Source organism: Microbacterium flavescens (genome assembly GCF_018588945.1).
Taxonomy (GTDB): domain Bacteria; phylum Actinomycetota; class Actinomycetes; order Actinomycetales; family Microbacteriaceae; genus Microbacterium; species Microbacterium flavescens.
In genome coordinates, this window is sequence record NZ_JAFIWA010000005.1 from 285,497 (window position 1) to 329,889 (window position 44,393).

The following is a 44,393-nucleotide window of genomic DNA, read 5'->3' on the forward strand; positions in this document are numbered from 1 at the left end:
GTGAGACCATCCTGCAGTCGAGCCGGCAGCGGGTCCCGGAAATACTGCTGCGGGAGAAGGACGATGCCGGTGAGCACGAACACACACGCGAGACCGGCCATGACGCGCCGCGCACGCAAGGACCGCGTCGGACGACGATTCTGGGCGGGAAGGGTGGGGGTCGTGCGGCCGGGGATCGGCGAGCGCGGCCTCCACTTCGTTTGACGTCGCTGTGCCACGGGGTCTTTCGGTCGTTCGGAGTGACGGAAGGGAGGGGCGGGGTGCCGGTGGAGTTCACCGGCACCCCGCCTGACGCTAGTTGGCCATGCAGCTCATCGCCGAATACTCAACGGTGTGGCTGCTGGTCACCTCCTCGCCGCCGATCGAACCCGAGAGCTCAACCGCCACGCTGCCCGCGGAGACAGACGGCAGGCGCGTCGTGAACGACTGCGCCGCAGTCTTACCGGGGGCGAGCTGCGCCCAGGTCTTGTCGCCGAATGCTGACCGCAGGGTGGCTCGGACAGCCACATCGTTGACGTTGGTCGCCTGCACCACCAGGATCGTCTTTCCGCCGATGCAGCGCTTCGAGACGGTCGCCTCGACGCTGAGCGCCGGAGCAGCCTGTTCACGCACCACCACGGTGTACGGCGTGGTGGTGACGTGATCCTGTGCGATCGAGTTGATCGTCAGGGTCTTCTCCACACCCGGTTCGAGCTCCACCGTGCGCGGCTGCGTGTCATCGACGAGGATGTCTCCGAATTTCACGAGACCGCTGGGCACACTCGGAGTCGCGCGGAACGACACGGAGTCGGTCCCGACCGGGACATTGACGACGTACGACGTCGTCGCCGGATCGAACGTCGGCGCCAGGGTGCCACCGTCGACGGAGAGCGCGGAGAGTGCCGAGGCGGTGCTGTACTCAGCAGGGCGCGACGTGTACACGCCGAACACACCGCCGACGAAGCTCCCGGTCGACTGATACCGCACCGTGATGACGGGGATCCGATCGCCGTTCGCGTCGAGCACGGGCTCACCGTTCGCGTCGACCTTGTACCGCACGTTCTCCGCGGTCAGGTACTTCGCGGGGATCTGGTCACGCACCTCGTAGAACACGCCGCTGCCGGCAGCGTTCGTGATCTGCTGCGTCTTGAACAGCTCGTCGTTGAGGTACACCTGGAAGCTCCGACCGTTGTCTCCGGAGAAGTAGGTGGTCTCCAGGAAGTTGGCCGTCTCCGACGGGGCTACAGCCATGTCGTAGCTGAACCAGGCGCCGGAGTTGCCGTGACGGTACTGCCGACCGTTGTGCACACCGACACTCGTGTTGCCCGACGTCTTCAGGTTCTTCGCCGCCTCACCGTTGTTGTTGTCGAAAGTGGTGAGAGTGTCGATGAAACGCTCGGAGGCGCGAAGACGCTGCTTCTCCTCGAGGATCGCCTGCTGCGATGCAGCAGAGTCGGGGACCTCGAAGTTCATGTAGATGCCGTACCGGTTCCCGTGCTGGGAGTAGTGCGGCGTGTACACGAGATCCTGACCGTCACGGGTGCCGTTCAGCCGGAACTGAACCTCGCCCGCGGAGTTGTCCTCGATGCGCTCCACATTCTGGGCGACGTCGTCATACCAGTCCTGCGTCGTCGGAGTCCCCACCGTGATCGACTGCTGGACGGCGTTCGAGGGCGCGAGCGCGATGCGCACGCTCACCCCGACGCTTCCCCAGCCGGTCATGTTCTCGGTTCCGAGATCGGTGCTGAGAACGGCCGGACCGTACTTGAACGCCACGAAGTCCGCGTTGTCAGGTGTGTCGTAAGCCACGACCTCCATGGGCGTTGTCAGCTGGATGCTGTCCCCGGCTGCGACCTCGTCGAGCACGATGTATCCGCCCGAGATGCGCGGGGTGACTGTCTCGCCGTTGACGACCAGGACCGGGTCACCGGCTACCCAGTCGGGAACGCGCAACCGCAGAGTCGCGCCTTCGGCAAGGGCTTCACCGTCGACCGCCGCCACCGAGATGGTGACGGTGTCGTCGTTCGGGAAGTTCGCCTCCTGCGTGATCCGCATATTGCTGTCCGAGTGGTCGTACGTCGAGCTGAAGTACAAGTTCACCCAGACGGTCTTGTCGCGGGAGAAGTACAGCGTGTCGGCGAGCTTGGAGAAGTTCTCCATGCCGGTGCCGATGCAGCACCAGAACAGCTGGGACTCGTTCGGCGTCGGCCCGTAGACCTTGTAATAGCCCGGCGCCATCGGGTTGAAGTACATGCTCATGCCCGTATCGGGATTCTGCGAGGACAAGATCGTGTTGATGAACGTGTTCTCGTAGTAATGCATGTACTGGACGTCCTGCGTCACCTTGAACAGCTCTCGAGCGAGCTTGAGCATGTTGTACTCATTGCACGTCTCGGCTGTCTGCGGGTTGCCGGTCGCCCCCTGCTGAGTGGCATAGCGCCACAAGGTGTCCGGTGCACGGAAGTGCTCGGACTGACTGTTCGCGCCCGTCACATACGTGTGATGGTCGACGACGATGTCGAAGAAGTTCTGCGCCGCCGTCAGGTACATCCCGAGATTCGTCTTCTCCGCTGCCGTCAGCATCTCGTAGTACTCGGGGTTCTGAGTGAACACCGTGTAGCGCTTCAAAGCCCCGATGAACTTCGGGATGGTCGTGTTCGCGTGCCGGCCTGCGAGGACATCGTTGCCGTTGGCGAGCGACTGGAACAGCGAAACCTCGTCGAAGCGCTCCGCGGCGAGCTTGAAGTGCGGATTGCCGCCGGAGACGTCGAAGAGCTCGTAGAGCGCCTCGTTCATCCCGCCGTATTCGGTGCCGAGAAGGGTCGCGGTGTTGGTCAGCGTCGAGACGCGACCGTGCATGTACTCACCGAAGCCCTCCGCCACATCGAGTGCTGCTGCGCCAACCGGTCCATCCACATACTCGTACGCGTCGAGAAGACCCGCGAGCACCTTGTGGAGGTTGTAGTAGGGGACGATGACCTGATCATCGGAGGTGCCGCGACCTTCGACCGCGTCGAGCGCCGAGTCCCGGAACGGCCCGACATAGCCCGCCCGCGTCGTGTCCTCGTAGCTGGCCTGGACGTCACGGAGCCCGTAGACGAGGCCCTCGAGGTCTGCGAGCAGCTCTGCTTTCGTTTCCGCGTCATCGGTGTTCGCGTAGTTCATCGCGAGAGCCGACATGTAGTGACCGAACGAGTGTCCGCGGAAGTTCCACGTCACTGAGCCGTTCTCCCACCCGGGGTAGCTCGTCGTGCTGATCGGGAACGCGCCCGGCTTGTAGGTGTTGGCCGTGACGCGGAACCAGTGCAGGTAGCGCTCGGGGTCCAGGCTCTGGAGGTACTCGATCTCCTTCTGCTGGGCGTTCACGAGGTAATCGTCGACGAGCTCGACGTCCTCGAGACCGGTGTCCTGGATCGGTGCGATGTCGGCGGGGACCACCACCTCGAAGGTGCGCTCCGTCGAAGGGCCACCGACGTAGGACACGCGCGCAGTGAGCGTGACTGTCACGTCATCGTCGCCCGCCTCGGGGCGGACCAGAGTGCCATTCTCGCTGATCACCTCAGGGGTGTCCGAGCTCCACTGCACGCGGGAACCGTTGGACGCCGTCGTCGGCAGGACGAGGCTGGATGTCGCGACCGACGGAACCGTCAGAGTCTGTGCAGCAGCGGCGGCAAGAGCGGCGCGGTCGACCTGGCCGCCGCCGTCCTCATACAGCGCGACGATGCCGGCAAGATCAGCCGTGCCGTCGTAGAGACGATAGTCGTCGAGCGCGCTGGTCAAGTAGCCGCCGTTGTAGTTGGGGCCGTTGTATCCGATCGACTTCGGCAGAGCGGGCGTGGCCTCCTTGATGATGCCCGTCGAGCTGGCGCTCGTCGCCGTCTGCACGCTCGTGGTGACCTTCGCGCCGTTGCGGTAGAGACCGAACTCCTTGCTGGCGCTGTTGTAGGTCGCGGCGATGTGAGTCCACTGGCCGACGGGGAAGAACGCAGCACGGTCGGTCGTGGCGGCGCGCACCTCGTGCGGCAAGCCCGTGCCTGCGCCGAAGGAGAACAGCAGCGGGTTCGTCGCACTCACCGACGAGACGTACCACCCATCGCTGTTGTACGCACGCTTGTTCCACGAGATGAGCTGCTCACCCGTCATGGACTGGGTCGGGTTGAACCAGAACGAAACGGTCAGGTTTGCGGGCACGAGTTCACTGGCCGTGCCGAGGTCGAGGAACGTGTTCCCGTTGAGCTTGAGGCCCTTGGTGCCGGGCTTAGCCCCGTCGATGTACGTGTGGTTGAGTGTGGTGCTGCCGTTGTGGCCCTTGAGCGCGGTCGGGTGGGCGAGCGGGCTGCTGTCGGCTACCGAGTCCTCGAACAGCAGTTCGAGCACAGGGTCTCCCAGCCCGAAGTCATCGACGGCGTGCGCTGGGCTGACCGCTCCCAGCATCAGTGCGCCGGCTGTCGCGGCGGAGAGCGCTGAGACAAGCGATCTACGCACGCCGACCCGGCGATTCTTGCGCGGTTTGGTGAACAATCCAACCTCCGTGTTGGTGGTTCGAACGGTTGATCGACCGAATGAACGATTCCGGTTTGGTTTATCGACCAACCTTGGCGAGGAAGCTTCGTCGCTCCACGCCGATTGGCCAGCTCGCACCTTGTGAGCGCTAACGACTGGCAGAAAGTTACCGCTAACTACGCACGCTCGTCAATGATCCGACGCTGTTGGTCGCCGGCAGGCGCCCCCGAGCTCCGCCGCCGACAGCGAAGAGCGCCCGTGCCCGTGGCCTTGTCCTGTGCCGGAGCGGGCCGCACACTGGAGTCCCCGAGCGAGGAGCCTGCCGTGACGAGTCCGCACGTGATCAAACCGCTCAGCCCCGACACCTTCCCGGCGTGGCTGGCTCTGGCGGAGAAGCACAACGGGGTGTGGGGCGGGTGCTACTGCTCGTACTTCCATGGCGACACCGAGCACACCGTGAAGCGCGAGCACGACGGACCGACGTTCAAACGGCGACTCGTGGCGGAGGGCGTCGCGCACGCGGCGCTGGTCTTCGACGGCGACGACGCGATCGCGTGGTGCCAGTACGGCAGCCCCGAGGAGCTCCCGGGCATCTATCACCGCAAACAGTACGACGCAGGCGAGACGAATCCGGCACCGTGGCGCATCACGTGCTTCTTCGTCGACCGGGATCACCGACGGTCGGGAGTGGCGCGCGAGGCCCTCGACGGCGCGCTCGAGCTGATCTCACGGGCCGGCGGGGGCGAAGTCGTCTCCTTCCCCAACGAGCTCCTGCCCGGCAAGAGGACGTCGTCCTCGTTCCTGCACAACGGCACGAGGGCGATGTTCGAGAAGGCGGGGTTCACCTTCGAGCGGCACATCGGGAAGAGCAAGACGGTGATGCGGATCACCGTCCCGCCCGCCACCCCCTGACGACCGGGGGCTCCAGCAGCGAAGGTGCCGCGCGGTCCCGCGTGAGGGCTTCCCTTTGACCTCGGAGCGCCGTCACCTAGACTCCCCCTGAAGTATCCCCCCTCCCGAACCACGGTGCCGTACACCGCAGATACGACGCCGTATCCCCCCACAAGCGGGCTCCCCACCCGCCGTTCATCGGAGTGCAAGTGGTCCGAGTTCAGTCGTACACGCCCGCCGACGGCAACACCCCGACACGTGCGGCCGTCCGTGCCGCGCAGCAGCGGAAGCGCTCGCTGATCCTGCTGGGCGTCATCCTCCTGCTGGTCGTCGCGCTCGTCGTCGTGCTCGGCGTGATCTTCGTCCGCGGGTCCGCCGGAGCGCCCCCGGAGGAGCAGTCCGCGGCGGGCGAGTGCCTTCCGACCAGCCTGCGCATCACCGCGGATCCAGCCGTCGCGGGCGCGCTCGAGGCCATCGTCGAAGACCTCGCCGGCTCTCGCACCGACTGCCCCGCCGTGACGATCCAGGCCGAGGACAGCGCGCTCACCGCCGCAGCGCTGACGACGGGCGCGGCACCGGAGTTCGACGTCTGGGTGCCCGACTCGACGATGTGGCCCGAACGCGCGGCCGGGCAGGCCGAGCTCGCGGGAGTGGATGCCGCGGACCTCGTGGTCAGCGGCACCGTGGCGAGCACGCCGGTCGTCTTCGCAGCGACGGAGCCCACGGCCGCCGCGCTCGAGAGCGAGGGCGCCGGGTTCGCGAGCCTCGCGGGACAGTCGGTCGCCGCCGTCCTGCCGGATCCCTCGACCGTCGCGTCGAGCTCCGCCGCGCTGCTCGCACTGCAGACCGCGGTCGGCGGCGACGCGCGGGTGTTCACCGCTCTGTCCCTCGGCCTGGAGCCGGGCGTCGTCTCCACCGCCGCGGAAGCGCTCGACGCGGCATCCGCTGCACCATCGCCGACCATCGCCGTGACCACCGAGCAGGCGGTGCTGACCTACGGAGAGGGTGCGGAGACCCCGCTGGTGCCGGTCTACCCGACCGACGTGAAGCCCGCAGTGAGCGTGCCCGTTGTCACATTGGCGGATGCCTCGGACGAGACGCTCGAGGCCGCCGAGGCTCTCACCACCGCGGTGGCAGCCGCGACCGACCGACTCGCCGAGCACGGTCTGCGTGACGCGGCGGGCAACGCTCTCGACGCGACCGCAGCCGACGCCGAGGATGCGCGCGTCAGCACCGACCCGGCCGACGGCGTCAATCACGCGGGGGCGCTCCGCACGTGGCAGAAGCTCACTGCGCCCTCGCGGATGATCGCCCTCAACGATGTCTCGGGATCCATGAACCAGCCCGCGACCGCCGACATGCGGCGGATCGACCTGTTCGAGCAGGCTGCGGTGCGCGCCATCAACTCGCTCTCTGCCGACTCGTCGATCGCCAACTGGGTGTTCTCCAGCCGGCGGATCGGCGCGCAGGACTGGCAGGAGATCGTCCCCTTCGGCGAGCTCGGCGATCCCGCGCACAAGCAGCGGATGATCGACTCGGCCAACAGCCTCGACAGCCTGGTCGGCGGCGGCACCGGACTCTACGACAGCGTGCTCGCCGCGGTGAGCTACCTGCGCGAGACGTACGTCCCGGGCCAGGTGAACCTGGTGCTGCTGAACACGGACGGGTTCAACGAAGACGACGACGGGCTCGATCTGCCCGGCCTGCTCGCTGAGCTCGCGAAGCTGCACGATCCGGCGAAGCCGGTCGCTGTCATCGCCATCGGCTACGGGCCCGACACCGACCAGGCCGCCCTCGAGCAGATCGCCGCGGCCACCGACGGCGCCGCGTATCAGGCTCTGAAGCCGACCGACATCGGCACGGTGCTGATCGACGCGGTCACCCAGCGCGGCTGCCGCCCGAACTGCGGATAGGTCAGCTCAACGACAGACGGGGATTCGCGCGGTGCCTGACCGCGCCTACAGCAGCACGGTCACGGGCAGACGCGGACCCGGTGTCCCTCGAAGCCGACGACGTCGCCCAGCTCGAGCTGCCGGCCGCGGCGGCGGTCGACCTCGCCGTTCACGGTCACGAAGCCGTCGATGATGGCCTCCTTCACGTCTCCGCCGGAGTCGAGGAGGCCCGCGAACTTGAGGAACTGCCCGAGGCGAATGGCGTCGCCTCCGATCGAGACGTCGTCGATCGGACCGGGTTTCGTCATGCCCGAAATGCTAGCCGAGGCCGCGCCGCCCGCTGCTCAGAACACGTACTCCATGAGCTCGACGCCCAGCGTGCGGAACGCCTCGTGCGCACGCATGCGGTGGTAGATCGACAGGTCGTCGAAGCAGACGATGAGTGCGTACGAGACGCCGGCGCGCGGGCCCGCCAGAACTCCCGCTTCGACGCGGATGCCGGCATCCCGCCCCGTCTTGTTGATGAAGAGCAGCCCGTGCTCGTCGTTCTCGTGCGAGAACGGGTCGAGACCGGTCGCCGACGCGACGAGCGAGAGGTCGTGGTTCAGGCTCAGCCACTCCGCGACCTGGGCGCTCACGCTCGCCGAGACGACCTGCGAGTTGACCAGCGCCGCGAACACCTCCGCGAGCTCGCGCGCCGACCCGAGCGCGAAGTGCGGGGCGTCGTCGGGGCCGCGCTCGTCGCGGAAGCGGTCGAGCAGAGCGGAGCGCGCCAGCCCCATGCGCTCGATGCGTCCGCGAACGGCCGAGATGCCGACCCGCGCCAGCAGCGCGTTCGCCGCGAGCGCGTCGCCCGTCGCCGCCGTGAGCACGGCGAGATCGGACAACGGCAGCGCCGGCGCCTTCAGGTGCTGCCAGACGCCGCCGACCGTGACCGGGTCGACCTGCGAACGGTCGATGATCTCGAGCGGATCGAGCGTGCCCGCCTCGAACCCGGCGGCCACCTCGATCAGCAGCGGCACCACGCCGAGGCCCGCTACCGGCAGGGTGACGAAGTCGTCGCCCGCGAGCACCGACCCACCCCTGTCGAGGTCGGTGATGCGAACTGAGATCTTGGCGCCGGATGCGGCGAGGTCGTCGAGCGCCTTCAGCGTCGACGTGAATGATCGGCGTCCGACCGCCGCCCTCCTCGGCGGTCTTCTGCTGGTGCTCCGTCGCGACCCCCGCAGCGACTCGGCATCCCTTCTGGGCTCAGTGCCCACGGGTGGGTTTCCTTCCAGTGGATTCGGGTGGGGAGTGCGCGTCCCCAGGACACGCACGGGTACATCTCACCAGATCGTGACGCGCTGCTCCTTGTCGAGCCAGAGGGCGTCGGACTCCGTGACACCGAACGCGTCGTAGAACGCGTCGATGTTGCGGACGATCTGGTTGCAGCGGAACTCGTTGGGCGAGTGCGGGTCGACCGTCAGCAGGCGGATGGTCTCGGCATCCCGGCCCTTCTGCTGCCAGATCTGACCCCAGCTCAGCAGCAGGCGCTGCACGCCTGTGAACCCGTCGATCACGGGATCGCCCGCCTTCTCGGTGTGCAGGCGGTACGCCCTGAGGGCGATGCCGAGTCCGCCCAGATCGCCGATGTTCTCGCCGACCGTCAGCGAGCCGTTGACGTGATGGTCACCGTCGAGGCCCTGGGGCGTGAGCGCGTCGTACTGCGCGATCAGGTTCTTCGTGCGCTCTTCGAATGCCGCACGGTCGTCGTCGGTCCACCAGTCGCGCAGCGACCCGTCGCCGTCGAAGCGGCTGCCCTGGTCGTCGAAGCCGTGTCCGATCTCGTGGCCGATGACCGCGCCGATGCCGCCGTAGTTGGCGGCGGCGTCGCGATCGGCCTCGAAGAACGGGTACTGCAGGATCGCCGCCGGGAAGACGATCTCGTTCATGAGCGGGTTGTAATACGCGTTGACGGTCTGCGGCGTCATGTACCACTCGTCGCGGTCGATCGGCTGGCCGACCTTCGAGAGCTGGCGGTCGTGCTCCCACACGTGCGCCCGGCGGACGTTGCCGAGCAGGTCGGTCGCGTCGATCTCGAGGGACGAGTAGTCCTTCCACTTGACCGGGTAGCCGATCTTGGGCGTGAAGGCGTCGAGCTTGGCGAGCGCACGCTGGCGGGTCTCGGGCGTCATCCACTCGAGCCCGGTGATCGACTCCCGGTAGGCCTCGATGAGGTTGGCGACCAGTTCGTCCATCGCGGTCTTCGACGCCGGCGGGAAGTGCCGCTCGACGTAGACGTGCCCGATCGCCTCGCCCAGCGCAGCCTCGGCGAGCGCGACGCCGCGCTTCCACCGCTCACGGTTGACCGGCACGCCGGTGAGCTGGGTGCCGTAGAACGCGAAGTTCTCGTCGACGAACTCGTCCGAGAGGAACGCCGCCGAGCCGTGCACGATCGACCAGCGCAGCCACGCCTTCCAGTCCTCGAGCCGCTCTTCGGTCAGGACCGAGCCGAGACCCTCGACGAAGCTGGGCTGGTACACGTTCACCTCGGCGAACGCGGCGACGTGGGCCGGGGCGACGCCCTCGATCCATGGCGCGAGGTCGACGCCGGCGAGCGCCTGCACGTCCGCCCACGACATCAGGTTGTACGTCGCCACCGCGTCGCGGCTGCGCACGTTGTCCCAGTGGTGGGTCGCGAGCTCGGTCTCGAGCGCGACGATGCGATCAGCGGATGCCGACGCCTCGGCCACGCCCGCCAGCTCGAGCAGCTTCTGCACGTGGGCACGGAACGAGATGCGCGTCGCCTCGAAGTTCTCGAGCCGGTAGTAGCTCTCGTCGGGGAGCGACAGGCCGCCCTGGATGAAGAAGGGCACGTAGCGCTGCGGGTTGCCGGGATCGGGCTCGATGTACAGGTGCACCACGCCCGCGACCCCGTCGCGCTCGAGTTCGCCGACGGTGCGCAGGAAGGATGCGATCGAATCGACGGCGTCGACCCGCGCGAGCTGGCCGGCGAGCGGTGCGGCACCGAGGGCGGCGATGCGCTCGGTGTCCATGAAGCTCGTGTAGAGGTCGCCGATCTTGCGAGCCTCTGTGCCTGGCTCTGCGTCCTGCGATTCCTCGACGATCGCGTGCACGTCCTTCTCGGCCTGTTCGGCGATGAGATGGAACGACCCCCAGCGGGCCTTGTCGTCGGGGATCTCGGTGCGTTCCAGCCATGAGCCGTTGACGTGACGGAAGAGGTCGTCCTGCGGGCGGATCTCAGCGCTGAGCTCGTCGAGCGCGAGACCGGATCGGGGGGCGTCGGTCATGCGTTCCACAATATGCGCCCCGGCCACCGGGGCGAGTTGTTCACAGAACCAATCCGGGCTGTGACCGCATTGTGATGACCGTCCGGCGTCGCAGGCGGCACCTAGGCTCGAAGGGTGAGGAGCCTGCCTGGGACGCTGAATCGCGACATCCTGCGGCTCGCCGTCCCCGCATTGGGCGCCCTCGTCGCCGAACCGCTCTTCCTGATCGTCGACTCGGCGCTCGTCGGCCATCTGGGCGTGACCCCGCTGGCGGGGCTCGGCATCGCATCGGCGCTGCTGCAGACGATCGTCGGGCTCATGGTGTTCCTCGCCTACTCGACGACGCCCGCGGTCGCGCGCCGGTTCGGCGCCGGCGATCCGTCACGCGCCGTCTCGGTGGGCATCGACGGCATGTGGCTCGCGCTCGGCATCGGCGGCGTGCTCGCCCTGGTCGGCTACCTCGCGACGCCGTTCCTCGTGGGGCTCTTCGGCGCCACTCCCCTGGTGGCCGAGCAGGCCGAGATCTACCTCGGCATCTCGATGTGGGGACTCCCCGCCATGCTCATCGTCTTCGCGGCGACCGGCCTGCTGCGCGGGATGCAGGACACCGTGACGCCGCTGTGGATCGCCGGCATCGGGTTCGCCGCCAACGCGCTGCTCAACTGGCTGTTCATCTACGGCGTCGGCTGGGGCATCGCCGGGTCGGCGGTGGGAACGGTCCTCGCGCAGTGGGGCATGGTCGCCGCGTACGTGCTCGTCGTCGGCCGGCTCGCACGCCGGCACGCGGCATCCGTCCGCCCGCATCGCGAGGGGGTGCGCGGCTCGGCCCGCTCCGGCGGCTGGCTGTTCCTGCGCACGGTGTCGCTTCGTGTCGCCCTCCTCGCGACGGTCGCCGTCGCGACGACGCTCGGCACGGGCGAGCTGGCCGGGTGGCAGGTCGCGTTCACCATCTTCTCCACCGCCGCCTTCGCACTGGACGCGCTGGCGATCGCCGCGCAGGCGCTCATCGGCAAGGGCCTCGGAGCCGAAGACCGCCCTCTGGTGCGTCGCGTCCTCGGGCGCACCCTGGCGTGGGGCGCCTGGTTCGGCGTGATCGTCGGGGCCGTCATCGGGGCGCTCTCGGGGGTGATCGGCCTGCTGTTCACCGGCGATCCGCAGATCGCCGCCCTCGTTCAGCCGGCGCTCATCGTGCTCGCGATCGCGCAGCCGGTGTGCGGCGTCGTATTCGTGCTGGACGGCGTGCTCATCGGCGCGGGCGACGCGAAGTACCTCGCGATCGTGGGCGTCCTCAACCTCGTGCCCTACCTGCCCGCACTCGTCATCATCGGGCTGCTGCAGCCTCAGGGCGCCGCCGGCCTCGCGTGGCTCGCGGTCGCCTTCTTCGGCGTCTACATGCTCGCCCGTCTCGCCACCCTCGGCTGGCGCGTGCGCGGCACGACCTGGATGACCATCCCGGCCTGACGGCTCACGCCCAGCGGCGGCACCACTCGTACATGACGACGGCGCCGGCCGCGCTGGCGTTGATCGAGCGCGTCGAGCCGTACTGGGTGATCTCGACGACAGCGGATGCCGCGGCCACCGCCTCGGGCGACAGTCCCGGTCCCTCCTGACCGAACAGCAGCACGCACCGCTCGGGCAGGTCGGCGCGGTCCAGTGGGACGGAGCCCGCCACGTTGTCGATCGCGATGATGGGGAGGGATGCGGCATCCGCCCACTCCTGGAAAGCCGCCACGCTCTCGTGGTGACGCACGTGCTGGTAGCGGTCGGTCACCATCGCCCCGCGCCGGTTCCAGCGACGTCGCCCGACGATGTGCACCTCGGCGGCGAGGAACGCGTTGGCGCTGCGCACGATCGACCCGATGTTCATGTCGTGCTGCCAGTTCTCGATGGCGACGTGGAATCCGTGGCGGCGCTGGTCGAGGTCGGCGACGATCGCGTCCATCGTCCAGTAGCGGTAGGCGTCCACGACGTTGCGGGTATCGCCCTGCGCGAGCAGCTCGGGGTCGTAGCGCGGATCGTCGGGCCAGGCATCCGCTCCTCCCGGCCACGGCCCGACGCCGACCGGCAGCGTCGGCTCGGGGCCGTCGTCGGGCGCGTTCACCGGCTCAGGCTATCGCCCCGCTCCCCCCGCTTCCCGGGTTGAGTGTCCAGGGCACGCCGCACGCGGGGCCGTCCTCGCGGCGCGTCCTGGACACTCAACAGCGCGGGGTTTTCGGGAAGCCGAAAAGAGCGTACGGTTTCGGTATGCCGAAAAGTCCCGTCAGCGTTGATCGGATGCCGCCGCCCGCCCGCTCCCGCGGGAAGAAGGCCCCCACGACCCCGCGCGCCGCCTGGCTGATCGGCCCCGCCCTCGTCGCCGGCGTCGCCTACCTCGACCCCGGCAACGTCGCCAGCAACATGACGGCGGGCGCCGTCTACGGCTACCTGCTGGTCTGGGTGGTGGTGATCGGCAATGTGATGGCGTGGCTCATCCAGTACCTCTCGGCGAAGCTCGGCATCGTCACCGGGCAGAGCCTGCCCGAGACGCTGGGGCACCGCATCCGCAACAGGTGGGGTCGCCGCGCCTACTGGCTGCAGGCCGAGCTCGTCGCGATGGCCACCGACATCGCCGAGGTGATCGGCGGGGCGGTGGCGCTCAATCTCCTCTTCGGGGTGCCGCTGCTGTGGGGCGGGCTGATCACGGGCGCGGTGTCGATCGTGCTGCTGCTCATCCAGTCTCGTCGCGGGGCGCGCACGTTCGAGTTCGTCGTGATCGGGCTCGTCGTCATCATCGCGATCGGCTTCACCTACGGCGTCTTCGTGGCGCCGCCCGACCCGGCAGGCGTCGCGGCTGGGCTCGTCCCGCGCTTCGAGGACACGGGCTCGGTGCTGCTGGCCGCATCCATCCTCGGCGCGACGATCATGCCGCACGCGATCTACGCGCACTCGGCGCTCGCCCGCGACCGATTCGCACCGCCCCGTCCCGCACCCGGGGCCGACGCCTCGCCCGGCCCGCGCATCGAAGCGCCGCTCGACGAGCTCCGTGGCATCGGCACCGCGCGACTCCTGCGCGCGACCAAATGGGACGTGACGATCGCGATGCTCATCGCCGGCACGGTCAACCTCTGCATCCTGCTCCTCGCGGCCGCGAACCTCGCCGGCGTGCCCGGCACCGACACCCTCGAGGGCGCGTACGCCGCGCTCGATGTCGGCCTCGGTCCGGCCGTGGCCACGCTCTTCGCCGTCGGACTGCTCGCGAGCGGGCTGGCATCGACGTCGGTGGGCGCCTACGCCGGGGCTGAGATCATGCACGGTCTGCTGCACGTGCGGGTGCCGCTGCTCGCACGGCGGCTGGTGACGCTCATCCCGGCGCTGGCGATCCTCGCCGTCGGCGTCGACCCCACGCTCGCTCTGGTGCTCAGCCAGGTGGTGCTCTCGTTCGGCATCCCGTTCGCGCTCATCCCGCTCGTCGCGCTGACGGCGAAGACCGAGGTGCTCGGCCGGTTCCGCAACCGCGCGCTCACGACGATCGCCGGGGTTGCGGCATCCGTGTTCCTCATCGCCCTCAACGCGATCCTGCTGTGGCTCGTGCTCACGGGCGCGTGAAGCCCGCCGGTAGCCTGAGCAGGTGGCCTCCCCTGCCGTCGACGACTACCTGAAGACGATCTACCATCACACCGAGTGGCAGACCGAGCGCATCACGCCGTCGCACCTCGCATCCGAGCTCGGGCTCGCCCCCTCGAGCGTCACCGAGATGGTGCAGAAGCTCGCCGCGCAGGGGCTCGTGACCCACCGCCCGTACGGCCCGATCGCGCTCACCGAAGCGGGCGAGCTGCGGGCCGCGGCGATCATCCGGCGTCACCGCCTCATCGAGACGTGGCTCGTGCGCGAGTTCGGCTACGCCTGGGACGAGGTGCACGACGAGGCGGAGGTGCTCGAGCACTCGATCAGCGACCGGCTTCTCGAGGGCATCGACGAGCGGCTCGGACGCCCCCGCTTCGATCCGCACGGAGATGCGATCCCGGATGCCGCGGGCCACGTCGAGCGCGTCCCCTTCATGCTGCTCGCCGCGGCGCCCACCGGCCACACCGGACGCGTGCTGCGCGTGAGCGACCGCGATCCCGAGCTGCTGCGTGCGGTGGAGGCGGCGGGCGTCGCGGTGGGTGCGGACGCGACGGTGACGGATGCCGCGACCCTCCGCATCGGCGACGTCGACGTCGTGCTGCCGGCCGCGGCCTCGGAGGCCGTCTGGCTCAGCGCCTGAGGCGAGGCATCCGCTCGTCGTCGGCGGCTCAGAAGAACACGAGGCCGGCCAGATAGCTCACGGCCATGGTGCCGAGGCCGACGATGAGGCTGCGGCCCAGCATGCGGAAGGCGGACAGGCGGCCCAGACCCGCCGCGACCAGCGACGTGAGGGTGAGCGAGACGACGACGGCGATCAGAATCGCCCACGCCTCGATCGCCACCGGTGCGACGTAGGTCATCACGACGGGAATGGCGGCGCCGATCATGAACGCCACAGTCGCCTCGATCCCTGCCCACCACGGAGCGGCACGCGGCGTGATCTCCTCGAGGCCGTACTCGGAATCGAGGTGGGCGGCGACGGGGTCGCGGGCCATCAGCTGCCGCGCGACCTCGCCGGCGAGCACAGGGTCGAGCCCCCGTTCGCGCCAGTGCTCCGTGAGCTCCGCGAGCTCTCCCTCGGGGTCGCGGGCGAGCTCCTCGGCCTCCTGCTGGGCGAGCTCCAGCTCCGACTCGCGCTCCGCCGCGATCTCCGCCCATTTCACTCCGCCCGCGCTCAACCCGCCCGCGAGCATCGTGGCGGTGGCGGCGAACAGGAGCAGGCGGTCGCCCGCCCCGGCACCGGCGAAGCCGAGCAGCAGACCGGCGGTCGCGATGATGCCGTCGTTCGCATCGATGGCCCACGACGAGTCCCGCACGCGCGCGCGGAAGCGAGCCCACAGCGACGCGGCATCGTCGGCCATGCGACCTCCTCGAGGGAAGTCTGCCAGGCGCGCGTCTGCGGTCGTCAGGCTGCGCCGAGGAACGCGTGAGGCTGCGCCCGCGTGCATTCAGGCCGCGGCGACCTTCTCGAAGGGCCAGCGCACGCCGGTCGACTCTTCGGCCGCGCGCCACAGTCGCGCCGCGACATCGGGATCACGCGTGATGCGCGACGCGCGCTGCCGCCGGGGCTCGCCGCGCGCGATCGTGCGCGGACCCCAGAACTCGCCGCCTTCGACCTCGGGATCGATCAGAGCGCGCACGAGCGACCAGGCGCCGTGCTCCTTGGACTGGGTGATGGCCGCCTGGAGGTTGTCGGCGAAGCGCGTTCCCTTGGTGGGCGCGTTGACGCCCGCGATGCCCGGCGTGCGACCGCTCGTCGAGTAGCCGGGATGCGCGACGACGCTCTCGACCGGCACTCCTGCGGCCCGCAGGCGCCGGTCGGCTTCGAAGCCGAGCGCGCTGGTCGCGATCTTCGACTGCACGTACGCGCGCCACGCCGTGTAGCCCTCGGCGAGCTGCGGATCTACGGGGTCGTAGGGCGTGAGCGACGTCGACATGCTGCCCACCCACACCATGCGTCCCGACCTCTCGGCGAGTGGCCGGAGCAGCTCCCCGGCGAGCGCGAAGTGACCCAGTGCTGCGGTCGCGAAGACGACCTCGTGCCCGTCGACCGTCGTCTCGCGCTCCTTCGGCGGATGCACGATGCCCGCGTTGAGCAGGACGCCGTCGAGGCCCCCCTTGCCGCGTACGCTCGCGGCGGCCGAGCGGACCGACCCGAGGTTGCTCGTGTCGAGCACGAGCGTCTCGGTGGCGTCGGGAGAGGCATCCGGAACCCTCCGCCGCACCGCAGCGCGCGCGGCGGCGAGACGATTCGGGTGCCGGCCGGTCATGTACACGCGGGCGCCGGCCCGGATGAGCTGCTCGGACGCGAAGTAGCCGAGCCCGGCGTTGGAGCCGGTCACGAGATACGCACGACCGGTCAGGTCGGGCAGGTGGCGGGGATCCCACGTCGTGCGCACGACTTCGACCATAACCCCCGCGACGCCTAGGCTGGGCGCATGCGGACCCGTGCCGAGATCGAATGCTGGCTGACCGACATGGACGGGGTCCTGGTCCACGAGAACACCCCGATTCCGGGAGCGTCACAGCTGCTCCAGCAGTGGCGCGACACCGGCACCCCGTTCCTCGTGCTGACGAACAACTCGATCTTCACGCCGCGCGACCTGAGCGCGCGTCTGCGGGCGTCCGGCCTCCTCGTGCCGGAGGAGTCGATCTGGACCTCGGCGCTCGCGACGGCCGACTTCCTGCGCAGTCAGATGCCCGGCGGCACCGCCTTCGTCATCGGCGAGGCAGGGCTCACCACCGCCCTCCACGAGGCCGGGTTCATCATGACCGAGACCGACCCCGACTACGTGGTCGTCGGCGAGACGCGCAACTACTCCTTCGAGGCGATCACCAAGGCGATCCGCTTCATCGGCGCCGGCGCCCGGTTCATCGCGACCAACCCCGACGCGACCGGTCCCTCGACCGACGGCCTGCTGCCGGCGACCGGCGCCATCTCGGCTCTCATCACGAAGGCGACCGGCATGGAGCCGTATGTCGTGGGAAAGCCCAACCCGATGATGTTCCGCTCCGCGATGAACCGCCTGGGCGCACACTCCGAGAACACCGGCATGATCGGCGACCGGATGGACACCGACGTCGTCGCGGGCATCGAGGCGGGCCTGCACACCGTGCTCGTGCTGACGGGCATCAGCGATCCCGCTGAGATCCAGCGGTACCCCTTCCGGCCCGACGAGGTGCTCGACTCGGTCGCCGACCTGCTCGCCGAGCACCCGATCGAGACCGAAGAGGCCGACATCCTCTGAGCGAGCCCTGACGCGGACACGCGACGTCCGGGTCTCCCGGTAGGGTCGCCGCATGGGTGCGCTCGACGACGGCGAGAAGGTGGAAGCAGCGGATGCCGCGACCTGGCGTGACTGGCTCGAGAAGAACCACCGCACGTCGAAGGGCGCGTGGCTCGTCCGCGCACGGCGCGACTCGGGTCTGACCTACGTCGAGTACGAGGACGCCATCCGGCAGGCGCTGTGCTTCGGCTGGATCGACGGCCCCGTGCGCACCTTCGACGAAGCCACCGGCGGCCTGTGGTTCGCGCCGCGCCGGCCATCGAGCGGCTGGGCCGCGACGAACAAGGCTCGGCTGATCGAGCTCGAAGCGGCCGGGCTCATGACCGAGGCCGGCATCCGCGCCGTCGAGGTCGCCAAGAAGAACGGCGCCTGGACGGTGTTCGACAACGCCGAGGCGATGATCGAGCCCGACGATCTCGCCGCCGCCCTGGATGCCGATGCCGGCGCACGGGAGAAGTGGGACGCCTTCCCCCCGTCGGCTCGCAAGATGGGGATCGGCGCGGTCGATTCCGCGCGGCGGCCCGAGACCCGGGCCGCGCGCATCGAGAAGCTCGTGGCGGATGCCGCCGAGGGCAGGAGGCCACGATGACCGAGTTCGAGCAGAACCTTCTCTTCGCCGGCACGGCCATCGTGCTCGGCGGCACGCTCATCGTCTTCGTGTGGCAGTGGCTGCGGGGCCGCGGCCGCGACGACGACTGACCTACTGCGGCTCGAGCCCGAGGTCGTCGAGGTCGATCGCGGCCAGCCACTCGAGGCCCTCGGCCTCGACGGCCGCCTGCGCCCCGGTCTTGCGGTCGACGATCACGGCCACGGCGACGGGCTCGGCGCCCTCGCGGCGCAGCGCCTCGACGGCCTTCAGCGCCGACTGACCGGTGGTCGAGGTGTCTTCGAGCACCACGACGCGCTTGCCCGCTACGTCCGCTCCCTCCACCTGGCGGCCGCGACCGTGGTCCTTCGGCTCCTTGCGCACGACGAAGGCGTCGAGCGGCGTGTGGGTGCGGGCCGACTCGTGCATGACGGCGTTCGCGATCGGGTCGGCGCCGAGGGTGAGGCCGCCCACCGCGACGATGCCGTCGATGCCGCGGATGAGATCGAGCATGATGCGCCCGATCGAGGGGGCGGCGCGGTGGTCGAGGGTGAGCTTGCGCATGTCGACGTAGTAGGTCGCCTTCTTGCCACTCGAGAGCGTGAAGTCGCCGTGGAAGACCGCCTCGTCCTGGATCAGCGCGATCAGGTACTGGCGATCGGCTTCGAGCTCGGGCGTGGAGGCGACGGTCATGGGGATGATTCTACGGATGCCCCGGCACGCAGAAGCGGGTGCGACCTGACGATCGCACCCGCTCCCGTGACGCGGATCAGTCGAGGAAGGTGTTCACCCAGTCGAGGTCGTCGGCGCGGTCGACGCGGTACACGCCGCCGGTGCCGGCACAGGTGCTGTTCTTGCCGAACGAGGTCACACCCGCGATGACGTTCGTCGAGCCCAGGAAGTTCGGCCCGCCGGAGTCGCCCGAACACGTGCCGCCGGTGTGGGCGTTGTTCGAGAGGATCATCGAGCCGTCACCGGTGTAGCCCGTGTTGATCGAGATGAGCTTCGGCGTCGAGACCATGCGCAGGCGGTCGGCCTGGTCCTTCCATGCGGCGGCGTCGGGGAAGCTCTTCTGCAGCCCGTAGCCGACGGCCGTGAAGGTCGCGTTCTTCTTGTTGGTCTTGAGGGCGTCGAGCTGGTTGAGCGTGGGCAGAGCGCCGTACTCGTCCAGGACGACCGGCTCGTCGAGCACGACCACACCGAGGTCGTACAGGTAGAACGCGGCGTCGTCGTACTGCGGGTGCGCGTACGGCGTGCCGCTGACCTCGCCGGTCGTCGGATAGCCGTGGGCCGCGGCATCCCTCACATCGTCGTCGAACCACAGCTCGACGTGGTCGGCACCGAAGGTGCAGTGCCCGGCCGTGAGGTACACCGTGGGCGAGATCAGCGTGCCGCTGCAGCGCCACTGGGGCTCGCCGTCGATGAAGGCGACCATGAGGCCGACCTCGGGGTGTCCGTCTCCGTCCGGCACGCCATCGGTGATGGCCTGTGCCGGTGCGGCGCTGAGTCCGATGAGTGCCAATGCCGCAACGACTGCGGCGAGCGCTTTGTGGCGCATGCATACCCCTCTCCCTGGGTTTGTGCGTTGAGCATGCCACCGTGGCACGACATTGACAAGGGTCGGCGATGCGACCGTCGGTCGCTCCGTGCGCCCACCGGCGTCCGCCACCCGTCCTAGGCTGGAGGTCATGCGCTTGGCCACCTGGAACGTCAACTCGATCCGCGCCCGAGTCGATCGGATCGTCGACTTCGCGGTGCGGGAGCATCTCGACGTGCTCGCCATGCAGGAGATCAAGTGCAAGGTCGAGCAGTTCCCGTTCGCGGCCTTCGAAGACGCCGGATTCCATGTCGCGGCGCACGGCTTCTCGCAGTGGAACGGCGTCGCGATCGCCAGTCGCGAGCCCCTCGAGAACGTGCGCACCGCGTTTCCGGGAATGCCCGGCTTCGAGAAGGGACACAACGGCCCGGATGCCCCGCAGGAGGCTCGGGCGATGGGCGCGACGGTCGGCGGGGTCGAGGTCTGGAGCCTCTACATTCCCAACGGGCGCTCGCTCGGCGACCCCCACTACTTCTACAAGCTCGACTGGCTCGCGGCGCTCGAGCAGTACACGCGCGAGTCGCTGACCGCGAACCCCGATCTCGCGCTCGCCCTCGTCGGCGACTTCAACATCGCCCCGACCGACGCCGACAACGGGGTGCCCCAGATCGTGCAGGGCTTCTCGACGCACGTCTCGCCGCCCGAGCGGGAGGCGTTCGCCGCCCTCCAAGCCGCCGGTGTCACCGACGTGGTCCGCCCGCTGGTGCCGACGGGCTTCACCTACTGGGACTACAAGCAGCTGCGCTTCCCGCGCAACGAGGGGATGCGGATCGACTTCATCCTCGGATCCCACGCCGTCGCCGACGCCGTCACCGGCGCCGCCATCCACCGCAACGAGCGCAAGGGCGAGGCGCCGAGCGATCACGTTCCCGTGGTCGTCGACCTCGATCTCGAGGGTCCCGACGACGACGACCGCCCGATGATCTTCTGACGCGAGCGGGCACACCCGGCTCGAACCCCCGCTGTCAAGCACTGGGTCCAGGACCCTCCCGTCCCTAGCCTGGGCTCATGGTGGTGAACGAGCTCTGGCTGGTCCGACACGGGGAGAGCATCGGCAACGTCGCGGCGACGCAGGCGGAGCTGGAGGGTCTCGACAGGATCCCCCTCGACATCCGCGACGCCGACGTCCCGCTGTCCGACACGGGCCGCGAGCAGGCCGCTGCGCTCGGCGACTGGCTCGACACCCATCACGCGGCCATCGACACCTACTGGGTCTCGCCGTACGTCCGCGCACAGGAGACCCTGCGCATCGCCCTGGGCGAGCGTGCCACCGCGTCGCCGCCGACGCTGGACGAACGATTGCGCGACCGCGAGCTCGGCATCCTCGATCTGCTGACCCGCACCGGCGTCCAGCGGCTGCACCCGCAGGAGCGGGCGCGGCGGCTGCACCTCGGCAAGTTCTATCACCGGCCGCCCGGCGGCGAGTCGTGGGCCGACGTCGCCCTCCGGCTGCGCTCGTTCCTGCGCGACCGCCTGGACGGCCCGGGGGACGCGGCGATGCTGGTCGCGCACGACGCCGTCGTGATGCTCCTCCTCTACGTGCTCCTCCCCCTCCGCGAGGATCAGGTGCTCGACTTCGCCGCCGAGAACACGGTGCTCAACGCCTCGGTCACGCACCTCGTACGCCGCGATCCCGGCTGGGAGCTGATGGCCTTCGCCGACGTCGCGCACCTGCAGCGCGAGGGAGCCGCCGTCACTGTGCACCCGGGAAGCCCCGATGTCGAACCGGCCTGAACCCGTCGATCCCGAGCTGCTCCGGACGTGGAGTCTGCCGGATCCGGGCGACTCGAAGAAGGCGCGCGGCGACGTGGTCGTGGTCGGCGGATCGCGCGGCGCCCCGGGGGCGGCGCTGCTGGCGGGCGAGGCGGCGCTCCGCGTCGGGGCCGGTCGCGTATCCCTCGCCGTTCCCGGATCGATCGACGCCCATGTCGGGGTGGCGCTGCCCGAAGCCGGGGTGTACGCGCTGCCCGAGAGTGCGGAAGACCCGTTCGAGGGAGGACTGCGCGACCGGGTCGGCAGCGCGGACGCCGTGCTCGTGGGTCCCGGCTTCGACGACCCGGACGAGGCCCGCGCGACCCTCCTGGCCGTCGCGTCCGCCGGTGCGATGCGACTCGTGCTCGATGCGTACGCGCTCGGCGTGCTGCCCGACATCGAACGGGCGCTGCTCCCGCCGGAAGTGGTCCTGAGCCCGAACAAGGACGAGCTCGGCATCCTGCTCGGGCGCGACGCAGGAGACGAGACCGCGGACGTGGCCGAGGTCGCCCGGCGGTTCGACGCCGTCGTCGCCTGCTACGGCACGGTGGCGCACCCGGACGGCCGCACGTGGCACGTCGACGAGGGCGGAGCCGGACTCGGCACGTCGGGCAGCGGCGATGTGCTCGCCGGCGCCATCGGCGGGTTCCTCGCCCGAGGGGCTCCGGTCGAGCGCGCCGCCGTCTGGGGCTCCTGGACCCACGCCCGCGCGGGCGCGCGCCTCGAGATCCGCGTCGGCCTGGGGTTCCTCGCACGGGATCTCGCCGCCGAACTCACCCCGACGCTCCGCGACGCGCTCGAGTCCGGCGGCTGACCCTGATCAGCTGTCGGGAGTCGGCGGATGCGTGCAGCCCGCAGGCGGGTAGTTGCCGCTGAGCTGGAAGTCCCAGCACGTCAGGAAGTGCTCCTGATTGAGGCCGAGGACGAACGAGATGACCGCGATCCCCAGCACGACGCCGGCGATGAGCCACTTGGTGCCCCGGCTCGTCTCGTGGGCGAAGTCGGGGAATGCGACGCGCACCAGCACCCAGAGCGTGAAGGGGATGCCGATCAGGACGGCCAGGATCGCGACGACATCGACGATCGCCACCAGCAGATCTGTCTCGTTGTCGGAGACGACGAAGGTGAGCAGCAGCCATACCGACGGCAGGAGGAGGAGGAAGGCGCGCACGAGCTTGCCCCCGACCGGCTTGCGCTCGACCAGCACGAACACGAACGCCGCCGTCGATGCGGCCCACACCGCGAGGATGTCGTCGAAGAAGATCTCGCCGTAGACGCCGAGAGTGAATGCCGGCCACCAGGCGATCACGGCCATGCCGACCATCACGACCCCGATGGGCACGTCGCGCCGACGGCGTGCGGTCACGGCTCCGCGGGTCTCGCTCACATGCGAACGCTAGCGGGGGCGCGGCCGTGCCCTCGGTGGCACACGCCGAGTCGGCGAGGCGGCCGCGGCCACGCCCGGGTCAGGCGGCCAGCGCGGAATCGATGTGGAAGGTCGCGGCGAAGCGCTCCAGCAGCGTCGCGTCGCCCGAGACCACGGCCAGCACCTCGCGGTCGATGGCCTCGGCAGGCGTGAGCTCGCCGGAGATCAGCCGGCGGATGCCCGGGCCTGCCGCGAAGACGAGTTCGGCCTCACCGGCGGGAGCCCTCCCTCCGACGGGCGGAGCCGGCGGCGCCAGCTGGGCGATGCGCAGCTGCGCGCCGTCGACCTGCACGCGCAGCGCGACATCGACCACGTGCACCTCGTAATCAGCCGCGGGAAGGGTGGCCGCGGCATCCGCTCGGAATGCCGTGCGGAGCGCCATGGTGAGCGAGTCCGCCGTCACCACGTCCTCCGGAGCCGGGTCGCCCATCTGCGCGAAGCCCCACCGCCCGAGTGCGAGCACGACGGGCTCGAGCTGTCGTCCGTACGGGGTCAGCTCGTAGACCAGGCCGCAGTTCATGAGGGGCACGCGGCGCACCACACCGCCCTCCTGCAGCTCCTTGAGCCGCGTCGAGAGGATGTTGGTGGGGATCTTCGGCAGCCCCTGCTTGAGGTCGGTGTAGCGGCGCGGGCCGACGAGCAGATCGCGGACGATGAGCAGCGCCCACCGCTCGCCGATCAGCTCGACAGCCGTCGTGACCCCGCAGTACTGCCCGTAGCTGCGGGAGGCCACTTACGCCGGCGCCTGCTGGCTCGCGTAGGCGTCGGGACCCTGCTCGGCCGCCTGGGGCTCCATGAAGACGAACTCGATGCCGTTGCCGTCGGGGTCGTCGAGGTCACGGCTGTACATGAAGCCGTAGTCCTTCGGCTCGGTGGGCTCGGTGCCGCCGTTGGCCAGTCCCGCCTCGACGATCTGGTCGACGGCCTCGCGCGACTCGCGGCTGAGCGCGATCAGCACCTGCGCGTGGGTGGTCGGGTCGGCGAGCTTCTTGTCGGTGAACGTCGAGAAGTACTCCTTGGTGAGCACCATGAAGTAGACGTTGTCGTCCCACACGATGCACGCGGCGTTCTCGTCGGTGAACAGCGGATTGATGCCGGCGCCCAGCGACGTGTAGAAGGACTTGGCCCTCTCGAGGTCGCTCGTCGCGATGTTCACGAAGATGTGCGTCATTGCCCTGCTCCTTGCCGGTCGTTGCCTGCCGGAGGTCTTCCCCGGCGATGCGTTGATACTTGCAAAAAGCAAGCTCGCTTGTCAATAGCAAGTTCGCCGCTGGCTCCGTCTTGCGGGGGATGCCGCGCCCCGGCCTCCGCCGTACCGTGGGGGGATGTCCGACATCTCCCCCGCCCGGCGCCGTCCGCCGTCGCCCCGCGAGCTGCGCAACGATGGCTGGCTCGCGGCCGCGCTGCTGCTGGGAGCCGTGCTGAGCGCCGCGCTCGGCTCGGTCGCCGGCATCTACGGCGACGAGACGGCGCAGGGCATGCAGTGGTCGCTCCTGTACGCCGTCGGACTCACCGCTCCCCTGGCGCTGCGCCGCCGCTACCCCGAGATCGTCGCCGCCGTCATCGCCGTCGTGTTCTTCGTCGGCGTGACGGTGCGCATCCCGGAGCTCTACGTCGGCAACATCGCCGTGTTCATCGCGATGTACACCGTGGGCGCCTGGGTCGACGACCGGCGCCGAGCGATGCTCGTGCGCGTCGCGATCATCGTCGGGATGTTCCTGTGGCTGCTGGTCACGACGTTCCAGTCGGCGACCGCGCCGACCGACGAGGGCCTCTCGCGCGAGGGCCTCTTCTCGCCGTTCGTGGCGTTCATGCTGATCCAGTTCCTCGTGAACGCGGCCTTCTTCGGCGGGTCGTACTACATGGGCGACCGGGCGTACGCCTCTGCGCTCGAGCGCGCGGCCCTCGAGGAGCGCACCCGCGAGCTCGAGAGCGAGCGCGAGGTGACGGCCGCCCAGGCCGTCGCCCTCGACCGCGTGCGCATCGCCCGCGAACTCCACGACGTCGTCGCCCACCACGTCTCGGCGATGGGCGTGCAGGCAGGAGCCGCCCGGGCCGTGATGGACCGCGACCCCGACGCCGCCCGCACGGCACTGGCCGGGGTCGAGGCATCCGCTCGATCCGCTCTCGACGACCTGCGCCACCTGCTCGAGACCCTGCGCACGCCCGATGGGGAGCCGCCGAACGCGTCGACGGTGCGGCTCAGCGGACTGGCCGAGCTGGTCGCCCACGCGAACGAGAACGGCCTGCCCACGACCCTGTCGGTCATCGGCGACGAGGTGCCGGTGCCCGACCTCGTGCAGGTGAACATCTATCGCGTCGCGCAGGAGGCGCTCACGAATGCGCGCCGCCATGGCGGACCGGATGCCTCGGCCGACGTGCGGCTGCGCTACGCCGGCGACGCGGTCGAGCTCGAGATCGTGAACTCCGGGCGAGTGGCGACGGCCCTGCGGCCCGGCCTCGGCATCGTCGGGATGCGCGAGCGCGCGGGCGCGTCCGGGGGAACGCTCGAGGCGGCGCCCCGCGCGCGCGGCGGGTTCCTCGTGCGGCTGCGAGTGCCCCTGTCCGAGCGGGTCAGCGCGTGACGGGCTCGCAGGTGCGGGTGCTCCTCGTCGACGACCACGCCGTGATGCGCGCCGGATTCCGCATGATCCTCGAGGCGGCGGGCGACATCGCCGTCGTCGGCGAGGCGTCGACCGGGGTGGAGGCGGTGACGGCGGCATCCGCTCTGGTCCCCGACGTCGTGTGCATGGACGTGCAAATGCCCGACATGGACGGGCTCGAGGCCACCCGGCGCATCGTCGCCGATCCGGCCGTGTCGTCGGCGGTCGTCGTCGTGACCACGTTCGACCGCGACGACTACCTCTTCGCGGCACTGTCGGCGGGGGCGAGCGGCTTCCTGCTGAAGAACGCCGGCCCCGAGGAGCTCGTGTCGGCGGTGCGCGTGGCGGCAGCCGGAGACGCGCTGCTCGCACCCGAGGTCACGCGCCGCGTGATCGCGCGGTTCGCCGATGGCGAGGCATCCGCTCCCCCGCCCGCCGCGCGCGTGCCCGACGGCATGCCGGAGCTCACGGAGCGCGAGCGCGAGGTGCTGCGGCTGATCGCGCAGGCCCTCAGCAACGCCGAGATCGCCGAGCGGCTCTACATCGGCGAGGCGACCGTCAAGACGCACGTCTCGAACGTGCTGCAGAAGCTCGGCGCCCGCGACCGGGTCGCCGCGGTGGTGTTCGCCCACCGCCACGGCCTCGCCTGACCCTCGCCCCGGGTCGTTGAGCGAGCGCAGCGAGACGAAACGCCCCGAACCGACGCAGATCGTCGGCGCGAGGCGTTTCGTCTCGGTCGCTCCGCTCCCTCGCTCAACGAGCCGGGGGGCGTCGCTTCGCTCCCTCGCTCAACGAGCCGGGGGCGTCGCTCCGCTCCTCGCTCAACGAGCCGGGGGGCGTCGCTCCGCTCCCTCGCTCAACGAGCCCGGGGGGCGTCGGGTTCAGGCCGCGACGGGGACCTGGGTGTAGCGGTCGACGAGTGCGCCGAAGGCCTCGAGGTAGCCGACGAGGAACTCCGCCGTCTGGTCGTTGGTGACCTCGCCGGTGTCCGCGAACAGGCCGGGGGTCGCCTGGACGTATCCCTCGGGCTGGCCGAGCGTCGGCGCGTTGAAGTGGCTGAGGATCGCCTTGAGGTGCTGCTGCGCCGCAGCGGTGGCGATGCCGCCGCCCGACGTGCCGATCACAGCGGTGGGCTTGCCGTTGAACGAGCCCTGGCCCCACGGGCGCGCGGCCCAGTCGAGCGCGTTCTTCAGCACGCCGGGGATCGAGCGGCTGTACTCGGGGGTCACGATGATGACGCCGTCGACGTCGTCGATCGCCTGCTTGAAGTCGCGGGCGACCTGCGGGTAGTCGGCGTCGAAGTCGGGCGAATAGAACGGGAGGTCCTTGATCGGGATCTCGACGAGCGTCGTGCCCTCGGGCGCGAGCCGCTCGAGCGCCTTGGCGAGGCGGCGGTTGATCGACGTCGACGAGATGCTGCCGACGATGTAGCCGATGGTCCGGTCGGACATGGCGATGTTCCTCCATAAACAGAAAGGGGTCCCCGGCGGGGACCACCGTGGACGTTCCACCCGGTCCAAGAGGCCGCAACGCCGATCTATTCCCGCGCATGAAGATTTCCTCGTGTGTCATCCGCGAGGCGGAGCAGCAGAACCCGCCTCACGGGGGATGCCTCGCCGCGCCCGGCTCCCTAGCGTGGGAGACACACGGGGGAAACGCGACACAGGAGGAGCGGAATGCTGCAGCTGACCGGGATCACCAAGAGCTACGGAGGGCGGCGCGTGCTCGACGACGTGGCGTTCGACGTCAAACCGGGCAGGCTCACCGGCTTCGTCGGGGGCAACGGCGCTGGAAAGACCACCACGATGCGCATCATCCTGGGCGTGCTCGCCAAGGACGGCGGCGACGTCACGCTCAACGGCACCCCGGTGACGGCATCCGATCGCCGTCGTTTCGGCTACATGCCGGAGGAGCGCGGGCTGTACCCGAAGATGAAGGTGCTCGAGCACATCGTCTATCTCGCGCGCCTGCACGGATTCACGAAAGCGGATGCTGCGGCCCGCGCCACCGCCCTGCTCGAGCAGCTCGGACTCGGCGAGCGCCTGAACGACAACGTCGAGACACTCTCGCTCGGCAACCAGCAGCGCGCGCAGATCGCCGCGGCCCTGGTGCACGACCCGCAGGTGCTGATCCTCGACGAGCCGTTCTCGGGCCTCGACCCGCTGGCGGTCGACGTCGTCGCCGGCGTGCTGCAGGAGCGCGCGGCGGCGGGCGCGGCGGTGCTCTTCTCGTCGCACCAGCTCGACGTGGTCGAGCGGCTGTGCGACGACCTCGTGATCATCGCCGGCGGCACGATCCGTGCGGCCGGCGCGCGCGACGCGCTGCGCGCGCAGCACTCCACCCGGCGCTTCGAGCTGGTGTCGTCCGGCGATGCCGGCTGGCTGCGCACCGAGCCCGGAGTGGAGGTCCTCGACTTCGACGGCGGCTACGCCGTGTTCGACGCCGACTCCGACGAAACGGCCCAGCGCGTGCTGCGCCGGGCAGTCGACCAGGGCGATGTCGCGAGCTTCGCGCCGCAGCATCCCACCCTCGCCCAGATCTTCAAGGAGGTCATCCAGTGAGCACCCCAACCCGCACCCCCGCCGCCGGACTCGGCACGGCGCAGGCCGTCTGGCTCGTCGCCGAGCGCGAGATCGGCTCGAAGCTGCGCAGCAAGGCGTTCGTCATCTCGACGGCGATCCTGCTCATCGGCGCGCTGGCGCTCGTCCTGTGGGGCGGCTTCGCGGCCGCGAACTCCTCGGGAACCCCCGTCGCGGTGACAGCGGATGCCTCGTCCGCCGTCTCCGACGTGCAGGGCCTCGACATCACCGAGGTCGACGACCGCGCCGCGGCCGAGGCGCTCGTCGAGAACGGCGACGTCGACGCGGCGGTCGTGGCCGACCCGGAGTCGCCCGTCGGGATCGCCGTCATCGCGGATTCGAGCGCCCCCTCGCAGCTGCTGCTGCAGCTGTCGCAGGCGCCGACGGTCGTGCTGCTCGACCCGAACGACGGCAATCAGGCGCTCGGCTACCTCGCCGCGATCGGCTTCGGAGTCGTGTTCCTGTTCGCCGCGTCGATGTTCGGCGGCACGATCGCGCAGAGCGTCGTCGAGGAGAAGCAGACCCGCGTGGTCGAGCTGCTCATCTCGGCGATCCCGGTGCGCGCCCTTCTCGCCGGCAAGGTGATCGGCAACACCATCCTCGCGATGGGGCAGATCCTGCTCCTGGCGGCGATCGCCATCGTCGGGTTGACCGTGACCGATCAGACGGCGCTGCTGCAGGGGCTCGGCGGACCGATCGCGTGGTTCGCGGTGTTCTTCCTGTTCGGCTTCATCCTGCTCGCCGCACTGTTCGCGGCGGCGGCATCGATGGTGTCGCGCATGGAGGACGTCGGCTCGACCACCACGCCCCTCACCATGCTGATCATGGCGCCGTACTTCCTGGTGATCTTCTTCTTCGACAACCCGCTCGTGCTGGGGATCATGTCGTACGTGCCGTTCTCGGCCCCGGTGGGCATGCCGATGCGGCTGTTCCTCGGCGAGGCGCAGTGGTGGGAGCCGCTGCTCTCGCTCGCGATCCTCATCGTGACGTGCATCGCGGCGATCCTGATCGGCTCGCGCATCTACGAGAACTCGCTGCTGCGCATGGGCGGCCGCGTGAAGCTCTCGGAGGCGCTCGCCGGCTGAGCCTGATTCCGGATGCCTCGTCCCTGCGCGACTGCGGAGGGACGAGGCATCCGCTGTCTAACTCGCCTTCAGCACCGCGATGACGTTGCCCGAAGGGTCGCGGAACCACGCGATCTCGGGCCCCATGTCGCGGGCGATGCCCTTCTCGTCGGTCGGGAACTCGGAGTCGTCGTAGATCTTCGTGACGACGTCGCGCGCGTTGAGGTCGTCGACGGCGGCTTCGACGTCGTCGACATCGAAGTTCAGGACCGTGAAGACCGCCGGCTCGTGGTCAGCCTTCGGATAGACCATCACGCGGGCGCCGGAGCCGACACGCAGCTCGAGGATGCCCATGTCGAGCAGCTGCACCGGCATGCCGAGGGTGTCGCCGTAGAAGGCCTTCGCCGCGTCGAGGTCGGTGACGGCGAAGCTGCTGAAGGCGCGATCGGGTGTGAACATGGGTGTCTCCCTGGGTCGTGGCTTCCGCCAGCCTCCGCCTCCGGCGGCGCGGTGTCCAGAGGGGCGCTGCGCGGCGCCGGTGGGATCGTGCCGGTCGCGGCGCCGGTCAGAGGCGCTCGACCACGGTCGCGACGCCCATGCCGCCGCCGATGCAGAGCGTCGCCAGGCCGTAGCGACCGCCGGTGCGCTCGAGCTCGTCGATCAGCGTGCCGAGGATCATCGCGCCGGTCGCCCCGAGCGGGTGCCCCATGGCGATCGCGCCGCCGTTGACGTTGGTGCGGTCGTGCGGGAAGTCGTCGAGGTCGCGCATCAGACGGAGCGCGACCGACGCGAACGCCTCGTTGATCTCGATGAGGTCGATGTCGTGGATCGTCAGCCCGGCCCGCTCGAGCGCGAGCTTCGAGGCAGGCCCGGGGCCGGTCAGCATGATGGTGTGCTCGGTGCTCACCACGGCTGCCGAACGGATGCGCGCCCGCGGCGTGAGGCCGTGCCGCTCGCCGGCCCGCTCGCTGCCGACCAGGACGAGCGCCGCGCCGTCGACGATCCCCGATGAGTTGCCGGCGTGGTGGACGTGGTCGATCGCGCCCGCCTGCGGGTATTTGGCAAGCGCGAGGCCGTCGAACCCTTCTGCCCCCATCGCGGCGAACGCGGGCGGCAGGGCCGCCAAGGTCTCGACCGTGGTGCCGGGCCGGATCGTCTCGTCGCGTGCGAGGAGCGCCGTGCCGTCTTCGCCGAGGACCGGAACCACCGAGCGGTCGAACCGGCCGTCCTCCCAGGCGCGCGCGGCGCGCTCGTGGGAGGTCGCCGCGAATCGGTCGACGTCCTCGCGCGTGTAGCCCTCGAGGGTCGCGATGAGGTCGGCGCTGATGCCCTGCGGCACCGAGTCGGGCGAGATCGCCGCTGCGCGCCCCGACGAGAACGGGCTGCCGTCGGAGCCCATCGGCACGCGGCTCATCGACTCGACGCCGCCCGCGAGGAAGAGGTCCTCCCAGCCGGAGCGCACGCGAGCGGCCGCCTGGTTCACGGCCTCGAGTCCGGATCCGCAGAATCGGTTCAGCTGCACACCGGGAACGGAGTCGGGGAGGCCGGCGGCGAGCGCGGCGACCTTGGCGATGTCGGAGCCCTGGTCGCCGATCGGTGTGACGCAGCCGAGGATCATGTCGTCGACGCCGGCGGGGTCGAGGCCGGGGTGGCGATCGCGGAGCGCGGCGACGAGTCCGACGACGAGTTCATGCGGCGCGACGCCGTGAAGGGCACCCGTCGCCTTGCCCCGGCCTCGCGGGGTGCGTACCGCGTCGTACACATAGGCCTCGGTCATCGCGTCTCCTTCGCTCGCTGCTTCCATCGTGCCACCGCCCCGCGCACCCGGGCGTTCCCCCGCCCTACCCCGCCCCCGGTCGTTGAGCGAGCAAAGCGAGACGAAACGCATCCCCCACCGAGCCCGCCGCACCCCCGGGTCGTTGAGCGAGCGAAGCGAGACGAAACGCGTCCCCCACCCGGCCCGCCCCGCCCCCGGGTCGTTGAGCGAGCGAAGCGAGACGAAACGCGTCCCCCACCCGGCCTCAGCGCTCGACGAGCACGCCGTCGGCGTCGGCCCACACGTGCCGGCCAGGAGCGAAGACGACGCCGGCGATCACGACGGGCACGTCGACCTCGCCGGCGCCCTCCTTCGCGCTCTTGCGCGGATTCGAGCCGAGGGCCTTGACGCCCAGGGGCAGCGCGGCGATCGCCTCACGGTCGCGGATCGCGCCGTGCACGATGATCCCCGCCCAGCCGTTCTCGACGGCCGACGCCGCGATGAGGTCGCCGACCAGCGCCGACTCGAGCGACCCCCGCCCGTCGACCACCAGCACCGCCCCTTCGCCCGGAGTGGCGAGCAGCGCCTTCACGAGGGCGTTGTCGCGGTGACACCGGACCGTGCGGATCGGACCGTCGAACGCCACCCGCCCGCCGAAGTCGTGGAGCTGCAGGGCGAGAGAGTCGAGCGCGTCACCGCGCTCGTCGTACAGGTCGGCCGTTGCGATGGTCATGCGGCCACGTTAGGCGCGGCGCCGGCGCTCGGCGCGGCGGACGGCGAGGAAGAATCGCCGGATTTCCTCGGCGGTGAAGCGGGCGGCGTTTCGTCTGTTCACCGACCCGGGGGTAGGGGGCCTCGATGAACGACGCGTTTCGTCTCGCTTCGCTCGCTCAACGACCTGGAGGGCGGGGCGCACTCAACGACCGGGGGAGACGGCGGGGCGGCGGGAGGGTTCAGGTCGGGGTGGAGGGCCGTGAACAGCGAGTACGCCTCGCCGTCGGGATCGGGCTCGCGATCCTTGAACTCCTCGAGGAGTTGGAGGAGGCGGTCCTGCAGCTCGGCCTTGTGCTCCGCGTTGAGCTTGAGTCCCAGCCACGTGGTGTCGAGATCCTCCGAGTCGACGCGCTCGATCTGCTGCAGGAAGACCTCCACGAGCACGCGGCTCCGGTGCGGCATCGGCGTGCGCCACGACAGGCCCGTCGCCCGATACGGCACCTCGCGCGATCCCTGCGCGCCGGTGCGCTCGGGCTGGGCGGAGAGGAACCCGGTCTGCACGAGCGTGCGCACGTGGTGGAGCATCGTGCCGGGGTTCATGTCGAGGAGTTCGGCCAGCTCCTTGTTCGTCCGCGCCTCGAAGGCGCACAGGCGCAGCACCCGCAGCCGCAGGGGCGAGCTCAATGCCCGCAGGCGCGCCTCGGCCTCCGGGTCGGTCTGCGGGACGACCTCGTCCTCGGCACGCTGATCGGTCACTTCACCAGGCTAGAACACTGATTGACAAACCTCAATCAGTGTCGGACACTGATTGGCATGTCTCAATCAGCCGGATCGCCGGGCGCATCCGACTCGCCCGATCCCCGGAAGGGCACCGACGTCGATGACGCTGTCCTCGCCGAGGCGCGGGCCGAGGCATCCGGAACATCCTCAGTCGCCCGTGCGGACGCCGCAGCCGACGCCGACCAGGCCGAGCCCCTCCCGACGCCGGGCCGTGCCCCATCGCTCTGGCGCGACCGCAACTTCCTGACCCTCTGGAGCGGCCAGGCCCTCAGCCAATTCGGCGCGCAGATCGCCGAGCTCGCGATCCCCGTGCTCGCCGTCCTGCTGCTCAATGCCAACGAGTTCCAGGTCGGCGTGCTCAACGCCGCCAACGTCGCGGCCTTCCTCCTGGTGGGGCTGCCCGCGGGGGCGTGGATCGACCGCATGCGCAAGCGCCACGTCATGATCGCAGCCGACCTCGTGCGCGCGGCGGCGCTCGCGGTCATCCCGCTGCTGTGGACGCTCGGGGTGCTCGAGGTGTGGCATCTCGTCGCCGTGGCTGGGGTCATCGGCATCGCGACGGTCTTCTTCGACGTCTCGTACCAGAGCATCGTGCCGTCGCTGGTGCGGCCGAACCAGATCGCCGAGGCCAACGGAAAGCTGCAGTCCACCTACGAGCTCGCCAACATCGCGGGCCCCGGCGTCGGCGGCTGGCTGATCGGGGTGATCACGGCGCCGCTGGCCGTGCTCGCCACAGCCGGGACCTACGTCGTATCGGCGCTCGCCCTGATGCTGACCCGCGACCGTGAAGAGGCGCACGACCCGGCCCAGCGAGGACCGATCCTCCACGAGATCTGGGAGGGACTGCGCTTCGTCTTCACCGAGAAGCTGCTGCGCCGCATCGTCGCGACCACGGGGACGTCGAACTTCTTCAACACCATCTCGACCACGCTGCTGCCGCTGTTCCTGCTGCGCGACCTCGGCTTCTCCCCCGCGTCGCTCGGGCTCATCTTCTCGCTCGCCTCGGTGGGCGGACTCCTCGGCGCGATCGCGACCCCGCACATCGTCCGCCGCATCGGCGAAGCGCGCGCCATCCCGGTCTCGGCCCTCGGCTTCAGCTTCATCGCCCTGCTGCTGCCGGTCGCGGCCCTCACCCCCGCGATCGCCTTCCCGCTGCTGGTCGCGCAGTTCTTCGTCATGAGCTTCATGGTGCTCGTGTACAACATCACCCAGGTGACGTTCCGCCAGCGGATCACGCCCGCCCGCCTGCTCGGACGCATGAACGCCTCCGTGCGGTTCGTGATCTGGGGCTTCATGCCGATCGCGGCGCTGCTCGCCGGCGGGCTCGGCACGTGGCTCGGCGTCGTGCCGACCATGTGGATCGGCGCCATCGGGCAGCTGCTGTCCGCCGCCTTCGTCGTGTTCTCGCCGTTCTGGACGATGCGCGAGCTTCCCGACCAGCACACCTCGGCCGCGGCATCCGACGGCAGCGCCTGACCTCGCGTCAAATCCTCGCGGACCGGCTGCGCGCAGCGCCCATCACGGCCAGTGCCAGCTGGGCGACGTAGGCGAGTCCGATGAGGCCCGCGCTGATCGCGAACAGCGCCGCGGACGTCTCGGCCGTGATGCCGAACCACGACATGAGCACGCTGTCGAGGGGTCCGCTGTCGCCCGCATCGGGCACGGTCAGCGCTCCCAGGGTGAAGCCGAGCCACAGCACCGCACTCGCGATGTCGTAGTTCAGCCTCGTCGCACGGGCACGCCGCACCTCGCGGTCGAACAGTGTGATCGCGGGCGGCACGAGCAGCAGTGCGATGACGATGATCCCGTAGACGAGCCCGAAGAAGCCGAGCCAGCCCACCTCGGCGCCCAGATTGCCCCGCCCGATGAAGAACAGCACCGGCAGGAAGACGGCCACCGGCCACTGGGCGTAGAAGACGAAGCGGCCCGTGCCCTCGATGTGCATGATCCGACCGTAGTACCGAGCGGATGCCTCGCCCCGTCGTCTGCACGAACCTGATCGTTCGCGCAAGACCGCCCCGATAATCGCCTCGGGATGCTTAGGTGTGAGCATGAGTCCGCGCATCGTCTCGATCGGAACCGCCGTCCCGACGACCCGCATCGCCCAGACGGAAGCCCGCGACCTGTTCGCGTCGCAGCCCGGCGTCGACCGGCTGGCTGCTCGGCTGATCAGCGCCGCCTTCGATGCCGCGGCGATCGAGCACCGGCACACGGTACTGGCGCAGCTGTCGCTGTCGGGAGCGCCCGGACCCGACGACGGGACCGCTTTCATCGATTCCGAGCGAGGCCTCCTCCGGCCGACCACCGGCACGCGGAACGACCTCTACCTCCGCACGGCTCCGGCGCTGTACGCCGAGGCGGCACGGGCTGCCATGGCGGATGCCCAGGTCGAGGCATCCGCGATCACCCACGTCGTCACCGTCTCGTGCACCGGATTCTTCGCTCCCGGACCCGACTACCGCCTCGTGCGCGACCTCGGGCTCGACCCGTCGGTCGAGCGCTACCACCTCGGCTTCATCGGCTGCGCGGCGGCGATGCCCGGCCTGCGACTGGCCTCGCGGATCACCGAGTCCGACCCGTCCGCCGTCGTGCTGGTGGTGTGCGTCGAGCTGTGCACGCTGCACATCCGGCCGTCGCCCGACCCGCAGCAGATCGTGGCGGCGTCGGTCTTCGCCGACGGCGCGGCCGCGGCGATCGTCACCGCGGATCCGGCCGCCGGGCGCGAGGGCGGCCTCGAGCTCGACCGCTTCACGACCGCCCTCACCTCGGAGGGCGAAGCCGACATGGTCTGGACCATCGGCGACCACGGCTTCGAGATGATCCTGTCGGCGGAGGTGCCCCGCATCGTGGGGCGCGAGATCCGCGGCGCGGTCGATCGCTTCCTCGCCGGTGAGGGGGCGCCCGATGCGTGGGCGGTGCACCCCGGCGGACGCAGCGTGCTCGACCGCGTCGAGGGCGGGCTCGAGCTCGACGCGACGGCGCTCGACGTCTCGCGCGGGGTGCTGCGCGACTACGGCAACATGTCGAGCGCGACGATCCTCTTCATCCTGCGGCGCATGCTGCACGACGACGCGCTCGCCGACGGAGCACGCGTCGCGGCGCTCGCGTTCGGTCCCGGGCTCACCGTCGAGTCGGCCCTGCTGACCAAACGCGGCGCCCCGCGTGTCGGCGCCGTGCCCGTCGAGGCCGCGGTCGGGGCGGTCGCCGGCGCATGAGCCTGGCGGTCCGCGACCAGGAGCTCGAGGAGCTCATGGACGATCCGGCCTGCGATCCGCAGCGCCTGCGCGCGACCCTGCAGCGGTTCGGCGTGATCAACCGCCTCTTCTCAGGCTGGGGCGCCGTCTATCGCGACCGGCTCGCCTCCCACCTGGCGCAGTTGGGTCGCCCCGCTCGCGTGCTGGACCTCGGCTCGGGTGGCGGCGACCTCGTGCTGCGCCTCGCGAGGCTCGCCGCGAAGGACGGCCTCGACGTGTCGTGGACCGGCGTCGACCCCGACCCGCGCTCGCACGAGGTCGCCGTCGAGCGGCCCGCGCCGCCCAACGTGCGGTTCCGGAACGCGGATGCCGCGACCCTCCGCGCGGAGGGCGAGACCTTCGACGCCGTGCTGTCCAACCACGTCCTCCACCACCTCGGCGAGGACACGGCGACGTTCCTCTCGGAGTCGCGCGAGCTCTCGCACGGTCTCGTGCTTCACGGAGACATCGCCCGCGGACGGCTGCCGTACGTGCTGTACGCCATCGCCGTCACACCGCTCGCACCGGGAACCTTCCTGCGCACCGACGGCCTCCGCTCGATCCGCCGCAGCTTCACCCGGTCCGAGCTGCAGCGCGTGCTCGACCGCACCGACCCCGGCGCGTGGTCGGTGGCGCGGCACGCGCCGTTCCGGCTCCTCGCCGCGGCGCCCGGTCTCGGCGCGGGCGGCGGCGCGGGCGGCGGCGCGACCGGCACAGACGACGACCGGACAGGATCGCCGCGTGCCTGACGTCGTCGTGATCGGCGCCGGGCCGGTCGGCACCCTGCTCGCGGGCGAGCTCGCGCGACGGGGCGTCGACGTCGGACTGTACGAGCGCCGTCCGGCCGCGGGCGGGGGCACGCGGGCGATCGGCGTGCATGCGCCGGTTCTCTCCGCCCTGGAGTCGAGCGGCGTGACCGAGCGTCTGCTGGCGGTCGCCGCCCGCGTCCCCCGCGGCGAGGCCCGCTCGGCAGGACGCTCGCTGGGCTCGGTCTCGTTCGCGCGCCTGTCGACCCGGTTCCCCTTCGTCGCGACCCTGCCGCAGGCGGCGACCGAGGCCGTGCTGGCCGCCGGCGCGCCCGAGCCGACCCGTGGCGCCACAGCGATGGCGGTGACGCCTCGCCCCGACGGCGTCCGCGTGAGCATCGGGATCGGCGGACGCCCCACCGAGCTGACGGCCCCGATCGTCGTGGTCGCGACGGGTGCGGGCGGACGCGACCTGGTCTTCCGTCCCGGCGCCGTGCGCGCGCACGAGTATCGCGACCGCTATCTGATGGCGGATGCCGCGACCGGCGCCCGCGACGACGACGACCTCGCCGTGATCCACCTCGACGGCCGGGGCGTGCTCGAGTCGTTCCCGCTGCCGGGGGGCTGGCGCCGCTTCGTCACATGGGACCAGCCGGGCGCCGACCCCGATCCCGCGGCCCGGACCACGCGCCTGCGCGACGCACTCGATGCGCGCGGCGAGGCCGAGGCATCCGTCGCCATCTCCGAGGCGACCGGCTTCGGCGTTCGCAGCTTCGTCGCGCCGAAGCTGCGCAACGGCCGCGTGCTCGTGATCGGCGACGCCGCGCACGAGGTGAGCCCGATCGGCGGGCAGGGCATGAACCTCGGCCTGCTCGACGCCGCGACCCTCGCGCCGCTCCTCGCGACCTGGGTGCGCACGGGGGAAGCGCCCGACGCGGAGCTCGCGCGCTGGGAGGCCCGGCGGGTGGCCTCGGCGCGCACCGCCGCGCGCCTGGCCGCGGCGAACACGGCGCTCGGACGGAGCGCCCCGCGAGCGGTCGACGCCGGACGCCGTGCGCTGGTCCGCGCGATGCTCACGGCACCCGTCGACCGGGTCTTCGCCCGCGCCTACGCGATGGGCTTCGACGCCGACGCCTGACCCGCGCCTCGCCGGGGGCTCAGCCCGCGAGGGCCGCGCCGCTCGCGACGAGCTGCGCGGCGAGCAGGAGCGCGGCGATCATGACGAGCCGGAACAGCACGCGGGCGGGCGGCCGGACGAGGGCACGCACGATCGTCCACCCCGCGACGACCACGACGCCACCGAAGAACACCCACGCGACGACCGGCACGGAGGCGAGGTCGCCTCCCCACGCGCCGAGCAGCACCGCAACCGCCCCCGCCAGCACCGCGCCGGCCGCCAGCACGGCGGACACCCGCGGCCCGAGCCGGTGGGGCAGACCGCGCACCCCCGTGCGCGCGTCGTCCTCCAGGTCGGGCAGCACGTTGGTCAGGTGCACCGCGGCGCCGAGGGCCGCGCCGGCCACCCACGCCCATCCGGGCGCAAAGACCGGCTCGGGTGCCGACAGCGTCGCGAGCGACGGGAAGATGCCGAAGCTCACGAGGAACGGGACGATCGACAGCACGCTCGACTTCAGCCCCGCGTTGTACGCCCACGCCGACCCGAGGAAGAGCCCGTGCGCCGCGAGCATCCGCCATCCCAGGGGCGCCGACAGCGCCAGCGCGAGGACGAGGGCGACGGATGCCGCGCCCCACGCCGCGCGCTCCGACGCGTCTCCCCGCGCGATGGGCTTGTCGGTGCGCCCCACCGCGCGGTCGCGGGCGACGTCGAGCGCGTCGTTGGAGATGCCGATCGACACCTGACCCGCGAAGACGGCGAGGGTCAGCAGGGCGAGGCGCCAGGGCTCGAGGCCGACGGCGATGCCGAGTGTCAGCGCGAGCGTCGTGACGACGAGCGTCGGACCGGGATGGGTCGATCCCCACAGGGCCCGGACGGTGCGCACGATCCGATGCTCTCACGGCGCATCGAGGGATGCGCCGGGTTGCTCCGTGCCGTGCCGCCCGCTATCGGCGTCAGTCGTCGAGGAGCTCGGCCTCGATCACCTCGTCCTCGTCGTCGGCGGTCTCCGGGACCGGTGACGGCCCCTCGCTGACGAGGGACAGGCCCGAGCCGTCGGCGGCGACATCCACCCTCACCACATCGCCGTCGTGCACCCCGCCGCCCAGGATCGCCATCGCGAGGCGGTCCTGGATCTCGGACTGTATGAGCCGGCGCAGCGGCCGCGCGCCGAACATCGGGTCGTAGCCGCGCTCGGCGAGCCAGCCCCGGGCATCCGGGGTCACCGCGAGCGTGAGCCGGCGGTCCTTCAGGCGGCGCTGCAGTGCGAACACTGCGAGCTCGACGATCTGCGCGAGGTCGTCCTGGGACAGCGCCTGGAAGATCACGATGTCGTCGAGGCGGTTCACGAACTCCGGCTTGAACGCCTGGCGGACCAGACCCTGCACCTGCTCGCGCTTCTGCTCGGTCGACAGCGTCGGATCGATGAGGATCGGCGAGCCGAGGTTCGACGTCAGGATCAGGATGACGTTCTTGAAGTCGACCGTGCGCCCCTGGCCGTCGGTGAGGCGTCCGTCGTCCATGACCTGCAGCAGCACGTCGAAGACCTCGGGGTGCGCCTTCTCGACCTCGTCGAGGAGCACGACCGAGTACGGGCGCCGGCGCACGGCCTCGGTCAGCTGGCCGCCCTGCTCATAGCCGATGTAGCCGGGAGGGGCGCCGACGAGCCGAGAGACGGTGTGCTTCTCGCCGTACTCCGACATGTCGATGCGCACCATGGCGTGCTCGTCGTCGAAGAGGAACTCGGCGAGCGCCTTGGCCAGCTCGGTCTTGCCCACGCCGGTCGGACCGAGGAACAGGAACGAGCCGGTCGGCCGGTTCGGGTCGCTGATTCCCGCGCGCGACCGGCGCACCGCGTCGGCCACCGCCTTGACGGCGTCCTTCTGCCCGATGAGCCGCTTGCCCAGTTCGGCCTCGAGGTGCAGCAGCTTCTCGGTCTCGCCCTGCAGCAGCCGGCCGACCGGGATGCCCGTCCACGCTGCGATGACCGCGGCGATGTCCTCGTCGGTGACCTGGTCGTTGACCATGCGGTCGCCGGCGGGCTCGTCGCGCTCGGCCGCGATCAGCTCGCGCTCGAGGGAGGGGATCTCGGCGTACAGCAGCCGCGACGCCTTCTCGAGGTTGCCCTCGCGCTGCGCGCGCTCGGCCTCCATGCGTGCGGCGTCGAGCTTGGTCTTGAGGTCGCCGACGCGGTTGAGCGACGCACGCTCGTGCTCCCACCGCGCCTGCAGCTCGCTCAGGCGGGCCTGCTCGGCGCCGAGCGTCTCGCGCAGGGTCGCGAGTCGCTCCTTGGACGCGTCGTCCTTCTCCTTCTTGAGGGCGAGCTCCTCGAGCTTCAGGCGGTCGACGTGGCGGCGCAGCTCGTCGATCTCGAGCGGCGCGGAGTCGATCTCCATGCGCAGCCGCGAGGCGGCCTCGTCGATCAGATCGATGGCCTTGTCGGGCAGCTGCCGGCTCGGGATGTACCGATGGCTGAGGGATGCCGCGGCCACGAGCGCCGCGTCGGCGATCGCGACCTTGTGGTGGGCCTCGTACCGCTCCTTGAGCCCGCGCAGGATCGCCACGGTGTCTTCGACGCTGGGCTCGCCGACGTAGACCTGCTGGAAGCGGCGCTCGAGCGCGGCATCCTTCTCGATGAACTCGCGGTACTCATTGAGCGTCGTCGCTCCGATGAGCCTCAGCTCGCCGCGCGCCAGCATCGGCTTGAGCATGTTGGACGCCGCGACCGAGCCCTCGCCGCCGCCCGCGCCCATCAGCACGTGCAGCTCGTCGATGAACGTGATGATGCGGCCGTCGGACTCGGTGATCTCCTTGAGCACGCTCTTGAGGCGCTCCTCGAATTGGCCGCGGTACATCGCACCGGCCACGAGGGCCGAGATGTCGAGGGTGACGAGCTCCTTGTCCTTGAGCGACTCGGCGACGTCGCCCGCGACGATGCGCTGCGCGAGCCCCTCGACGACGGCGGTCTTGCCGACGCCGGGCTCGCCGATGAGGACGGGGTTGTTCTTGGTGCGGCGGGTCAGCACCTGGCTGACGCGGCGGATCTCGCTGTCGCGGCCGATGACCGGATCGAGCTTGCCCTGACGGGCGCGGTCGGTGAGGTTGATGCCGAACTGCTCGAGGGCGCTGCGCGCGTCCTCCTGCCCGGGCTGCTGGGTGGCGTTCATGTGTCTCCTGAAATCTGCTCAGACCCAAAGTTGAGTCGTGATGGCTCAAGTTTACCAGCAGAGCGGGTGCCTCAGCAACGACCCCGGTCGTTTGTCCAGGGGTTGATTCCCCCGTCGAGGGAGAGAACGCTGGACCCCACACCCACGAACGAAGGAGTTCATGATGAGCAGCACGACGGTCGCACGCGTCACGACGATCACCGCCCGGTCGCCCGAGGGCTTCGACGCCGCAGTCCGGGAGGGCATCGCGCGCTCCCACGCCACGCTGCGCAATGTCAGCGGTGCCTGGATCAAGGAGCAGAAGGTCGAGTGCAGCGACGGCGAGATCACGTCGTACCAGGTCGTGCTGGAGGTCACGTTCGTCCTCGACGACTGACCACTACGCCCGGCGGTCGATCTCGTCCTGCGCTTCGGCGTGCGCACGGCGGAGGGTGTCGCCCACCCACTCGGTGCCCTTGTAGACGTTCCGCTCACCGATGTCGCCCACCAGACCTCCCGCCTCGAGCTGGTCGATCACGCGGTCCTCGGTCGCCACGACCTTGAGACTCGAACCGGCGTCGGCCAGCCGGCGTGCGAAGCGCCGGAGGACATCGACGAGCGACAGCCCGATCTGGTCCGTGCCACGCAGCCGCACGATCACCACCGCGTTGCGCGACTCGCGACTCACCTCGGGCAGCTGCTTCTCGAAGATCGGCGAGCTCGCGAAGAACAGGCTGCCGTAGGGCTGCAGCACCAGCACCTCGCCGCCCGGCACGACTGGAGGCGGGTCCGACTCGCGCAGGCGGCCGTCAGCGGTGAGCCCGACGGCGCGCACCCGCACGTGGTTCGACTGCTGCGCGACGTACAGGATGATCCCGAGGCCGACTCCGGCGAGGACCGCGAACTGGAGCGGGATGATCAGCGTCAGGCCGAAGGTCACCGCCATGATCGAGGTCGGCAGGGGTCCGGACTTCACGACCGAGTAGACGCGGCTCGGCTTGATGGTGCCGAACCCGACCACGATGAGCAGGCCGGCGAGCGCCGGCATGGCGACGAACGCGACGAGGTCGGACGCGGCGAAGATCACGACGGCCATGACGGCCCCTGCGACGAAGAGAGCGAGGCGCGTCCTGGCACCGGATTGGACGATGATCGAGGATCCTGACATCGACCCGCCGACCGGCATGCCCTGGAAGACCCCCGCGACCAGATTGCCCGCACCCTGGCCGATGAAGTCCCGGTTCGCGTCGGCCGGTCTGCCGTCGACCGTCGGGATCCCGGCGGAGACGGCCGCACCTTGCACGAGCCCGATGAACGCCAGGGAGATCGCGGGCACGATCAGCGCGGGGACGTCGGCGATGCTCGGCAGCACCGGCGCGGGCAGCCCGCGCGGAACGTCGACGATGTCGCGCAGCTGACCGGCAGGATCGCCCACCCAGAGGTTGAGCACCGCGGCGCACACCGAGCCGGCGACCACTGCGACCACCAGCCCGAGGCTGCCGACCCGCGTCGGCCGGAGCACGACGATGATCAGGATCGTGATCGCGCCCACCACCAGGGAGGCGATGCTCCACTGCCCGATGTGCAGCAGGACGTCGAACGTCTTCGTCAGGCGGTTGGATCCGCGTGCGGCGTAGCCCGTGAGGTTCGAGAGCTGCCCGAGGATGATGTTCACGCCGATCGCGGTGATGAACCCCGTCATCACCGGCGTCGGCACGAAGGCCACCAGCCGGCCGGCGCGGAGCAGCCCGGCAACGACCATGACGATGCCGGTCAGGATCGCCAGCGTGAAGAGGGCGCGGTCGGGATCCGGCGTCGTGTCCAGCCCGGCGTCGGAGACCACGAGCGCCATCGCGCTCGTCGCCTGGACAGCCATGAAGGCGCTGCTCGTGAAGACGGCCGCGCCGACCATCCCGAACAGGTAGGCATAGAGGCCTGCCAGCGGATTGACGCCGGCGAGCAGGCCGGCCGCAAGGCCATCGGGAACGGCCTCCACGCCCAGCACCAGGCCGGCCGCGGCATCCTTCCCCACGGTCTTGCGGGAGAACCACCGCCTCGGATCGATCCGCACGGTCACACCGTACCGACGCCGCGGGGCCGGAGCCTCGCCCGCGGCGGGTGGTTACGCGACCGGCTCGAGGACGGCGGCTTCGCCGCGGCGGGCGGTCGCAGCATCCACTCCCGCCGCCTCCCGGGCCTCGCGCGTGCAGCAGAACCGCGCACGGTAGGCGGTGGGAGTCGTGTCGAGGACGCGCGCGAAGTTCTGCCGCAGCACCGCGGCAGAGCCGAACCCGCTCTCGTACGCGATGCGGTCGAGCCCGAGGTCGGTCTTCTCGAGCAGGCGCTGCGCGTGGATGATCCGCTGGCGTGCGAGCCACGCCGCGGGCGTCGCACCGTAGTCGGCCTTGAAGCGCCGGGCGAACGTGCGCGGCGACATGTGGGCCTTCGCGGCGAGCTGATCCACGGTGAGGTCGAGGCGGAGGTTCTCGAGCATCCAGTCGGTGACGGGCGAGAGCGACAGCGACGCCACCTCCGGCAGCGGCCGGTCGATGAACTGCGCCTGGCCGCCGTCGCGCTGCGGCGGCACGACCATGCGCCGGGCGATCTTGTTGGTGAGCTCGGCACCGAGCTCCTGCCGCAGCAGGTGCAGGCACGCGTCGAGACCGGCCGCGGTGCCGGCGCTCGTGATGATGCGACCGTCCTGCACGTAGAGCACGTCGGGGTCGACGTCGACCGCGGGATACATCCGCGCCATCGTGTCGGCGTACATCCAGTGCGTCGTGGCCTTGCGGCCGTCGAGCACTCCCGAGGCGGCCACGACGAAGGATCCGCTGCAGACGCTCAGCACCCACGCGTCGCGCGCGACGGCCTGGCGGATGACGTCGAGCACCCGCTCGTCGGACGCGCTGCGTGCCCAGTACTGGCGCGGCGTCGGCGAGACGACGACCAGATCGGCCTCGTACGCGAACGACAGGTCGAGGTCGACGTTGATCGAGAAGCCCATCTTGGACTGCACGACGCCGGGGTCGGGCGTCACGATGCGAAAGTCGAAGTTCGGGATGCCGTCTTCGGTGCGATCGAGGCCGAACGCCTCGCACGCGACTCCGAACTCGAAGGGCGCGAACCCGTCCTGCACGATGACGGCGACCGTCTTCATGGGAACCTCCTGCGTCGGACTGCCATGGCAGTTTTCGTGCGATGTGTGTCCATCCTGCCACTGTTGGCAGTACATGCGCAAGCGTAGCGTTTCTGCCATGTTCATGGTGATTCTTCTCGCAGCCCTGTCCGCTGTCGCGATCGCCTCGTCGATCACGGCACTCCGCAACGACGGCTACCGTCGCACCCCGACCGACTGGTCACGACTCCCACTCGCTCGTTGAGCGAGGGAGCGAAGCGACCGAGTCGAAAACGCGTCCTGACCGAGGACCCTCGAGCCGGGGCGCGTTTCGTCTCGCTTCGCTCGCTCAACGACCCGGGGAGCGAGCGGGACGCGTTTCGTCTCGCTTCGCTCGCTCAACGACCCGCACCTCGCTCGCCCCCGAGCCCCGGTCGTTGAGCGACGGAGCGAAGCGACCGAGACGAAACGCGTCCCGGCCGAGGACCCTCGAACCCGAGCGCGTTTCGTCTCGCTTCGCTCGCTCAACGACCCGGGGAGGGGAACCCGCGGGATCAGCCGGCGATGACCCGGTCGTAGATCTCGATCATCGCGGCCGTGCGGGACGACTGGCGGAAGCGCTCGCGGATCGTCGGGTCGACCGCCGGCGTTGTTCCCGCCTCGATGTCGGCCACGGCGGCGCGCAGCGCCGCCGCCAGCGCCGCGGTCGAGTCGGCGGGCGCTCGCCCCCCCCCCCCCGCCCACGAGCCCGAGCC

The 44,393-nt window shown here is 70.3% G+C and carries 43 protein-coding genes and 1 pseudogene (1 of these 44 cut by a window edge); 20 read left to right on the forward strand and 24 right to left on the reverse strand.

Translation table 11 applies throughout. The features are described 5' to 3' along the window. Together JX005_RS11940 and JX005_RS11945 are read right to left on the reverse strand one after the other, a co-directional pair. Positions 1 to 101 carry the beginning of a permease gene (locus JX005_RS11940; RefSeq protein WP_214467755.1) on the reverse strand. 859 nt of this gene lie to the left of the window's left edge, so 101 of the gene's 960 nt are visible here — the first part of the coding sequence; the start codon lies at positions 99 to 101; the stop codon falls past the left edge of the window. Between the two features lie 193 nt (positions 102 to 294). After that, positions 295 to 4,464 carry a beta-L-arabinofuranosidase domain-containing protein gene (locus JX005_RS11945; RefSeq protein WP_214467756.1) on the reverse strand — a complete coding sequence of 1,390 codons (4,170 nt, stop codon included), beginning with the start codon at positions 4,462 to 4,464 and terminating at the stop codon, positions 295 to 297. 342 nt (positions 4,465 to 4,806) lie between these two features. Here JX005_RS11945 and JX005_RS11950 point away from each other — a divergent pair, with 342 nt between their 5' ends. Further along, the gene (locus tag JX005_RS11950) at positions 4,807 to 5,394 is read left to right on the forward strand and encodes a GNAT family N-acetyltransferase (RefSeq protein WP_214467757.1); all 588 of its coding nucleotides are present in this window, start codon (positions 4,807 to 4,809) and stop codon (positions 5,392 to 5,394) included. A gap of 188 nt (positions 5,395 to 5,582) precedes the next feature. Beyond that, on the forward strand, positions 5,583 to 7,286 hold the full coding sequence (locus JX005_RS16405) for a substrate-binding domain-containing protein (protein WP_214467758.1): 1,704 nt from the start codon (positions 5,583 to 5,585) through the stop codon (positions 7,284 to 7,286). 59 nt (positions 7,287 to 7,345) lie between these two features. On the opposite strand, the gene JX005_RS11960 is transcribed toward JX005_RS16405, so the two are convergent. The 3 genes from JX005_RS11960 to JX005_RS11970 form a co-directional block, all read right to left on the reverse strand. Beyond that, a complete protein-coding gene (locus tag JX005_RS11960) occupies positions 7,346 to 7,573 on the reverse strand; it encodes an RNA-binding S4 domain-containing protein (RefSeq protein ID WP_214467759.1) in 228 nt (75 codons plus the stop codon). A gap of 36 nt (positions 7,574 to 7,609) precedes the next feature. After that, on the reverse strand, positions 7,610 to 8,527 hold the full coding sequence (locus tag JX005_RS11965; RefSeq protein ID WP_307858573.1) for a serine hydrolase: 918 nt from the start codon (positions 8,525 to 8,527) through the stop codon (positions 7,610 to 7,612). Between the two features lie 66 nt (positions 8,528 to 8,593). Then, positions 8,594 to 10,558 carry a M13 family metallopeptidase gene (locus JX005_RS11970; protein ID WP_214467760.1) on the reverse strand — a complete coding sequence of 655 codons (1,965 nt, stop codon included), beginning with the start codon at positions 10,556 to 10,558 and terminating at the stop codon, positions 8,594 to 8,596. A 114-nt stretch (positions 10,559 to 10,672) separates the two neighbouring features. Here JX005_RS11970 and JX005_RS11975 point away from each other — a divergent pair, with 114 nt between their 5' ends. Further along, positions 10,673 to 11,998 carry an MATE family efflux transporter gene (locus JX005_RS11975; RefSeq protein ID WP_372447338.1) on the forward strand — a complete coding sequence of 442 codons (1,326 nt, stop codon included), beginning with the start codon at positions 10,673 to 10,675 and terminating at the stop codon, positions 11,996 to 11,998. A gap of 4 nt (positions 11,999 to 12,002) precedes the next feature. On the opposite strand, the gene JX005_RS11980 is transcribed toward JX005_RS11975, so the two are convergent. After that, on the reverse strand, positions 12,003 to 12,638 hold the full coding sequence (locus JX005_RS11980; protein WP_214467761.1) for a TrmH family RNA methyltransferase: 636 nt from the start codon (positions 12,636 to 12,638) through the stop codon (positions 12,003 to 12,005). Positions 12,639 to 12,781: 143 nt separating this feature from the next. On the opposite strand from JX005_RS11980, the gene JX005_RS11985 reads away from it, so the two are divergent. Both JX005_RS11985 and JX005_RS11990 read left to right on the forward strand, forming a co-directional pair. Next, positions 12,782 to 14,122 carry an Nramp family divalent metal transporter gene (locus JX005_RS11985; protein WP_214467762.1) on the forward strand — a complete coding sequence of 447 codons (1,341 nt, stop codon included), beginning with the start codon at positions 12,782 to 12,784 and terminating at the stop codon, positions 14,120 to 14,122. Positions 14,123 to 14,144: 22 nt separating this feature from the next. Beyond that, entirely contained in the window at positions 14,145 to 14,780 is a 636-nt protein-coding gene (locus tag JX005_RS11990) for a metal-dependent transcriptional regulator (protein WP_214467763.1), read from the forward strand. 28 nt (positions 14,781 to 14,808) lie between these two features. Here the strand turns inward: JX005_RS11990 and JX005_RS11995 are convergent, their stop codons facing one another. Both JX005_RS11995 and JX005_RS12000 read right to left on the reverse strand, forming a co-directional pair. Further along, positions 14,809 to 15,501 carry a VIT1/CCC1 transporter family protein gene (locus JX005_RS11995; protein WP_214467764.1) on the reverse strand — a complete coding sequence of 231 codons (693 nt, stop codon included), beginning with the start codon at positions 15,499 to 15,501 and terminating at the stop codon, positions 14,809 to 14,811. Between the two features lie 87 nt (positions 15,502 to 15,588). Continuing rightward, positions 15,589 to 16,539 (reverse strand): SDR family NAD(P)-dependent oxidoreductase, encoded by a 951-nt coding sequence (locus tag JX005_RS12000; RefSeq protein WP_443674037.1) that lies wholly within the window; start codon positions 16,537 to 16,539, stop codon positions 15,589 to 15,591. A gap of 39 nt (positions 16,540 to 16,578) precedes the next feature. Between JX005_RS12000 and JX005_RS12005 the strand changes: the two genes are divergently transcribed. Together JX005_RS12005 and JX005_RS12010 are read left to right on the forward strand one after the other, a co-directional pair. Beyond that, a complete protein-coding gene (locus JX005_RS12005; protein ID WP_214467766.1) occupies positions 16,579 to 17,388 on the forward strand; it encodes an HAD-IIA family hydrolase in 810 nt (269 codons plus the stop codon). A gap of 52 nt (positions 17,389 to 17,440) precedes the next feature. Continuing rightward, positions 17,441 to 18,016, forward strand: a complete 576-nt coding sequence (locus JX005_RS12010) for a YdeI/OmpD-associated family protein (RefSeq protein ID WP_214467767.1) — start codon at positions 17,441 to 17,443, stop codon at positions 18,014 to 18,016. Between the two features lie 111 nt (positions 18,017 to 18,127). Here JX005_RS12010 and pyrE read toward each other — a convergent pair whose 3' ends face one another. Next, positions 18,128 to 18,706, reverse strand: a complete 579-nt coding sequence (pyrE, locus tag JX005_RS12015; protein WP_214467768.1) for an orotate phosphoribosyltransferase — start codon at positions 18,704 to 18,706, stop codon at positions 18,128 to 18,130. A gap of 76 nt (positions 18,707 to 18,782) precedes the next feature. Next, positions 18,783 to 19,571 carry a S1 family peptidase gene (locus tag JX005_RS12020; RefSeq protein WP_214467769.1) on the reverse strand — a complete coding sequence of 263 codons (789 nt, stop codon included), beginning with the start codon at positions 19,569 to 19,571 and terminating at the stop codon, positions 18,783 to 18,785. Positions 19,572 to 19,701: 130 nt separating this feature from the next. On the opposite strand from JX005_RS12020, the gene JX005_RS12025 reads away from it, so the two are divergent. The 3 genes from JX005_RS12025 to JX005_RS12035 all read left to right on the forward strand — a co-directional run bounded on the left by JX005_RS12025 (position 19,702) and on the right by JX005_RS12035 (position 22,176). Further along, positions 19,702 to 20,541 carry an exodeoxyribonuclease III gene (locus JX005_RS12025; protein WP_214467770.1) on the forward strand — a complete coding sequence of 280 codons (840 nt, stop codon included), beginning with the start codon at positions 19,702 to 19,704 and terminating at the stop codon, positions 20,539 to 20,541. A 77-nt stretch (positions 20,542 to 20,618) separates the two neighbouring features. Next, the gene (locus JX005_RS12030; protein ID WP_214467771.1) at positions 20,619 to 21,344 is read left to right on the forward strand and encodes a histidine phosphatase family protein; all 726 of its coding nucleotides are present in this window, start codon (positions 20,619 to 20,621) and stop codon (positions 21,342 to 21,344) included. After that, positions 21,328 to 22,176 carry an ADP-dependent NAD(P)H-hydrate dehydratase gene (locus JX005_RS12035; protein WP_214467772.1) on the forward strand — a complete coding sequence of 283 codons (849 nt, stop codon included), beginning with the start codon at positions 21,328 to 21,330 and terminating at the stop codon, positions 22,174 to 22,176. The genes JX005_RS12030 and JX005_RS12035 overlap by 17 nt, the downstream gene beginning before the upstream one ends. A gap of 6 nt (positions 22,177 to 22,182) precedes the next feature. On the opposite strand, the gene JX005_RS12040 is transcribed toward JX005_RS12035, so the two are convergent. The 3 genes from JX005_RS12040 to JX005_RS12050 all read right to left on the reverse strand — a co-directional run bounded on the left by JX005_RS12040 (position 22,183) and on the right by JX005_RS12050 (position 23,959). Further along, a complete protein-coding gene (locus tag JX005_RS12040) occupies positions 22,183 to 22,749 on the reverse strand; it encodes a hypothetical protein (protein WP_307858574.1) in 567 nt (188 codons plus the stop codon). 79 nt (positions 22,750 to 22,828) lie between these two features. Next, positions 22,829 to 23,521 (reverse strand): winged helix-turn-helix transcriptional regulator, encoded by a 693-nt coding sequence (locus JX005_RS12045; protein WP_214467773.1) that lies wholly within the window; start codon positions 23,519 to 23,521, stop codon positions 22,829 to 22,831. After that, on the reverse strand, positions 23,522 to 23,959 hold the full coding sequence (locus JX005_RS12050; RefSeq protein WP_214467774.1) for a VOC family protein: 438 nt from the start codon (positions 23,957 to 23,959) through the stop codon (positions 23,522 to 23,524). Positions 23,960 to 24,113: 154 nt separating this feature from the next. Here JX005_RS12050 and JX005_RS12055 point away from each other — a divergent pair, with 154 nt between their 5' ends. Together JX005_RS12055 and JX005_RS12060 are read left to right on the forward strand one after the other, a co-directional pair. Further along, on the forward strand, positions 24,114 to 25,373 hold the full coding sequence (locus tag JX005_RS12055; protein WP_214467775.1) for a sensor histidine kinase: 1,260 nt from the start codon (positions 24,114 to 24,116) through the stop codon (positions 25,371 to 25,373). Continuing rightward, entirely contained in the window at positions 25,370 to 26,041 is a 672-nt protein-coding gene (locus tag JX005_RS12060; RefSeq protein ID WP_214467776.1) for a response regulator, read from the forward strand. The genes JX005_RS12055 and JX005_RS12060 overlap by 4 nt, the downstream gene beginning before the upstream one ends. Positions 26,042 to 26,272: 231 nt before the next feature. Here the strand turns inward: JX005_RS12060 and JX005_RS12065 are convergent, their stop codons facing one another. Continuing rightward, positions 26,273 to 26,842 (reverse strand): NADPH-dependent FMN reductase, encoded by a 570-nt coding sequence (locus tag JX005_RS12065; RefSeq protein WP_214467777.1) that lies wholly within the window; start codon positions 26,840 to 26,842, stop codon positions 26,273 to 26,275. 225 nt (positions 26,843 to 27,067) lie between these two features. Here JX005_RS12065 and JX005_RS12070 point away from each other — a divergent pair, with 225 nt between their 5' ends. Together JX005_RS12070 and JX005_RS12075 are read left to right on the forward strand one after the other, a co-directional pair. After that, complete coding sequence (locus tag JX005_RS12070; protein WP_214467778.1) at positions 27,068 to 27,952, forward strand: ABC transporter ATP-binding protein; 885 nt, start codon at positions 27,068 to 27,070, stop codon at positions 27,950 to 27,952. Further along, positions 27,949 to 29,055 (forward strand): ABC transporter permease, encoded by a 1,107-nt coding sequence (locus JX005_RS12075; RefSeq protein ID WP_214467779.1) that lies wholly within the window; start codon positions 27,949 to 27,951, stop codon positions 29,053 to 29,055. Before JX005_RS12070 ends, JX005_RS12075 begins: the two co-directional genes overlap by 4 nt. 57 nt (positions 29,056 to 29,112) lie before the next feature. Here JX005_RS12075 and JX005_RS12080 read toward each other — a convergent pair whose 3' ends face one another. The 4 genes from JX005_RS12080 to JX005_RS12095 form a co-directional block, all read right to left on the reverse strand. Beyond that, the gene (locus tag JX005_RS12080; RefSeq protein WP_214467780.1) at positions 29,113 to 29,493 is read right to left on the reverse strand and encodes a VOC family protein; all 381 of its coding nucleotides are present in this window, start codon (positions 29,491 to 29,493) and stop codon (positions 29,113 to 29,115) included. Positions 29,494 to 29,599: 106 nt separating this feature from the next. Then, a complete protein-coding gene (locus JX005_RS12085; protein ID WP_214467781.1) occupies positions 29,600 to 30,811 on the reverse strand; it encodes an acetyl-CoA C-acetyltransferase in 1,212 nt (403 codons plus the stop codon). Between the two features lie 244 nt (positions 30,812 to 31,055). Continuing rightward, a complete protein-coding gene (gene rraA, locus JX005_RS12090; protein ID WP_214467782.1) occupies positions 31,056 to 31,523 on the reverse strand; it encodes a ribonuclease E activity regulator RraA in 468 nt (155 codons plus the stop codon). Positions 31,524 to 31,621: 98 nt separating this feature from the next. Continuing rightward, on the reverse strand, positions 31,622 to 32,260 hold the full coding sequence (locus JX005_RS12095) for an ArsR/SmtB family transcription factor (RefSeq protein WP_214467783.1): 639 nt from the start codon (positions 32,258 to 32,260) through the stop codon (positions 31,622 to 31,624). Positions 32,261 to 32,317: 57 nt separating this feature from the next. On the opposite strand from JX005_RS12095, the gene JX005_RS12100 reads away from it, so the two are divergent. Then, positions 32,318 to 33,760 (forward strand): MFS transporter, encoded by a 1,443-nt coding sequence (locus JX005_RS12100; RefSeq protein WP_214467784.1) that lies wholly within the window; start codon positions 32,318 to 32,320, stop codon positions 33,758 to 33,760. A gap of 7 nt (positions 33,761 to 33,767) precedes the next feature. Here JX005_RS12100 and JX005_RS12105 read toward each other — a convergent pair whose 3' ends face one another. Continuing rightward, positions 33,768 to 34,229, reverse strand: coding sequence for a hypothetical protein (locus JX005_RS12105; protein ID WP_214467785.1), 462 nt, complete (start codon positions 34,227 to 34,229; stop codon positions 33,768 to 33,770). Between the two features lie 106 nt (positions 34,230 to 34,335). Between JX005_RS12105 and JX005_RS12110 the strand changes: the two genes are divergently transcribed. Genes JX005_RS12110 through JX005_RS12120 form a run of 3 tightly spaced genes read left to right on the forward strand, consistent with a single transcriptional unit; the run spans position 34,336 to position 37,401 of the window. Beyond that, positions 34,336 to 35,499, forward strand: a complete 1,164-nt coding sequence (locus tag JX005_RS12110) for a type III polyketide synthase (RefSeq protein ID WP_214467786.1) — start codon at positions 34,336 to 34,338, stop codon at positions 35,497 to 35,499. Next, complete coding sequence (locus JX005_RS12115) at positions 35,496 to 36,266, forward strand: methyltransferase domain-containing protein (RefSeq protein ID WP_214467787.1); 771 nt, start codon at positions 35,496 to 35,498, stop codon at positions 36,264 to 36,266. The genes JX005_RS12110 and JX005_RS12115 overlap by 4 nt, the downstream gene beginning before the upstream one ends. After that, a complete protein-coding gene (locus JX005_RS12120; RefSeq protein WP_214467788.1) occupies positions 36,259 to 37,401 on the forward strand; it encodes an FAD-dependent oxidoreductase in 1,143 nt (380 codons plus the stop codon). The genes JX005_RS12115 and JX005_RS12120 overlap by 8 nt, the downstream gene beginning before the upstream one ends. Positions 37,402 to 37,420: 19 nt before the next feature. On the opposite strand, the gene JX005_RS12125 is transcribed toward JX005_RS12120, so the two are convergent. Together JX005_RS12125 and JX005_RS12130 are read right to left on the reverse strand one after the other, a co-directional pair. Continuing rightward, entirely contained in the window at positions 37,421 to 38,263 is an 843-nt protein-coding gene (locus JX005_RS12125) for a UbiA family prenyltransferase (protein ID WP_214467789.1), read from the reverse strand. Between the two features lie 70 nt (positions 38,264 to 38,333). Further along, complete coding sequence (locus JX005_RS12130; RefSeq protein ID WP_214467790.1) at positions 38,334 to 40,544, reverse strand: ATP-dependent Clp protease ATP-binding subunit; 2,211 nt, start codon at positions 40,542 to 40,544, stop codon at positions 38,334 to 38,336. 163 nt (positions 40,545 to 40,707) lie between these two features. Here JX005_RS12130 and JX005_RS12135 point away from each other — a divergent pair, with 163 nt between their 5' ends. Continuing rightward, positions 40,708 to 40,920 (forward strand): dodecin family protein, encoded by a 213-nt coding sequence (locus tag JX005_RS12135; RefSeq protein ID WP_214467791.1) that lies wholly within the window; start codon positions 40,708 to 40,710, stop codon positions 40,918 to 40,920. A 3-nt stretch (positions 40,921 to 40,923) separates the two neighbouring features. Here JX005_RS12135 and JX005_RS16410 read toward each other — a convergent pair whose 3' ends face one another. After that, the gene (locus JX005_RS16410; protein ID WP_214467792.1) at positions 40,924 to 42,594 is read right to left on the reverse strand and encodes a SulP family inorganic anion transporter; all 1,671 of its coding nucleotides are present in this window, start codon (positions 42,592 to 42,594) and stop codon (positions 40,924 to 40,926) included. 51 nt (positions 42,595 to 42,645) lie between these two features. Continuing rightward, the gene (locus JX005_RS12145; RefSeq protein WP_214467793.1) at positions 42,646 to 43,680 is read right to left on the reverse strand and encodes a GlxA family transcriptional regulator; all 1,035 of its coding nucleotides are present in this window, start codon (positions 43,678 to 43,680) and stop codon (positions 42,646 to 42,648) included. A 97-nt stretch (positions 43,681 to 43,777) separates the two neighbouring features. On the opposite strand from JX005_RS12145, the gene JX005_RS16300 reads away from it, so the two are divergent. After that, positions 43,778 to 43,903: a hypothetical protein gene (locus JX005_RS16300; protein WP_281422066.1), complete on the forward strand. Its 126-nt coding sequence runs from the start codon at positions 43,778 to 43,780 to the stop codon at positions 43,901 to 43,903. A gap of 289 nt (positions 43,904 to 44,192) precedes the next feature. On the opposite strand, the pseudogene JX005_RS12150 reads toward JX005_RS16300, so the two are convergent. Continuing rightward, positions 44,193 to 44,393, reverse strand: a pseudogene (locus JX005_RS12150) (glycosyltransferase); the annotation flags it as partial.

Coding starts and splice junctions, on each gene's coding strand:
- JX005_RS11960 (WP_214467759.1), bottom strand. CDS start 7,573: ATGACGAAACCCGGTCCGATCGACGACGTCTCGATCGGAGGCGACGCC.
- JX005_RS11970 (WP_214467760.1), bottom strand. CDS start 10,558: ATGACCGACGCCCCCCGATCCGGTCTCGCGCTCGACGAGCTCAGCGCT.
- JX005_RS11985 (WP_214467762.1), top strand. CDS start 12,782: ATGCCGAAAAGTCCCGTCAGCGTTGATCGGATGCCGCCGCCCGCCCGC.
- JX005_RS11995 (WP_214467764.1), bottom strand. CDS start 15,501: ATGGCCGACGATGCCGCGTCGCTGTGGGCTCGCTTCCGCGCGCGCGTG.
- JX005_RS12005 (WP_214467766.1), top strand. CDS start 16,579: ATGCGGACCCGTGCCGAGATCGAATGCTGGCTGACCGACATGGACGGG.
- JX005_RS12010 (WP_214467767.1), top strand. CDS start 17,441: ATGGGTGCGCTCGACGACGGCGAGAAGGTGGAAGCAGCGGATGCCGCG.
- pyrE (WP_214467768.1), bottom strand. CDS start 18,706: ATGACCGTCGCCTCCACGCCCGAGCTCGAAGCCGATCGCCAGTACCTG.
- JX005_RS12020 (WP_214467769.1), bottom strand. CDS start 19,571: ATGCGCCACAAAGCGCTCGCCGCAGTCGTTGCGGCATTGGCACTCATC.
- JX005_RS12025 (WP_214467770.1), top strand. CDS start 19,702: ATGCGCTTGGCCACCTGGAACGTCAACTCGATCCGCGCCCGAGTCGAT.
- JX005_RS12030 (WP_214467771.1), top strand. CDS start 20,619: ATGGTGGTGAACGAGCTCTGGCTGGTCCGACACGGGGAGAGCATCGGC.
- JX005_RS12035 (WP_214467772.1), top strand. CDS start 21,328: ATGTCGAACCGGCCTGAACCCGTCGATCCCGAGCTGCTCCGGACGTGG.
- JX005_RS12050 (WP_214467774.1), bottom strand. CDS start 23,959: ATGACGCACATCTTCGTGAACATCGCGACGAGCGACCTCGAGAGGGCC.
- JX005_RS12055 (WP_214467775.1), top strand. CDS start 24,114: ATGTCCGACATCTCCCCCGCCCGGCGCCGTCCGCCGTCGCCCCGCGAG.
- JX005_RS12065 (WP_214467777.1), bottom strand. CDS start 26,842: ATGTCCGACCGGACCATCGGCTACATCGTCGGCAGCATCTCGTCGACG.
- JX005_RS12070 (WP_214467778.1), top strand. CDS start 27,068: ATGCTGCAGCTGACCGGGATCACCAAGAGCTACGGAGGGCGGCGCGTG.
- JX005_RS12080 (WP_214467780.1), bottom strand. CDS start 29,493: ATGTTCACACCCGATCGCGCCTTCAGCAGCTTCGCCGTCACCGACCTC.
- JX005_RS12085 (WP_214467781.1), bottom strand. CDS start 30,811: ATGACCGAGGCCTATGTGTACGACGCGGTACGCACCCCGCGAGGCCGG.
- rraA (WP_214467782.1), bottom strand. CDS start 31,523: ATGACCATCGCAACGGCCGACCTGTACGACGAGCGCGGTGACGCGCTC.
- JX005_RS12100 (WP_214467784.1), top strand. CDS start 32,318: ATGTCTCAATCAGCCGGATCGCCGGGCGCATCCGACTCGCCCGATCCC.
- JX005_RS12105 (WP_214467785.1), bottom strand. CDS start 34,229: ATGCACATCGAGGGCACGGGCCGCTTCGTCTTCTACGCCCAGTGGCCG.
- JX005_RS12110 (WP_214467786.1), top strand. CDS start 34,336: ATGAGTCCGCGCATCGTCTCGATCGGAACCGCCGTCCCGACGACCCGC.
- JX005_RS12115 (WP_214467787.1), top strand. CDS start 35,496: ATGAGCCTGGCGGTCCGCGACCAGGAGCTCGAGGAGCTCATGGACGAT.
- JX005_RS12130 (WP_214467790.1), bottom strand. CDS start 40,544: ATGAACGCCACCCAGCAGCCCGGGCAGGAGGACGCGCGCAGCGCCCTC.
- JX005_RS12135 (WP_214467791.1), top strand. CDS start 40,708: ATGAGCAGCACGACGGTCGCACGCGTCACGACGATCACCGCCCGGTCG.
- JX005_RS12145 (WP_214467793.1), bottom strand. CDS start 43,680: ATGAAGACGGTCGCCGTCATCGTGCAGGACGGGTTCGCGCCCTTCGAG.
- JX005_RS16300 (WP_281422066.1), top strand. CDS start 43,778: ATGTTCATGGTGATTCTTCTCGCAGCCCTGTCCGCTGTCGCGATCGCC.